The 52,563-nt window shown below is 45.2% G+C and carries 41 protein-coding genes, 1 tRNA gene and 2 pseudogenes; 2 read left to right on the forward strand and 42 right to left on the reverse strand.

Annotated features, from left to right (window positions below):
• From GWD08_RS04430 to udp, 4 genes and pseudogenes are all read right to left on the reverse strand, one after another.
• Positions 1-128 (reverse strand): annotated as a pseudogene (locus GWD08_RS04430) (phosphopentomutase); the annotation flags it as partial.
• A 68-nt stretch (positions 129-196) separates the two neighbouring features.
• Positions 197-868 (reverse strand): deoxyribose-phosphate aldolase, encoded by a 672-nt coding sequence (deoC, locus tag GWD08_RS04435; protein WP_159543017.1) that lies wholly within the window; start codon positions 866-868, stop codon positions 197-199.
• Positions 869-899: 31 nt separating this feature from the next.
• Positions 900-2,102: a NupC/NupG family nucleoside CNT transporter gene (locus GWD08_RS04440; protein ID WP_159543020.1), complete on the reverse strand. Its 1,203-nt coding sequence runs from the start codon at positions 2,100-2,102 to the stop codon at positions 900-902.
• A gap of 20 nt (positions 2,103-2,122) precedes the next feature.
• Complete coding sequence (gene udp, locus GWD08_RS04445; RefSeq protein ID WP_159543023.1) at positions 2,123-2,902, reverse strand: uridine phosphorylase; 780 nt, start codon at positions 2,900-2,902, stop codon at positions 2,123-2,125.
• Between the two features lie 162 nt (positions 2,903-3,064).
• Here udp and GWD08_RS04450 point away from each other — a divergent pair, with 162 nt between their 5' ends.
• The gene (locus GWD08_RS04450; protein WP_159547738.1) at positions 3,065-3,811 is read left to right on the forward strand and encodes a GntR family transcriptional regulator; all 747 of its coding nucleotides are present in this window, start codon (positions 3,065-3,067) and stop codon (positions 3,809-3,811) included.
• A 433-nt stretch (positions 3,812-4,244) separates the two neighbouring features.
• Here the strand turns inward: GWD08_RS04450 and GWD08_RS04455 are convergent, their stop codons facing one another.
• From GWD08_RS04455 to GWD08_RS04565, 23 genes are all read right to left on the reverse strand, one after another.
• A complete protein-coding gene (locus GWD08_RS04455; protein ID WP_159543031.1) occupies positions 4,245-5,126 on the reverse strand; it encodes a class II fructose-bisphosphate aldolase in 882 nt (293 codons plus the stop codon).
• A 163-nt stretch (positions 5,127-5,289) separates the two neighbouring features.
• Positions 5,290-5,375, reverse strand: a tRNA-Leu gene (locus tag GWD08_RS04460).
• A 54-nt stretch (positions 5,376-5,429) separates the two neighbouring features.
• Positions 5,430-6,356, reverse strand: coding sequence for an alpha/beta hydrolase (locus GWD08_RS04465; RefSeq protein ID WP_159543034.1), 927 nt, complete (start codon positions 6,354-6,356; stop codon positions 5,430-5,432).
• Between the two features lie 59 nt (positions 6,357-6,415).
• Entirely contained in the window at positions 6,416-7,123 is a 708-nt protein-coding gene (gene lrgB, locus GWD08_RS04470) for an antiholin-like protein LrgB (RefSeq protein WP_159543037.1), read from the reverse strand.
• A gap of 14 nt (positions 7,124-7,137) precedes the next feature.
• Positions 7,138-7,590 (reverse strand): antiholin-like murein hydrolase modulator LrgA, encoded by a 453-nt coding sequence (gene lrgA, locus GWD08_RS04475; RefSeq protein WP_159543040.1) that lies wholly within the window; start codon positions 7,588-7,590, stop codon positions 7,138-7,140.
• A gap of 132 nt (positions 7,591-7,722) precedes the next feature.
• The gene (locus tag GWD08_RS04480) at positions 7,723-8,451 is read right to left on the reverse strand and encodes a LytR/AlgR family response regulator transcription factor (RefSeq protein WP_159543043.1); all 729 of its coding nucleotides are present in this window, start codon (positions 8,449-8,451) and stop codon (positions 7,723-7,725) included.
• Positions 8,451-10,208 (reverse strand): sensor histidine kinase, encoded by a 1,758-nt coding sequence (locus GWD08_RS04485; RefSeq protein WP_159564444.1) that lies wholly within the window; start codon positions 10,206-10,208, stop codon positions 8,451-8,453. Before GWD08_RS04485 ends, GWD08_RS04480 begins: the two co-directional genes overlap by 1 nt.
• A gap of 70 nt (positions 10,209-10,278) precedes the next feature.
• Positions 10,279-11,883 (reverse strand): CTP synthase, encoded by a 1,605-nt coding sequence (locus tag GWD08_RS04490; RefSeq protein WP_159543049.1) that lies wholly within the window; start codon positions 11,881-11,883, stop codon positions 10,279-10,281.
• 276 nt (positions 11,884-12,159) lie between these two features.
• Complete coding sequence (locus tag GWD08_RS04495) at positions 12,160-12,672, reverse strand: NYN domain-containing protein (RefSeq protein ID WP_159564446.1); 513 nt, start codon at positions 12,670-12,672, stop codon at positions 12,160-12,162.
• An 11-nt stretch (positions 12,673-12,683) separates the two neighbouring features.
• Positions 12,684-13,433 carry a 23S rRNA (guanosine(2251)-2'-O)-methyltransferase RlmB gene (gene rlmB, locus GWD08_RS04500; RefSeq protein ID WP_159543056.1) on the reverse strand — a complete coding sequence of 250 codons (750 nt, stop codon included), beginning with the start codon at positions 13,431-13,433 and terminating at the stop codon, positions 12,684-12,686.
• A 201-nt stretch (positions 13,434-13,634) separates the two neighbouring features.
• Complete coding sequence (locus GWD08_RS04505) at positions 13,635-14,087, reverse strand: hypothetical protein (protein ID WP_159564448.1); 453 nt, start codon at positions 14,085-14,087, stop codon at positions 13,635-13,637.
• Positions 14,088-14,303: 216 nt separating this feature from the next.
• On the reverse strand, positions 14,304-14,708 hold the full coding sequence (locus tag GWD08_RS04510) for a Mini-ribonuclease 3 (protein ID WP_159564450.1): 405 nt from the start codon (positions 14,706-14,708) through the stop codon (positions 14,304-14,306).
• Positions 14,701-16,044, reverse strand: coding sequence for a cysteine--tRNA ligase (gene cysS / locus GWD08_RS04515; RefSeq protein ID WP_159564452.1), 1,344 nt, complete (start codon positions 16,042-16,044; stop codon positions 14,701-14,703). The genes GWD08_RS04510 and cysS overlap by 8 nt, the downstream gene beginning before the upstream one ends.
• 64 nt (positions 16,045-16,108) lie before the next feature.
• A complete protein-coding gene (gene cysE, locus GWD08_RS04520; RefSeq protein ID WP_159543065.1) occupies positions 16,109-16,693 on the reverse strand; it encodes a serine O-acetyltransferase in 585 nt (194 codons plus the stop codon).
• A 10-nt stretch (positions 16,694-16,703) separates the two neighbouring features.
• The gene (locus GWD08_RS04525) at positions 16,704-17,459 is read right to left on the reverse strand and encodes an SseB family protein (protein WP_159564454.1); all 756 of its coding nucleotides are present in this window, start codon (positions 17,457-17,459) and stop codon (positions 16,704-16,706) included.
• Positions 17,452-19,680, reverse strand: coding sequence for a polyribonucleotide nucleotidyltransferase (pnp, locus tag GWD08_RS04530; RefSeq protein ID WP_159564456.1), 2,229 nt, complete (start codon positions 19,678-19,680; stop codon positions 17,452-17,454). Before pnp ends, GWD08_RS04525 begins: the two co-directional genes overlap by 8 nt.
• 248 nt (positions 19,681-19,928) lie before the next feature.
• The gene (locus GWD08_RS04535) at positions 19,929-20,663 is read right to left on the reverse strand and encodes a transaldolase (protein ID WP_159564458.1); all 735 of its coding nucleotides are present in this window, start codon (positions 20,661-20,663) and stop codon (positions 19,929-19,931) included.
• 17 nt (positions 20,664-20,680) lie between these two features.
• Positions 20,681-22,060 carry a PTS ascorbate transporter subunit IIC gene (locus tag GWD08_RS04540; protein ID WP_159560636.1) on the reverse strand — a complete coding sequence of 460 codons (1,380 nt, stop codon included), beginning with the start codon at positions 22,058-22,060 and terminating at the stop codon, positions 20,681-20,683.
• 43 nt (positions 22,061-22,103) lie between these two features.
• Entirely contained in the window at positions 22,104-22,385 is a 282-nt protein-coding gene (locus GWD08_RS04545; protein WP_159543075.1) for a PTS sugar transporter subunit IIB, read from the reverse strand.
• 1 nt (position 22,386) lies between these two features.
• Entirely contained in the window at positions 22,387-24,438 is a 2,052-nt protein-coding gene (locus GWD08_RS04550) for a BglG family transcription antiterminator (protein ID WP_159564460.1), read from the reverse strand.
• A 591-nt stretch (positions 24,439-25,029) separates the two neighbouring features.
• Positions 25,030-26,283, reverse strand: a complete 1,254-nt coding sequence (locus tag GWD08_RS08845) for an LPXTG cell wall anchor domain-containing protein (RefSeq protein ID WP_280114351.1) — start codon at positions 26,281-26,283, stop codon at positions 25,030-25,032.
• Between the two features lie 501 nt (positions 26,284-26,784).
• Entirely contained in the window at positions 26,785-27,054 is a 270-nt protein-coding gene (gene rpsO / locus GWD08_RS04560) for a 30S ribosomal protein S15 (protein WP_159543081.1), read from the reverse strand.
• A gap of 136 nt (positions 27,055-27,190) precedes the next feature.
• Positions 27,191-28,363, reverse strand: coding sequence for an MFS transporter (locus GWD08_RS04565; protein WP_159564462.1), 1,173 nt, complete (start codon positions 28,361-28,363; stop codon positions 27,191-27,193).
• 249 nt (positions 28,364-28,612) lie between these two features.
• Here GWD08_RS04565 and def point away from each other — a divergent pair, with 249 nt between their 5' ends.
• Positions 28,613-29,227 (forward strand): peptide deformylase, encoded by a 615-nt coding sequence (gene def, locus GWD08_RS04570; RefSeq protein ID WP_159543087.1) that lies wholly within the window; start codon positions 28,613-28,615, stop codon positions 29,225-29,227.
• 360 nt (positions 29,228-29,587) lie between these two features.
• On the opposite strand, the gene GWD08_RS04575 is transcribed toward def, so the two are convergent.
• From GWD08_RS04575 to GWD08_RS04650, 15 genes and pseudogenes are all read right to left on the reverse strand, one after another.
• Positions 29,588-30,202, reverse strand: coding sequence for a nitroreductase family protein (locus tag GWD08_RS04575; protein WP_159543090.1), 615 nt, complete (start codon positions 30,200-30,202; stop codon positions 29,588-29,590).
• A 137-nt stretch (positions 30,203-30,339) separates the two neighbouring features.
• A complete protein-coding gene (locus GWD08_RS04580) occupies positions 30,340-30,765 on the reverse strand; it encodes a MarR family winged helix-turn-helix transcriptional regulator (RefSeq protein ID WP_159543093.1) in 426 nt (141 codons plus the stop codon).
• 110 nt (positions 30,766-30,875) lie between these two features.
• Entirely contained in the window at positions 30,876-35,273 is a 4,398-nt protein-coding gene (locus GWD08_RS04585; RefSeq protein ID WP_159564464.1) for a PolC-type DNA polymerase III, read from the reverse strand.
• 389 nt (positions 35,274-35,662) lie between these two features.
• Complete coding sequence (locus GWD08_RS04590) at positions 35,663-36,436, reverse strand: DUF975 family protein (RefSeq protein ID WP_159547729.1); 774 nt, start codon at positions 36,434-36,436, stop codon at positions 35,663-35,665.
• Between the two features lie 466 nt (positions 36,437-36,902).
• Positions 36,903-38,759 carry a proline--tRNA ligase gene (locus GWD08_RS04595; RefSeq protein WP_159547728.1) on the reverse strand — a complete coding sequence of 619 codons (1,857 nt, stop codon included), beginning with the start codon at positions 38,757-38,759 and terminating at the stop codon, positions 36,903-36,905.
• 108 nt (positions 38,760-38,867) lie between these two features.
• Positions 38,868-40,127 carry an RIP metalloprotease RseP gene (rseP, locus tag GWD08_RS04600; protein ID WP_159547727.1) on the reverse strand — a complete coding sequence of 420 codons (1,260 nt, stop codon included), beginning with the start codon at positions 40,125-40,127 and terminating at the stop codon, positions 38,868-38,870.
• 76 nt (positions 40,128-40,203) lie between these two features.
• Positions 40,204-40,998: a phosphatidate cytidylyltransferase gene (locus GWD08_RS04605; protein ID WP_159547726.1), complete on the reverse strand. Its 795-nt coding sequence runs from the start codon at positions 40,996-40,998 to the stop codon at positions 40,204-40,206.
• Between the two features lie 13 nt (positions 40,999-41,011).
• The gene (locus tag GWD08_RS04610) at positions 41,012-41,761 is read right to left on the reverse strand and encodes an isoprenyl transferase (protein ID WP_159547725.1); all 750 of its coding nucleotides are present in this window, start codon (positions 41,759-41,761) and stop codon (positions 41,012-41,014) included.
• 165 nt (positions 41,762-41,926) lie between these two features.
• Positions 41,927-42,322 carry a preprotein translocase subunit YajC gene (gene yajC / locus GWD08_RS04615; RefSeq protein ID WP_159547724.1) on the reverse strand — a complete coding sequence of 132 codons (396 nt, stop codon included), beginning with the start codon at positions 42,320-42,322 and terminating at the stop codon, positions 41,927-41,929.
• A 1,304-nt stretch (positions 42,323-43,626) separates the two neighbouring features.
• A complete protein-coding gene (gene galE / locus GWD08_RS04620) occupies positions 43,627-44,628 on the reverse strand; it encodes a UDP-glucose 4-epimerase GalE (protein ID WP_159547723.1) in 1,002 nt (333 codons plus the stop codon).
• 1,033 nt (positions 44,629-45,661) lie between these two features.
• Complete coding sequence (locus GWD08_RS04625) at positions 45,662-47,269, reverse strand: glycoside hydrolase family 13 protein (protein ID WP_159547722.1); 1,608 nt, start codon at positions 47,267-47,269, stop codon at positions 45,662-45,664.
• Positions 47,270-47,356: 87 nt separating this feature from the next.
• The gene (locus tag GWD08_RS04630; protein WP_159547721.1) at positions 47,357-48,490 is read right to left on the reverse strand and encodes an ABC transporter ATP-binding protein; all 1,134 of its coding nucleotides are present in this window, start codon (positions 48,488-48,490) and stop codon (positions 47,357-47,359) included.
• A gap of 146 nt (positions 48,491-48,636) precedes the next feature.
• Positions 48,637-49,263 carry a helix-turn-helix domain-containing protein gene (locus GWD08_RS04635; protein WP_159564466.1) on the reverse strand — a complete coding sequence of 209 codons (627 nt, stop codon included), beginning with the start codon at positions 49,261-49,263 and terminating at the stop codon, positions 48,637-48,639.
• A gap of 388 nt (positions 49,264-49,651) precedes the next feature.
• Positions 49,652-50,869: pseudogene (locus GWD08_RS04640) on the reverse strand (LPXTG cell wall anchor domain-containing protein); the annotation flags it as partial.
• A gap of 354 nt (positions 50,870-51,223) precedes the next feature.
• Positions 51,224-52,563 (reverse strand): LPXTG cell wall anchor domain-containing protein (locus tag GWD08_RS04650; protein WP_208858409.1); only part of this gene is annotated, 1,340 nt, incomplete at its 5' end.

Below are 52,563 nucleotides of genomic sequence, written 5' to 3' on the forward strand. Positions count from 1 at the left end.
GCAATGTGCCCTAAGGTATCTGCCGCACCATCAGGCACACCGGCATTTTGGAAATGATTAGCATCGGGCGCTGCCCCAATTCCTACAGAATCAAGAACTACCAAATGAATACGTTCAAATTTTGACATCATTTATCCTCCACAAATGAAAAATCGGAGATTTTAAACTTATTAATCCTATTTTTCTCTTTATTTTTCTAGTAAGTACCTTCTTGCACCTTTTGATTTTTGACCAATTTAATGATGCGGCTGGTGCCTAGGCGTGCTGCACCCAGCTTAATAAATTGTTCAGCATCTGCTAGTGAAGAAATCCCCCCTGCCGCTTTAATGCGCACATCTTTACCAATGTGCTTTGCCATGATTTCTACAGCATCAAAGGTCGCCCCACCTGTCGAAAAACCGGTAGAAGTCTTAATAAAATCAGCTCCCGCACGTGTTACGACTCCACAGAGTTTAATCAATTCTTCCTCGGTTAATTGGCATATCTCTACAATGACTTTTAAGATATGATCTTGGCAGGCAGCCTTAATATGACGAATCTCTTCTTCAATGCTGTCAAAATTACCATTTTTGACATCGGTTAAATTAATCACCATGTCAATTTCATCGGCACCATTTGCAATCGCATCTTGGCATTCAAATACTTTAGCAGCTGTCGTGCTATAGCCATTTGGAAAACCAATAACGGTACAAATAGCTGTTTTTCCTGCAACATAAGCCGCAGCTTTCTTCACATAAGAAGGCGGGATACAAGCCGAAGCCGTTTGATAGGCAATAGCATCATCCAAAATCGCTTGAATGTCTTCCCATGTTGCTGTTGTTGCTAATAACGTGTGGTCTACCGTTTTTAAAATATCCTGAATGTCCACTTGTAACATCTCCTTTTTATGTTCACAATCCTTAAAATAGGGTCACAATTCCAACAATAAAGGCACTGAGCATGCTAACTGCAATCCCGCCAATCATTGCCCGGAAAACGAGCCGAGCCAGTGTTCCCCGCTTTTCTGGGCAAAGCACGGCAATCCCTGAGACACAAATACCTAAACTAGAAAGATTGGCAAAGCCGCAAAGTGAAATGGTCGCAACGAGAGCTGTTCTATGGTCCAATGTCTTAATGACTTGACCTAAATGTTGAAAAGAAACAAATTCATTTAAAATGAGTTTATTTCCAAGGAGGTTACCTTCTAATAAAATACTCTTGCTATCAAAGCCCATTAAAAAGCCAAATGGTGCAAAGAGATAGGAGAAAATTTGCTCCAGGCGAATACCAAAGCCACTCAAAATCAGATTAATCAAGGAAACGAGACCGACAAAAGCAATCAAGCTTGCCCCAATTGAGAAGGCCATTTGCGCGCCGGTGCTAGCGCCTTCTGCAATAGCATCAATAACATTGGCATTATTGCCTTTATTATCCATTTTAATGTCATCAATTTTTTGCACAGGCTCTGTTTGGGGAAATAAGATCTTAGCAATCAAGATACTACCGATTGGCACCATGGTCGAAGCTATCAAGAGATACTCCATTGGAATCCCTAAAGCAATATAGCCACCAAGGATGGATACAGACATACTCCCCATACCTGACACCAAGACGACCATGATTTCACTATCGGTCATGCGGCCCAGATATTTACTCACTAAAATCGGACTATCGGTCTGACCAAGAAACATATTGGCAACAGCGACAAAGCTTTCAACTTCTGAAGATTTCATGATTTTGCCAACGGCTTTACCAATCCACTTCACCACAAAGCCTAAAATTCCTAAATAATAGAGTAAGCTAACCAAGGCTGATAAGAAAACAATATTTCCCAAGGTCTGGATAGCAAAGATAAAGCCTGTCTTAGCCGTACTATCAGCCAATGAACCAAAAACAAAACTCAAACCTGCTTGTCCACAGTTGATGACTTTGGTGACACCATCTGAAACAAGGCTAACGATTTTTTCTCCCAAAGGTATCCGCACCAAAATGAGTGCAATAATAAATTGAACCAGAAGTGCCTTACCAATTAATGTAAGCGAAACACCCTTACGGTTAAACGAAATACCATAAACAATCCCTAGGACAAGTAAAATACCAAGGACACTGTAAATAAACTGCATGATTCCCTCCCAGGTTGGCCTTATTGAGCTTTATCGTTAGCAATAAGTGTCCGCAAGGCCTCAACAGCCACCTGGATAGCTGCTTCGGTGTCATGTGCCATTGGGTTATCCATACCTAAGCTATTGCGTTCTTGGTTCCCAACCACTAGAAAATCAGAACCACAGCGTACGCCAAGATGGCTTGCTGCAACAAAAAGCGCAGCTGATTCCATTTCGGAGGCCTTGGTGCCTAAACGCTTCCAAGCTTCCCATTTATTTAACAGTTCATAGCTAACCGGCATGCGTTCTGGTTCATGTTGACCATAAAAAGCATCTTTACATTGGACCACACCGGTATGACTTGTGTAACCAAGTTTTTTAGCAGCTCCCACAAGAGCATTGGTCACTTCTAAATCAGCTACCGCTGGAAATTCGATTGGGGCGTACTCCTTACTGGTTCCTTCCATACGGATGGCACCAGTAGCAATCACAATGTCGCCTCCTTTAACATCCAGATCAATCCCTCCACATGTGCCAACACGTACAAAAGTATCCGCTCCACAAAGTTTTAACTCTTCCATGGCAATGGAGGCTGATGGACCACCAATACCTGTTGAAGTGACACTGACTTTTTCCCCATCTAGGGTACCTGTGTAGGTGACATATTCTCGACTATCAGCTACAAGAACGGCATTATCAAAATGCTCCGCAATTTTAGCACAGCGTTTAGGGTCGCCTGGCATAATTACATAACGTCCAACATCTCCTGGACGGATTTGGAGATGGTATTGTAATCCGACTTCACCTGAATAGTTTTGCATGTTAAAGACCTCCTTTTTGTCTTGTCTACTTTATTGATGCACTTGTATAATAACATACATGTTGGAATTTGTAAACGCTTTTATAAAAAAGAAAGCGGTTAATTTTTTTGCTTGCTTTTTTGAAACCATTCCATTAAACTAACTAATAGACAGGAGAGCCCCATGCCTAATAATGCCTTAAATCATAAACTAAAAAAACTAAAACATGTCCAGGTCTACAATAAGATTTTTAAGATGATCCAAGATGGCACCTATTCTCCCGGAATGCAGTTACCTTCTGAGCCAGAATTAGCTGAGCAATTAAACGTTAGTCGGGCTACTCTTCGTAAATCCTTAGCCCTACTACAAGAGGACCATCTAGTGATTAACAAACGTGGAAAGGGAAATTTTATTCGAGAAATTCCTGACAATTTGTCTAAAATCGGCTATGAAAATAGACAACACCCGATCAAAGCTTGTCTAACAGCAGAGATTAAAGAGGTCGAATTGGAATTTCGCATTGAAGTCCCTGCCGATGCTATCCTTGCTTCACTCAAGCAAGAAACACCTGTTGTCGTTATTTCTGACCGTTGGTATCACACTGAGGATGGGCCACGTGCTTATACCCTTTCCTTTATTCCAATCGAAGTCATCTCAAAATACCATATTTCTCTCAACAAGCCTGATCAACTGCTAGATTTTCTGGAGCAGCAGATTTATCAAAGGGAGGTCGCTGATTTTTCCCAGAGCCTCTTTGATTACACCCGCGCAGGGAATTTTTCGGCAACCAAGTACATTTTATCTGAGGATGAGCAGTTTATCCTCATTCAAGAAAATATCTACCAGCAAGAACAATTACTAGTTTGCAACAAGCATTATCTACCTCTGAACCAATTTGAACTTTTTATCCAATCACAATCCATGCCTTAGGCTAGCTGACTGACGTAGCAAGCGGCTCGGTCTCATTGGGCGAATCTAACAATGACTGAGCTTAAGAATGCTGAAGTAAGTTAGTTTCTGGCAGAAGTTTGTGACTGATAGCAACGATTTTTTAACAATGACTGAGCGGTTTGCTGTGGTCATTTTTTGGTGTTTGAGGAGCAAGCCTGGGCAGGCGGCCAAGCTGACCAGCCCAGCTCCTACTATTGTGATTATTGCCTGGGATTAGGTGCAAAGCAAGTGTCGTATAAAAGCACAGAAGAAACAAACAGGCCGCAGTGGGAGGTTCTGCGTCTTTTTTGCTACAAAGCTAATTGTCTGCTACAAAAAAGAGGGATAAGATAAAGCGGCTGCCTATGTTTAGGCACCATAAAAAGGCTTAACAAAACGTTAAACCTTACTTTTTAATTATTGAGCAGTTTGCTTAAGCTTTGTTTGCTGAACCAAAGACATTGATACGTTCTTCAACAGCTTCTTGGATAGCTTTAACACCTGGTGCCAAGAATTTACGTGGGTCAAATAATTTCTTACCATCGTACTCTGCTTCGTTTGCGTCATAGTTACGAGCAAATTCGCGTGTTGCGTTAGAGAACGCGATTTGGCATTCTGTGTTAACGTTAACTTTAGCCACACCAAGTTTGATAGCTGCTTGGATTTGATCATCAGGAATTCCTGATCCACCGTGTAAAACGATTGGGAAGCCTGGCACAGCAGCAGTTAGTTTTTCTAAGTGTTCAAGGTTAAGACCTTCCCAGTTTGCTGGGTATGGACCGTGGATGTTACCAATACCAGCAGCCAAGAAGTCAACACCTGCTGCTACCATTGCTTTAGCGTCTTCGATTGGTGCAAGTTCACCAGCACCGATGATTCCGTCTTCTTCGCCACCGATGGTACCCACTTCAGCTTCGACAGAAATACCTTTAGCATGTGCTTTTTCAACAACTTGGCGTGCTTTTTCAAGGTTTTCTTCAAGTGGAAGATGAGAACCATCAAACATAACTGAAGTGTAACCAACTTCGATACATTCTAAAGCGTCATCGTAGTGTCCATGGTCAAGGTGAATAGCTACAGGAACTGTAATGCCCATTGATTCCACTAATGATTCAATCAACACTTTACAGACTTTGTAACCACCCATGTATTTCGCAGCACCCATTGATGTTTGGATAAGAATTGGAGCTTTTTTAGCTTCTGCCGCACGTAAGATAGCTTGCGTCCATTCTAAGTTATTTGTGTTAAATCCACCCACAGCGTAGCCGTTTTCACGAGCTGCTTGAACAAATTTTTCTGCTGAAACGATTGCCATTTATTAGGCCTCCTCTTATTTTTCGGGTTATTCCCGTTTACATTGTTCATTCTAGCACAATTAAGGAAAAAATTCTAGCCCTTGGCTATGATAAAGCGTTTTCCAACTGCTTTAGTCGGTAGCTTTGAGAGCAAAAAAAATGAGCCCTTAGGCTCATCACTGATGCGGAGAGTGGGACTTGAACCCACACGATCTAAAGCGATCACAGGATCCTTAGTCCTGCGCGTCTGCCAATTCCGCCATCCCCGCTACTCAGTAGCAACATAAAATATTATAGCAAGTAGCAGGGGGACTTGTCAAGAGTTATTGGTGATATTTCTGTAAAAATCTTGCAATCTGTTCTTCATAGGCAGAAGGATTGGTCTTATAGGATTGAGCATGCTTGGCACCCTTAACCAGATACAGAGCTTTAGGGCCTTTGGTGGCATGGTAATTGTCATAGACCATCGCGGTTGGTACAAACTTATCCTGGTCACCATGAATAAACAGAACAGGGCGTTTATTTTTTTGCAGCTGCTTGATGGCGCTGGCTTCTTGGTAAGAAAAACCGGCTTTTAACTTAGATAGAGCTGAAACTTGATAGAGAATAGGAAAAGCAGGGAGGTTATACATGGCTTTTGCTTGGTATTTCAACTCTGCCCAAACACTGCTATAGCCACAATCTTCAATGATGCTAGAAACCTGATGAGGCACCTCTTCACCACTGGCCATCATGACGGTTGCTGCGCCCATTGATAAACCAAACCAGGTCATATCAGTCTTTGGATTTTCCGCAAGAAGGATCTGGGTCCATTTGATCAGGTTGAGGCGATCTTGCCAGCCATAACCAATAATCTGCCCTTGGCTTTCCCCATGGGCTTGATTATCCGGCATCAGAACATTATAGCCTAGGTTGTGAAACAACATGGCATAAGGCTTCATATTGGCTTTGCTATTGGCGAAGCCATGAACCACTATTGCCGTCTTATCTGATGGTTTTGCGGCAGGCAGGTACCAAGCCACCTGTTTGATGTTGGCGCGCGTCATCGTTTTCTTTTGAACGGTTAAGCGATCAAAAGCTTGTTCTGAGGCATACAAGGGATCAGAGGGCTTGCGTTTGCCATTGTCAATAAAGCTTTTTTCTGCTCTTACTTGGGCGACGTGAAAAAAATAAAAGCTAGCGCCCACACTGACAAGGGTTAAGGCGAGTAAAAGAAGGCCTAAGTACTTTGATAATCGAACTATTTTCATACTAACTAGTTTACCTTATTTTTCGCAAAAAGGAAAGGCTTTACCTCTCCTTTGTTTTTTTATAAGAGTGCACTACTCATAATCGGCACCACTACGGTAACAATAACCCCAACAATAACTAAGGCAATTGACCCCATGGATTCTTCCACTTGGCCAAAATCTTTTGCTGCTGAAACGCCAAGGGCATGTCCGGCAGTTCCTAAGGCTAGGCCACGGGCAATCGGGTCGTCAATCTTAAACCAGCGAATAAAAGGTTTGGCTAGCGCATAGATGATGACACCATTTAAAATACATGCTAAAGAAGTTAATTCTGGTGAGCCACCCAAGGCCTTAGAAGTCGGCATAGCTATTGCTGTAGTGGCAGCTTGAGGCAGCATCGAAGCAGTGATAACCTTGCCTAACTGAAGGAGACTAGCAATCAGATAAATACCATAGACGGCTACAATACTACCTAGTGCAATACCGCCTAAGATATGCACCCAGTATTTTTTTAAAACCTCGCGTTTACGGTAAAGGGGAATTGCAAAGCAGATCGTAGCAGGTTCTAAAAAGAAGCTAATAATTTGCCCGCCTTTGTTGTAAGTAGCAAAGCTTAGGCCAGTGGCCTTTAGAGTCAAAATACCAAGCACCATCGCCACAAATAAGGGTGCAAATAAGAAGAAGCCATTTGTTTTCTTAAATAAAATTTGACCGAGATAAAAGGTTCCAATTGACAGGAGGACACCAAACATCGGTGTGGTTTTTAATAATTCCATAAAGGCTGACATTATCTTTCTCCTTACTATTTAGCATAAACATGTTGATGAGCTGCTTTTTTTGATTTTCCATAATGCTGGTGCTTAGACACATAGCTGAGTGCGGTTTTTCCAACTGCTTTAGGATTAAAGCGCAGCAATAGTTGGGTCATCCAACCTGTAGCAACCAAAAGGAGCAAGGTGGAGAGGAAAATCAAGAGTAAGTTCAGTACAAAATGAGCGTGGAGCAGGCCTAGCGAATTAATGACTGAGACACCTGCTGGTACGAAAAACAAGCCAATATTATCTACTAATAAATCACCAACCCTTTCGACCTGTTCTAATTTTAAAACGTTGGTACAAAGGGCTACAAAGAGCAAGACCAAACCAATAACTGAGGCTGGCATAATAAAAGGAAGCAAGGATTCAATCCATTTTGATAAGAGAACAATACCGCCAATAACAACACTTTGATACATGATGGAATAGGTTTTTTTCATTGTTGCCAACTCCTTTTTAAACGTTTTCTTGATGGTTTTAGTATAGTAAAAAAAGAGCTGGAAAAGCTCTTTTTGGAGTAAAACGCTTACTTTTGAGTACAAAATGCTTTTTTTCTGGCATGAAATGCTTTTTTACAGCCCCAACTGCTGCTTAAAGCTTTTTAAGTAGGAGCGACTAACGGGGACCTTACCACCGTCTGACATGGTTACCTGATAAGTCTGATTAAACCAAGGCTGGATTTCTTTAATATGATCTTGATTGATGATATAAGAGCGATGCACCTTTAAAAAACAAGGCACATCAAGATGGCGCTCTAAGGCCGACAAACTCATTTGTGTTTCATAGGAAGCTTGATTAGTATGAACTGTAGTGACTTTCCCTTGGACTTCACAATAAAGTATCTCAGCAAAAGGCAGCAAATAAATGCGTTCGTCCGTCTCTACTGTCAGCCGCTCATTTGCTAATACTCTTGTAGGCGTTTGCTTAGCAACTTGTTTACCTGCTAGCGCTGCTTGGGCCTTGGTCATGGCTTTTTTAACGCGGTCTTGCTCAAAGGGTTTTAGTAAATAATCCAGCGCATTGAGCTCAAAAGCCTCAAGGGCGTGGTCATCATAAGCTGTTGCAAAAATAATCAGCGGCGGCTGAGACACCTTGTTGATCGTCTTAGCAAGATCCAAACCACTCTCATCTGTCAAGTGAATATCCAAAAAGAGCAGATCAGGTGATTGCGTCAAAATCAGTTGTAAGGCTTCTTCGATGGATTCGCCTTCAAAAATGGCATCAGCTATTTGGGTTTGTTGAATCAGGTAGGCCAATTCCATCCGAGCTAGCGGCTCATCATCAATAATTGCAACTTTCATTAGCTTTCCTCTTTCTGATAATTGAGTGGTAGGGTAATTTGGCATTCTGTGCCTTGCTGATTAGAATACACCACAAAATGAGCCTGCTCGCCAAATAAATTCTCCAAACGCCGATTAAGATTTTCTAAAGCAGAGCCGGTTCCCCGAGCAGAAGGGACCACTTGATGGCCAATTTTTGCAAGCAACTCTTCTGCTATGCCTTGACCATTGTCTTTGACCATTATCTTGATGCTGTCGCATTCATTGCTTAGTTTTACTAGCACATGGTTATCAGTCTTACGCCCAGCAAAAGCATGCTTTAAGGCATTTTCCACCAATATCTGAATGATAAAAGGTGGGATTAAGGCGCTGTTTAGCTCCTTGCTTTCCACCTCAATAGCCACCTGATAGCGGTCGGGAAAACGGGCCTGCTCAATAGTCAAATAAGCCTTGAGATGGTTTAGCTCTTCTTCTACCGTAATCAGGTTTTGTCTTGTGCTAGTCAGGTTGGAGCGAAAATAATTGCCTAATTGCAACAATAAATAGCGGGCTTTTTCACTGTCAAAACGCATCAAAGCAGAGATAGTATTGATGGCATTAAAGAGAAAGTGGGGATTAACTTGTGCCTGTAAGGACTTGATTTCGGCGTCTTTTAGCAAGCCCTGCTCCACTGCCAATTGACCTAGTTCTAGCTGAGTTGAAAAAATATCACCCAGACCTTTGGCGAGCTGCTCTTCGACATAGGTCAATTGCTGCGCATCGGTAAAATAGAGCTTGAAGGTGCCGGCCACCTGGCCTTTGACATACAAGGGCACGACAATGGCGGCTGCCAAAGGACAGTTGGGGTAATGACAGCCAATTTCTGATTTGTGACGAGCAACATGAATCGCCCCTGTTTCAATCACTTCCTTGGAAAGATCGGTAATGATTTCTTTAGCCGGAATATGATGGTCACTTGCGGCCCCCACATGCGCAAGAATGGACTTGCGGTTGGTCACACTGACCGCTGAAACCCGCATAAAACGTTGTATCTCTTTGGCTACTTGATGAGCCGAATCTGGCGTTAAGCCTTGGCGAAAATAGGGCAGGGTTTTATTAGCCAATTCCAAAACATCATGTGTTTGGATAGCTTTAGTGCTTTCTTCTTGCTTTAAAGTACCAAGGATAATCGATAAGAAAATCCCTGTTCCTAATGCATTGACAAACACCATAGGAAAGGCAATAGTCTGAATCAAGGCCAGGGCCTGCCTTTTGTCTGGAAGAAAAACAAAGATACACAGCATTTGGACAATTTCCATCAAGGCCCCACACAGGCTCCCTTGCCAGACGGGCGGATAGCTTTTTTTTCGTAAGCTGATTCTCCCTGCTAAGCCTGAGAGTAGCCCGATTAATAGGGAAGAAATAAAGTAGGTGTAGGGTGCTGTCCCTCCTTGGAGCCATCTGATTGTCCCAGAAATCAAGCCGACAAAAAAACCAACAAAGGGGCCACCAATCAGACCAGACATACCAATCGTCAGGGCTCGGGTATTGGCAATTGAGGTGTGTGACGCCAGGTTAACGACACCACCATTGCTGATTTCAAAGGGAGCTGGTACGAGAACACCGGTGAAATTACTGATAATGGCAAAGAGACTAAAGGTAATGATGAGAACCCAGCGCACCTTTGGGGAGGTGCGATCATACATCATTTTCTTATAAAAAGGGCTAATCATTAAGAGATTAGCCAGTAAGATGATTAAACCTACTCGTTCGAGTAAGGGGAGTAATAATGCAATCATAGCCTAACCTTTCTCCTTCATTATAGCACTAGTGATGAGAAAGCAGCAAGCCAAGCAAGGTGCAAGGTGTTTAGGCTTGATTTTCAACTGCCGCTGTGACAAAGGCGGTGTAGAGCTCTTCTGCGCGATTAGGACGTGATTGTAATTCAGGGTGATATTGAGCCGCCACAAAGAATTTTTTATCAGAGAGCTCAACGACTTCCATCAAGCGGTTATCTGGTGAAACACCTGAAAAAACAAAGCCGGCAGCTTCAAATTGCTCACGGTATTTGGTGTTAAATTCGTAACGGTGGCGGTGACGCCGTTGCACGACCTCTTGGTGGTGATAGGCTGCAGCGGCTTTTGATCCGGCCTTTAATTTACAGGGGTAAAGACCAAGGCGCAGCGTGCCGCCCATATCTTCAATATCAATCTGATCCCGCATAATATCAATAATCGGATAGGGCGTGTTAGGCTCAAGCTCGGCTGAGTTGGCCCCTTTGAGATGGAGGACATTGCGCGCAAATTCGACACAGGTTAATTGCATGCCTAAGCAGATGCCAAGCATCGGCACGTCATTTTCGCGTGCATAACGGATAGCTTCAATCTTGCCTTCTGTTCCGCGCTGGCCAAAGCCGCCGGGCACAATAATCCCATCTGCGTCACCTACCAGCTCGGCAATATTATCAGACGTGACTTCAGCGGCATTGACCCAGTTCAGATCAATCGCGACATCATTCACATAACCTGAATGCTTGAGCGCCTCCACTACCGAGAGGTAAGCATCTGGCAATTCGACATATTTACCAACTAAGGCAATCTTGACTTTTTTCTCAAGGTTCATGACCTTGTTAACCATGGCTGACCATTCTGTCATATCTGCTTTTGGAGCGTTAATCTTTAAATGATCACAAACGATTTGGTCCATGTTTTGGGCTTGCATGTTAAGGGGGATTTGATAGATATGGTCAACATCCAATGATTCAATAACAGCCTCTGGAGCAACGTCACAAAACTGAGCCAGTTTATTTTTAATCCCTTGACCGGCTGGTTGCTCTGTGCGGATGACCAACATATTGGGTTGAATACCAAGGCCACGTAATTCTTTAACCGAATGTTGCGTTGGCTTGGTTTTCATTTCTCCTGCTGCTTTTAAATAAGGGAGTAAGGTTGTATGAATGTACATGACATTGTCAGAACCGACATCAGCCTTCATTTGGCGCAAAGCCTCTAGGAATGGCAAGGACTCAATATCACCTACTGTTCCCCCAACTTCGGTAATAATCACGTCTGAATCAGTGGTTGTGGCTGCTCGCTTAATTTTTTCTTTTAAAGCATCCGTAATATGAGGGATGACTTGGACTGTGGCACCTAGGTATTCACCTTTACGCTCTTTGCGTAAGACCTCGCTATAGATTTTCCCAGTTGTAACATTGGAATATTTGTTTAGGTTAATATCAATAAAACGTTCATAGTGACCTAAATCAAGATCAGTCTCAGCGCCATCATCTGTCACATAGACTTCCCCATGCTGGTAAGGACTCATTGTCCCAGGATCAATATTAATATAGGGATCGAATTTTTGGATAGTTACTTTTAATCCACGATTTTTCAATAAACGACCAAGGCTAGCAGCCACAATTCCTTTACCGATGGATGAAACAACACCACCAGTTACAAAAATATATTTTGTCATCAAATCTCCTCTACTTACCAGCTATCAACCGGTAATTTTCCTAAATTAAAAAATCGTCATTTGCCTTTTGAGAAAGGGGAGACTCCCATGATAAGAACTTATCTCAACAAATGGATGATTTCAACCTCTAAAATAAAAATAGCTCCCTATTACTAGGGAGCCTTTGACCTCTTAAAGAGGTGCCCGAATAATAATATAAACTATCTTGTGTTATTTGTCAAATGATTAATGGAAAAAAGCTAGGGCTAGCGCTCTGATAGCTAGCCTGCTTTACCATCACAGTTTCGTTAACAAATCCTGTAATTTGGATAATTGTCCGTCATCCCAGGGACCGAGCTTGGGCTTTTTCGCATCTATAGAAGCAGACATGGTATCTAAGTCTGACTTGACAGTATTAACACGCCGTTCCAATTCACGCGCTGACACGCGCAGAGCGCCCTGTGAGAAAATAGTCCACTGTTCATTGAGATCACTAGTTGCCACCTCAACCAATGTTAGAGCGGTATTTAGTTCAGCTGCGGTACGCTCGATATAGCTATCAGCTGTTTCGTCTTCTTCTGTAAAGACCACAGAAATCATGTACTGGTCATAGCGCTGCCGCACCCCGGGCACAAATTGGGCATCAAAGACACAGATAATTTCTATGTTTTCGAAATGCGCATAGTTGTTTAGCTTGTTCAGCAAGACTGTTCTGGCCTGATCCAGTTCGTTGGTTTTAAATAAAAGGCGGGTTTCCTGCCAAAAGGCAATCATATTGTAACCATCAACCAGTAAGAGACGTTTTTTCATTGGCGATTCTCCTAAAGCTTATGACGAAAAACCTCATACATGAGAATAGCTGCCGCAACACTGGCATTTAAACTTTGCACATGGCCTTGCATGGGAATGGTAATCATTTCATCAACCTGTTTTTTGAGATTGTGAGAAAGTCCCTTACCTTCGTTGCCAATAATCAGTGCTAGCTTTCCTGCCGTCTGCCATTGATGTGCTGGTGTCCCCTGCATATCTGTCCCAAAAATCCAAAACCCCTGTGCTTTTAAGAGCTCGATGGTCTGACTGAGGTTGGTCACACGGACAATCGGCACGTGCTCTACTGCTCCAGTTGAGGTTTTAGCAACCACTGGCGTAACACCAACAGCGCGATGCTTGGGGATAATCAAGCCACAAACTTGGGTGGCATCAGCTGTCCGCAAAATCGAGCCGAGATTATGCGGATCGGTAATGCCATCAAGGATTAAAATAAGCGGGTTTGGTTCTTTTTCTGCTTTGGCTAATAAATGCTTTAGCTCAGCATAAGCAAAAGCTGACACGCGCAGTACAAAACCTTGGTGCACAGCTCCTTGGGTCATTTCGGACAGGGTTTTTTTAGGCGTCCAAGCAATGGAGACTTTCTTTTGGGCGGCAAGGGCCTTGATTTTATCAACATTTTTACCCCGTAGGTCTGCTTGAATATAGAGCTTATTGCCAGTATTAGCCGCTAGGCTTTCGCTAACAGCGTGCACACCGTAGACAATATCATCATGGGTTTCAGTCACTTCTTTTGTTTTCATATCTTCTATTATACCATGATTCTAAGTAAAAGCTTGACTAGAGTGGGCGAAAAAAGCAAAAGGATGCGATGACACAAGTTAGTCAGGTGCCAACTTGTTTGATCACATCCCAAGCTAGGTTAGGGCTGTAGATTAGGTCATAGGCTAAAGCCACAGATTAGGGCCAGGGCCGTTGGTAGTTAGTTAGGGTAAAAGCAAAGCCTAGGCTTGTCGCGAGTCCTCGTGTCCTGAATAATGGAAAAGCTGGCTTTGTTGGGTTAGATGTCCTAGGGCATCCGTATGCGTCACGTGAATAGCGTACGTACCAGCACTATAACCGTTTAGGTCAAACCAAGCTGACATTTGGTTAATGGCTGGTGCTAACTCAAAGGGAATCCGAGCAAGGACGTGCCCGGCCTGATCTTGCAGGGCTATCTCTAACTTTCCGCCTTTGGTTAATGGCGGTGCTAGTTGAAGCGTCGTATCCACAATGGTTTGGTTGGGGCGCATCTGGGCCTGTACTTGCAGCGCTTTGGTTGTGATGACTGGGCTAGGATTTGTTGAGGCAAAAGGCACACTGGCTTCTTGTGCTTGTGCTAGTGGGGCAGTACTTAATAACAAAATTCCGGCTACCACTGCTGTGCTTAGAGTTGCTAATCTATTTGCTGCTTTCATGCTTTTCCTCCTTAGTAAAAGTTTCTACACCTTCATTGTAAAGTTTTGATTTAAAAAAGCAAGTTTTAAGGTTAATGACTAGCACCATTTTTAGTAAGGGGCAAAGACCAAAGCAGACTAAAAAAGCTTGGGATCTTTACCCAAGCCTTAATTACTTATCTGGAGTGAGGCACGTGCCAGAGCCCTTAGACCTAATCGTTTGACACCACCTTCACATCACTTTTTGTTTTTTTGTTCAACATAATTGATGCACCAAGCAATCAATTCTTCTAGGCGCTGCTTTTGGTCTGTCATATCCAGATAACCCATCACGGCCTCAAAGCCAGTGGACATTCGGTAGGTGATGACATCGGCATTTTTGGCCTTGGTATGGCTCTTGGTATTGCGGCCGCGTTTGTAGTAGGCTATCTCTTCTTCGGTCAGCAGGCCTTGATCCAACATCGCCTGAATCAGCTGGGCTTGAGCCCTGGCTGAAACATATCTGGTTGATCTGTGATGCAGCTGGCTGGGTTTGGTTTGCCCTTGAAAAATCAAGTGACGCCTAATGTAGTAAGAGTAAACAGCGTCGCCTTCAAAAGCTAGGGCAATACCATTAATAAGTCTGACATCCACACTAGTCACGGCTCCACCTCACGCCGTCCTTAGTATCTAGTAATCTAATGCCTTGCGCAGCTAAGTGGTCGCGAATCTGGTCAGCACGTGCAAAGTCTTTTTGCTCTCTGGCTGCTTGGCGCTCAGCGATTAAGGCCTCAACCCTCGCATCAAGCTCTTCTTCTTGAAAAGCAATCCCAAAAACGGCTAGCATTTTTTCCAGTTCCTTTTTGGCATTGGCGGTATAGTGACCCGAATTAATCCACTTAGCAAAGTCATAAATAACAGTAATGCCATTTGGCGCATTGAAATCCTCGTCCATCGCCGCCCTAAACTCAAAAATGAATTCTTCAATCTCTCCTTGAGGGGCATGTCCTGTGAAGGGCTGTTGCACCGTATTTTTAAGGTATTTGAGATTAATCTGCGCATCATGAAGAGCTTTGTCTGTAAAATTAATAGGCTTGCGGTAATGTTGGGTCGCCAAAAAGAAGCGCAATACCTGGCCATCCACTGTTTTGAGCAAATCATGCACCGTAATGAAGTTGCCAAGTGACTTGGACATTTTTTCATTGTCCACATTGACAAAGCCATTATGCATCCAGTAATTGGCAAAAGGTTGACCAGTCTTTGCTTCAGATTGGGCAATTTCATTGGTATGATGAGGAAACTCTAAATCCGCCCCACCGCCATGAATGTCGATCGTAGCACCCAGAATTTCTGTAGCCATGACCGAGCATTCAATATGCCAACCCGGCCGACCAAAGCCCCAGGGACTATCCCACGAAACCTCACCAGGCTTAGCGGCCTTCCACAGAGCAAAATCCAGCGGATCTTCTTTCAAGGCCGTCTCGCTATCTATGCGGCCACTAGCACCCACCTCTAAATCTTCTAGGGTTTTATTGGCTAAGCGACCATAGTTGGGCGATTTGCGAACACGAAAATACACATCACCTTGAGCCTCATAGGCAAAGCCTTTTGCCACTAGCTCCTCGATGAAAGCAATAATTTCCGCCATATAATCCATAACCCGAGGGTGCTTGGTAGCTGGTTTTATTCCTAATTGCTTGGTATCTTCGATAAAAGCAGCAATAAATCGATCAGACAGTTTCTTAGGAGAAATGCCTGCTTTGGCTGCTGCCTTGATAATCTTGTCATCAACGTCTGTAAAGTTTGACACATAGTTTACATTGAATCCCGTGTATTCAAAGTAACGGCGAATCGTATCAAAAGCCACAGCCGATCGCGCATTGCCAATATGGATGTAGTTGTAAACCGTAGGGCCACAGATATACATCGTGACAAGATTTTCATTGATGGGAACAAAGTCCTTTAATGTGCGTGTCAGTGTATCATAAATTTTAATCATTTATTTGTCCTGTCTCGTCCAAAGAATCATTACTGATTTGTTCAAATAGCATTTTCACCTATTTTTATTTTTTTAATGCAGAATAGGCCGCCTCGCGGTGCTGCTGCAAGTCCTGAATCACCTGCTCATCTTTTTTCCCATGCACGCGAACAATTTTAGCTGGAACACCAACTACTGTTACGTCCTCTGGTACATCGCTTAAAACGACAGCTGCTGCTCCAACCTTGGCCTTAGCACCAATTTCAATTGGTCCAATGATTTGCGCATGGGCTGAAATCAAGGCACCTTGGCGAACTGTTGGATGGCGCTTACCAACATCCTTTCCTGTACCACCAAGGGTGACACCGTGGTAGAGCATGGCGCCTTTTTCAACAATTGCAGTTTCGCCAACCACTAGGCCCGCCCCGTGATCAATGAAGACTCCAGGGGCAATTTGTGCACCCGGGTGAATTTCAATATTGGTCCAAAAACGCCAAAATTGGCTATGCATGCGTGCTAGTAACTTAAAATGATGTTGCCAAAGAAAATGTGATAAGCGGTGGGCGGCCAGGGCCTTAATCCCTGGATAAGTTAAAATCACTTCAAGTGATGAACGCGCCGCTGGATCTTGTTCCTTGACAATTGCGATACTATCTTTCCACCAACCCATGATGCCTCCTTTATTCGGTGATTGTCGTCCAATCAATGAGGGTTTGTTGCTCATCAAAAGGATTGATGACAACACCATAGGTGTCGTCAACCTCGTTGTCACCATTGCGCGGCTGATAAATGTCTTGAATTGTCCAAGCTAAAATAACACCCTGGCCACGGCGAAAAGCTCCGCCAAAGTCGTCCTGGTTATACCACTTAGCCAGACTGGTTAAATTGGTAAAAGCTGGAACATAGCTTTTGCCCTCTGGTGTTGACATGGTCGGAAACAGGCGATCAAAATGCTGGTCGTCGCGTGGCAAGACAAAAACTGGAACAAAATAAACCTTGTCCATAGCTTGTGCTGCCTGATTAGCATCGCTCATGACTTGATTCAAAAGAGTGGTGTAAGTGTTGATAAATGTAATCAATTCATTATTTTGGAAAATGGTTGAATTTCCAAAATCACCTTTTTTCTTCAGATTAAAAACAAGTCCTGTCGCACCCACTGAGATGGCCTCTTCTACTAAGGCAACCACCGAACGTTCCATCCAATAGTGGTCTTGCGCACTCTTTTGTTCCTCCTTAAAAAAGGCCAGGTCGGTGTCATCGGTAAAGACCGGGACCACTCTTTGCCCTTCTACATCAATCGCGTAGGGTTCTTTAGCAGCTAAGACCGGGCACTGGTGCAGGGCATCTACTAGGCCCACACCATCAAGAAAATTGTCAGGGGCATGGATAAAGGCCCGCAGGCGAAGATCGAGTTCTTTAATAGCAGTTTTAGTCATGATTTTCTAGTTGTGTTTTATCTTTAGGAGTATGAGGCTCAGGTTTATGAGCATAACGGTCATGGCGATGACTCTTAGAGTGTTTCGTAGAGCCAGTCGCTGTTTCAGTGGCTTCAGGCTTTGGTGGACGTGGCAAGAGAGCTTTCATTGAAGCATCAATCCGGCCCTTATCATCCACTTTGATGACTTTAACATCCACAACTTCCCCAAGCTCTAAAACATCTGCAACATTGGCTGTTCTTGTCCAGGCAACTTCTGAAATGTGCACAAGTGCATCGGTCTTGTCAAAGAGATTGACAAAAGCACCAAATTTTTCAATGCGCACAACCTTGGCATGGTAAACTTCACCAACCTTCGCTTCGCGCACCAAGCCTGCAATTAACTCTTTTGCTCGGTTAATGGCTGCTTGATCACTTGAGAAGATTTGGACATTGCCTTCTTCATCAATATCGATTTTCACGCCGGTTTCAGCAATAATCTTGTCAATGGTCTCACCGCCCTTGCCGATAACCACTTTAATCTTGTCCACGTCAATCTTAATGGTATCAATCTTAGGAGCTGTAGGAGCCAATTCTGGCCGCGGAGCTGCGATGGTGGCTTCAATCACATCGAGGATTTCAAAACGGGCTTTCTTAGCCTGAGCCAGGGCTTCTTCCAGGATTTGTGGGGTAATGCCCGCAATCTTAATGTCCATCTGGAGAGCAGTGATACCTGTGCGGGTTCCTGCTACCTTAAAGTCCATATCACCAAAGTGGTCTTCTAGCCCTTGAATATCAGTTAGGACAGTGTAATTGGTCCCATCAGAAATCAAGCCCATGGCAATCCCAGCAACGGGAGCTTTGATTGGGACACCACCGGCCATCAAGGCCAAGGTTCCGGCACAGATCGAAGCCTGTGATGATGAGCCGTTGGACTCGAGGACCTCAGCCACCAAACGGATGGCATACGGGAAATCTTCTAGGCTTGGTAGGACCTGGGCTAAAGCACGTTCACCAAGAGCACCATGGCCAATCTCACGGCGGCCAGCTGCACCATAACGTCCGGTCTCTCCGACAGAATATTGGGGGAAATTGTAGTGGTGCAAGAAGCGTTTCTTATATTCTGGTTCTAAACCATCAATAATCTGTGTTTCACCCATTGGAGCCAAGGTTAAGACTGATAAGGCTTGCGTCTGACCGCGGGTAAAGAGGCCTGAGCCGTGAACTTTTGGTAAAAAGTCAATTTGGGCGTCCAGAGGCCGAATCTCATCGACCTTACGGCCATCAGGCCGAATCTTCTCCTCGGTGATTAAGCGCCGGACCTCAGCGTGTTCCATTTGCTCCAGGATCTCAGCCACATCCCGCATAATGGTAGGCAAGTCCTCGTCCTCGGCAAATCTGGCTTCATATTCGGCCTTAACCTCTTCTTTGACGGCTTCTGTTGCAGCTTCACGTGCTTTTTTCTCTTCGACTTGGACAGCCTTTTGGAGGTCAGCATTGTATGTAGCGATTATTTCTGCCTGTAAGTCCGCATCAACCTGCAGGAGTTCCACTTCAGCTTTAGCTTTACCGACAGCGGCAACGATCTCTTCTTGAAAGGCAATCAGGTCTTGGATGGCTTTGTGGCCACGAAGAAGGCCTTCTAACATAATCTCTTCTGATAGTTCTTGTGCACCTGACTCGACCATATTGATGGCCGCTTTGCTCCCAGCGACTGTTAATTCTAATAGCGAAGCTTCTTTTTGCGCCTTGTCTGGGTTGATGATAAATGCCCCATCACTGTAGCCAACCTGTACACCAGCAATTGGGCCGTTAAAGGGAATATCCGAGATGGATAGGGCTAATGAAGAGCCAAACATCGCTGCCATTGGGGCGCTAGCATTTTCATCATAAGAAAGAACGGTATTGATCACTTGGACTTCGTTACGAAAACCCTCGGCAAACATGGGGCGGATGGGGCGGTCAATCAAGCGAGCGGTCAGCGTCGCATCAGTTGATGGCCGGCCTTCGCGCTTCATAAAGCCTCCTGGGAATTTACCGGCTGCGTACATTTTTTCTTCATAGTTGACTTGGAGGGGGAAGAAATCACCGCTGGCCATTTTCTTAGACATGACAGCAGCTGTAAGCACGGTAGAGTCACCATAGCGGACAATGACAGCGCCATTGGCTTGCTTTGCGACTTGGCCGACCTCTACAACAAGAGGTTTCCCAGCAAAAGTGGTTGTAAACGTTTGTTTGGACATGTATGATTCCTTAAGTTTCTCGCCTTTTTTGAAAAAGGCAAACTCTTCCTTTCAGCATTTTTCGAGATTCTACGTTGTTTTGCTACAAAAAGCAATCGGTCACACTTACTGATCAACTCCTCTTTGTATCAAACGACGTATCTTCACAATTTTACCATAAATTCCTAAAAAATTCATGGTTGTCTTTTATTCTCACTGACATTTCTGTACTAAAAAAGCTCCTTCAAAGAGGAGTTTTTTAATGAGGCTTACGACGGCAGATTCTCATCTTCTAAAATCTTAAAGCCCAGACTCTTGCTATCTGCTAAGAAGGCTTGAACTGTTTCCAAGGAATAGTGCTCCAAGTCCTTGCCTCTTAATGATAATTTAGCTATTAAATCACTGGTACAGGTGATAACATCAACGCCGAGCTGATTGGCTTGGTAAATATTGAAAGTTTCACGCGGGCTAGCCCAAAGCAACGCGATCGCTGCTTTTTGATGACAGATCTGCACAGCTTCAGCCATTAGGGGCATTGGATCAACACCCGTATCAGCAATGCGGCCAGCAAAAACCGAGACAAAAGCAGGCACACCAGCGGTTAAATGTTCAACTACTTCACGCACCTGATCCAAGGTAAAAATGGCTGTGACGTTTAACTTAATCCCCTGCTCAGAAAGTTCTTTAATCAGACTGGCCGTTGATTGGCCTTTAGAATTCACCACAGGGATTTTGACATAGACATTGTCACCAAGTTCTGCAATCCGTTTGGCTTCTTGGCGCATGCCGATAATATCATCTGCAAAAACTTCAAAAGAAACTGGGTAGTCCTTAATATGGCTAAGCACCTCCTGGGCAAAACCAAGGTAGGAACTAATACCGGCCTTTTTCATCAAACTAGGATTGGTCGTAAAACCAGTTACCAAACCCGTGTCCAGGTCCTTTAACATGGTGTCTAGAACGGCACCATCTGAGAATACTTTTATTGTTAATGGATTATTCATACTTGCCTCCTATAGCTTTAGTTGTTATCACTGACATTATTAATGGCTTCGCTTGAATGAGATAAAACGTTAGGCACCACTAAAACAAGGGCCACCAAACCAACCACGAGATAGATTCCCAATTGGCCTAGTGAAGCACCTAATCGACCAAGTAAGATTCCTAAGACACCAAAATCAATGTCACCAAAAGTGGTATTTGTAAAACCTAATCGGCCAAGAACCGGTAAGAGAAGAGCAGGCAAGAAAGCCAAAAGCAAACCATTTGCAAAAGCTCCTAGCACGGCTCCGCGTCGGCCTCCCGTGGCATTGCCATAAATCCCTGCTGTCGCTCCACAAAAGAAATGAGGAACCATACCTGGGATAATCAACACGCCACCAGCAGCACCTAAGATTAACATACCCAGCAAACCACCGACAAAACTAGCAGCAAACCCTAAAATAACAGCTGTTGGTGCATAGGGGAAAAAGACTGCACAATCAACTGCCGCAATAGCATTAGGGATTAACTTGCTGGCAATACCCTGAAAGGCAGGAATCAAGTCGGCTAAAATCATCCGAACTCCCGCATAGACAATGGCGACACCCACAGCAAAGGTTAAACCACTCTTAATAGCAAAAATAAATGGATTTTGACCTGCTGATAGACCAGTGGCTACCGATGCATCGCGTAGCACTGAGACTAAGGTTGCGACTAGGTAGAAAATAACCATAATCAAGCCAGTGGAGATTGTTGTGTTGCGGAGGAAACTCCATTTTTCAGAAATCTGCAAATCCTCAGTGTCCTTACTGCCTTTGCCGACCTTGCTTCCTACCCAAGCAGCAAGATAGTAGCCCAAGCTGCCAAAGTGACCAAGTGCAATCGCATCGCCATCCGTAACTTTGAGGGTGTATTTTTGTCCGATGGCTGGGGAAATGGCCGACCAGGCACCCAAAATGAAGCCACCCACCAAAATCAGCTGACTTCCCTTAAAACCAACAGCACCAAGGACAGCTGACAAGAGGCAGGCCATGAAAAAACTATGGTGCCCTGTTAAGAAGATATATTTAAAGCGCGTGAAGCGGGCAAAGGCTAGGTTAAGGAGCAGGCCAACAATTAAGATTGACATAGTTTCCACTCCGAGGACTTTTTGGGCAACGGAAGTGACGGCTTCATTGTTTGGCACCACTCCTGTAATGCCAAAACCATGCTCAATCAATTTGGCCAGAGGATCGAGATTAGCTACAATGACACCCGCCCCTGCTGATAACATAAGATAGCCAAGAATAGGGCCCAACGTGCCAGTCAAGACTTTGTGCCAAGGTGTTTTCAAAGCAATCAGGCCAGCAAAAGCAATCAAGCCCATTAAAAAGGCCGGTTCCTTTAAAATATCTCTAAAAAATGCTAATAATGCTTCCATACGAAAGTCCTTTCTATCCAGTGATCGAGGATACTTGCAGTCATTAAGCCATACCACTCATTTCTTTTAAGACAGGAACGAGGTCTTCTTCGATTTTTTTGCGATTGGTATAACTTTTAACGATACACACCTTGGTGCCTTGCGGGAAAATATCTTCAAATTCCTTAACAGTCACATAGAGGTCTGCTCCTTTCCCAACAGCAGCATTTGAATCACACGATTCCGCATCTACTGCTATCCCTAAAGAAGCAGCAATAGCTTCAACTTTCATACGTAGCAAGAGGCTGCTACCGATACCATTACCACAAACAGTTACAATTTTCATTTTATGCATCTCCTTCTTCAATAATCTGGCGAATGATGGCAAGGATTTCTGGCTTTGTTGGTGCGGCAATCAAAGCAGCAATCTGCTCATCATCTTCTAAAATCATTGCTAATTCTTGTAAAGCTTTTAAATGTGCGGTCGAATCAACCGCAGCTAAGACAAAGATGAGCTGGACGTCTTTGTCATTATCACCCTCATGGGCAAGATCAAAGCTTACAGGATGTTTGAGTTGTAATAAGGACATCCCCAAGTGGTGCACCCCCTGTTCAGGGGCAGCATGCGGCACTGCCACCTTAGGTGCAAGGACAATATAGGCACCCAGTTCATTTACAGAGGCAATCATGCCCTCAATATAGCGCTTTTCAATAAATCCATGCTCAAGTAAGGGACGAGCCGCTAGACTAATCGCCTCTTGCCAATTGGAAACGGCTGTTTCTTGTTGAATAAAATCTTCTGTCAATAGTTCCAATAGACCAAGTCCTCCAATTTCTTTTTCAAAATGATTGCCAATCAAATAGTCTGACAGATCATAAGCAAGCTCTTCTTGATTATTAATCGTTGCGTGTTTATCAATAATAGCCAACAACTCATCCAGTGCCAGCTGATTGGCCAAGGGAATGTTAAAGTCCCGGCAAACCATTTTCTTTAACATCAATCGCTCAACAGCTCCCATAATCGGCTGCGTCACATAGACTGGCTTTTGACAGGGAAAATGAACCGTGGAAAAGACCAAGTCATAAGTGCTGGCATCCAGCAAAGCAATCTTATCTAACTGATGGATCTCAATAAACTGCAATTGGGGAAACAACTGCTTTAACTCCGCATGCAACATCAAAGACGAACTAATCCCATTAGGACAGACACAAAGAGCCACCAAATGTGTCTTTTCACTGGCCTTTGGCTTTTCCAACCGCCCACCAAAATGAATGGTAAAATAAGCCACCTCATCTTCACTAATAGCTTTGCCTAGTTGCTTTTCTAGGGGTGATAAGCTGCGCTTAACCAGATAAAAAAGAGAGGCATACTGACTTTTGATCTGGTCCTTGAGCGGATTGTGGAGTTCCACATCATAATAGATACGATAATAGGCTGGCAGTAAATGGCTGTATAAATTCTTGCGCAGTGATGGCGTATCATTTAAGACAAGACCTGTATTAACAGAGACGGATTGGATGATCTCCTCCATAATCTGATAGATAGCGGCATGATAACCCCACTCTAAATCTCCTTGGATACAGCCAATGAGACGCGTCAGGATAAATTCAGCTTCCTGCTCAAGGCTGGGGTAGCCTTTTAGTAAGTCAGCTAATAGCAGCGCGATTTGACTAAAGGCAGCTTCTTTTTGCATCACACCTTGACGAGGAAGGGGTTGCCAAAAGGGGTTGAGGCTTAACAAGGCTAAAACATAGGCCAAGCCTCTCATCTTTTCAGCGATATAGACAAGGCCATAGCGGTTACCCAGTCGAAGCAAGCTAGCATGCAGCTCCTCAACTGGGCAGGGGAGGTCTAAGGTTATCAGCACATAGGTGATTAACCACTTCCCTGTGGAATAGGTCAGCAAGTGTGCAATCGTGGCTTCCAAGAGTCGCCGCAAAGCAAGCCCATCTCCGACAAAGTAATAACCTTCTTGTCTGGTATAGACTAGCTGGACACCATAGTCTTGCGTCCACTTGCGCACAAGCTTAAGATCCGTCAGGATGGAATTGCGACTAACCTGCACAAAGCTCTCCAGATGCGTGATAGCCACAAAGTCTTTAGCCAGCAGCAAGTACAAAGTAAGCATTGCTGGTCTTTCGGCTTGAAAGAGATAGTCGGTCATCTCAGGCATCAGACGCTCAAACAAGCTTGTTTCTGTGATGTGGGGAACACCAACCTTTGACTGATTACAGGTTATTTGAGGAAAGCCGTAGCGGGCTAAACTCTCATTGATACGAGCAATATCCGTCAGTAGCTGGCGACGGCTCACTTGTAAGATGGATCCAAATTCTTCCAAGGTATGCTCAGGGTACTGGGAAAAGATCTGAAATTTTTTGATGAGCTCATGGGATAACATGGTATCTCCTCCTATCTATTAGTATAAAGTGAAGCGTTTTCATTTTCAATCCTAATTGGGTCCAAACTCGCGGAGCTAGCTCAGACAGACAATTGGACTCTTGCTGGTCTCAGCAGCTTCACGCCTTATTTTAAAGCAGCTAGCAAGATAATCGAGAAGACTCCCAAAAATCACTTAACAGCAAGAAAGACCAGGAAAGGCTGACAACTAAAAAATAGCTGATAGCACCCGCTCAGGGAAGCTACGCTAAACTTTTTGCTAAAGAAATCCCTTATGGCGCTTGCCAAATGATAGAAAAAACACCTCATTGCTGAGGCGTTTTTGACATTGCTATTTGAAAAGCGAGGAGCCCACCCTCAAAAACCAATGCGCTTGGGGTCGCTGTTATTAGCCCAAGCTTGCTTAGACAACAAAAAACAAGGGGAGAGTGAGTCGGCTCTTCCCTTGTCCTTGGCAGTTGGTCCTCTCCTCTTGCTCAAAGGCTAGATGAAAGGACTCTAATCACTCAGTAAGAGTGGGTGGCACCTGTGCTTGACTCTGGCAGAACGGGCACAGACACCTTTTTTAGTAGTGGTTTGTAAAATAGGATTGTTAGTTATTTTCCTTACGTTTGTGTGTGAGAACACCCGCCATAGCCATGACACTTAGGGCCGCCGCTGTGAAGAATGGCTGGCGCTGCTCACCAGTCGCTGGTAAGTGCTGGTGTCTAGCTGGCGCTGGGGCTAGCTGAGGCTGAACTGGCACTGACTGAGGCTGACGACTAGGAGCAGTTGGCGCTGCTGACTGACCTTGTGGAGCTGGTCGGTCTTGAGGCGTTTGCTCAGGTGTTTGAGGTTGTTTAGGCTGACTAGGAACCTGTGGCCGGTGCTGCTCTGGGGCATGGGGTGGTTCCACCTCTGGCTTATGCGGCTCTTGAGGCTGCTCAGGTGTATGGGGTGATGGTTCTTCTGGCTTGTCTGGGCTTTGTGGTGTGCCTTGCGGACCTTGGGGCCCTTGCTCACCACGCGGACCTTGGTCACCCTTAGGACCAGCTTCGCCGCGTTCACCTTGGAGGCCTTGGTCACCTTTTTCACCGCGTTCGCCTTGGATTCCTTGTAAACCTTGTTCACCGCGCTCGCCTTGGATTCCTTGATCGCCTTTTTCACCGCGCTCACCTTGGAGGCCTTGTAAGCCTTGCTCACCCTTGTCACCTTTAGGGCCGACCTCGCCGCGTTCACCTTTAGCGCCATCTTGACCAGCAGGACCCTGCGGACCAGGAACACCTTGAAGACCACGTTCTCCAGTTTGTCCCTTCTCACCAGTTTCGCCTTTATCGCCACGCGGACCTTGGGGACCAGCAGGGCCTCGTGCACCTACGGGACCAATTGGACCAGCGGGGCCGGCAGGGCCAGTTTCACCACGGTCTCCATTCTTACCGGCTGGACCTTGAGGGCCGACTTGTCCCTGCTCACCGGTTTCGCCTTTATCACCACGCGGACCTTGCGGGCCAGCAGGACCAGTTTCACCACGATCTCCTTTAGGGCCTCGAAGAGCTTCCCCGTTAATGCCATCAAACAGTAATTCTCTCCATTTATTTTCACGTTTTTGTACCTCTGTCAGATATGTGTATAATTGGAGTAAGTACGCACGAATTGATGGAGTTGTGTAGTCATTACCTCCTAAAAATCTGGTATTTGGCTTAACATATTGATCTACTTGGGGAATTGGATGTTTTTCTAAATTTGCAGTTGCATTTCTAAGTCCTGCTATTACCGTGTCTCTTGATTTGACTCCTTCTTCAGCCTTTACGCTTACCCCCCCCCGAGGGTTAGTAATAGGGCCGCCGAAGTCAAGCCATAGCGGCAAACTAGCCGATTAAGGCGCTTGGGTGTGGTCGTTTTCAATTGTCTTTCTCTCCTTTTTCCTTGTGATTAAAAATATCGTAAGGTAACTAATATTTTCTACTCAGAGTATTATAGGAGAATGGGAAAGGCTTTTAAAGCTCAAATCCTGTCTTTTTTAAAGATATATGAGCTTATTACAAAAATCAATAGATAATGTGCTTTTTCAAGTTCCGGTTGTTGTCAATTGCCTATTTTCACTTCTCGTTTTTCTTCTTTCGCGTCATTTATTTTTATAAACTTTATTTTTTGAATCTGCCATTTTTAGGCCTCTACCCTTCTTTTACTTTTTGGTACTCCTAGTAGCCAAAGGGTCTGGCCAGCAAAAAACACCTCATTGCTGAGGCATTTTCTCGTTTTCAACTATAACCGATAGACAGCTAGCAAGTCAGGCATTAAGCAAGGGTCTGCTCGGTCTAAAGACTGGTAAGACTAGGCTAAGCTATTGGTTTTCTTTCTGAAACTATTAACGACGAAGTCCAAGTGATTGGATTAAATCGCGGTAACGGTTAACGTCTGTGCGACGTAGGTAAGCCAACAAGTTACGACGGTGACCGATTTTTTTCATCAAGCCACGGTAAGTAGCATGGTCTTTTTTATGTTTTTGGATGTGGTCGTTCAAGTGGTTGATTTCCCAAGTAAGCACGGCTACTTGAACTTCTACAGAACCGGTATCGCCTTCGTGGCGTGCGTATTGCGCGATGATTTCATTTTTTTTCTCTTTTGAGATTGCCATAATAAAGTCTCCTTTTTTTGCTTAATCCGAGTCTTAGGATTGGCCTGCCTAAAACCAAGAAAAAGTTGGTATGTCTTAACGACTATCTCATTGTATCAAAAGCTGTTAAGGAGGTCAAGTAAGGACCTTTGGCTGCTTAATCGCTTAGGTAGTTCACCAGGGCAGGTCGCATAAAAAAGATAAGGATACCAAGAATGAGGCTCAAGATGGCAAAAATGAGATAGGGAGTGGTCGCTTGGTGGGACTTGGCAACGAGCAATTGTAAAACAAGAGCGGCGCCACCACCACCGAGATTGCAGCCCAGTAAAACCAAGGTCGTGGCCTGGTTGAGCTGATTGCCCGGCATCCGCTCAGCCAAGCGATGAAAGACAGCAGTCACTGCGATGCTATTGACATAGCCGGTTAAGAGGGCACCCATTGTTATCCAAACCAAATTATCCCCCTGCCAGAGGAGCAACATGCTAAGGCCTAAAAGAATGGCAAAAGCCTCGACTAAATGCTGCTTAAAGCACTGCAAGGCTAAGCTAAAGCTCATACCCGCAAGAATACCTGTCAGCATCATCAGGCTAAGAATCAAGCTGGCTTGGCTGGCTGTGCCAATCTGTAATTCGGTCATCACAACTGGAATTCGAAGAGTGGTAGCTGTATTCACGACAATCACAAAGCCAGCGTAGCTAGCCAGTAAAAGAATGTACACCATCTGCTTTTTACTAAGAGGCGATTTGCTCAAAACAGGATTAGAACCAGGCTCTTGCGGCTCGGGCCGAGAGACAAAGAGCAGATACAAGAGCAAGATAAAGAGCGAAAAGGCGTAAATCATAAAGGCCTTGGACCAGCCAAAAACCAGCAAGTAACCAGCCAGCAGGGTAAAGGCTGCTGAGCCTAAGACCTCTGCAGAAGCTCGGTAACCCAGCATTTTAATGCGCTGGGTCCCCAAAAAGCGTTCGCTAATCATACTAATGGCTCGCGCATTAATCAAGCCAATACCTAAGCCCAAGATGAGGCGAGATAAAAAGACCAGCTGATAGGCTTGGCTAAAGACAGGCAGCGTCCCTCCCAGAGCAATCAAGAGCAACCCTGAAATAATCGTCTGACGCTCATTGAGCCAGCGGCTAAGAACAGGCGTTAGTAATAAGGTCGCTAAGATTGCAAAAGAAGATAAGGAAAATAAAAGTGTAACCGCGCCCTCCTGGTAACCATACCTCTGATAATAGCGAATCATTTGGGGGATGGCTGGCGAGACAGAAAACGGGGAAATCATCATAAGCGAGAGACTTAATAGACTAAACTTTTCAAGGAAGGATTTCATAACCAATGCTTTCGTTTTTTATAGTTACTTCCAGTATACCCAATTCTAGCGCATAAGCCTAGCCATCAATGTGCAAATCTCCTAATATTTTTATTTGAGTTCTGCATCTATCAAGCAATCACAAGGAGCCTATCACTCTGCCAACAGCTACAGCATCAGCTATTGAAATCGTTACTTTTACCTCTGCCTTCTTTTAAATTTTTATAAAATATGGTATAGTTAACGCAAAGAATAGATAAAGGAGAAAGAATGTCTGTACAAGATAAACTCATAAAACCCAGTCATAACATCACCATGAAGGATATTATCCGCGAAGGCAACCCTACTCTGCGTGCTAAAGCACAAGACGTTGCCCTTCCCCTTTCTGATGAGGATATTCTTCTTGGGGAAAAAATGATGCAATTTTTAAAGCATTCTCAAGATCCCGTAATGGCAGAAAAACTTGGCTTACGTGGTGGCGTTGGCTTAGCTGCCCCACAAGTAGCTATCTCAAAGCGCATCATTGCCGTTTTAGTGCCTAATCCCAAAGATAGCGAAGGCAAGCCCCCTAAAGAGGCCTATAGCCTGCAAGAAATCATGTACAATCCTAAAATCGTGGCTCACTCCATTCAAGAGGCTGCGCTCGCTGAAGGTGAAGGCTGCTTATCTGTGGACCGCGTGGTTGATGGCTATGTCGTACGCCACGCTCGTATCACTGTGGAATACTATGATAAGCATGGTGAAAAACATCGCGTCAAACTCAAAAGCTACAACGCCATTGTTGTCCAACACGAGATTGACCACATTGATGGCATCTTGTTTTATGATCGCATCAATGAACTTAAACCTTTTGAGGTCAAAGACGACATGCTGCTGCTTGATTAGAGTCAGCACGAGCTGCTTAGCAAGGTCTAAGCAGTTTTTTTGTTTGGGTGAAAATGGCTGCGCAGCCCCAGCTAGCAAAACCCAAGGCCAGGCCAGTCGCAGCGAGCACTTAAGCTAGCAGCTAGCTAGGAGCTTACAGGCATTTGCTGTCCTAAGCACTAATCGCTACCTGCCCATTTTTTCTGTTACAGCTCAGCTATTTCCCAAAAAAAAGCGCAAGAAAAAACCGACCGACACACTAAAGCCAAGTGATATACCCTGTTCAATGGACTAATCCAGTGAGTGGGGTAGCTATCAAGACGGCTCAATATGTCGATCGGTTAGTTTATTTAGAGGCCTATTTTTTAGCTGGTACAGGCATTAGCCAATCACTTTGAAACGCTCATCATCGTTCATGAAGTCTTTGTCACCTGCTGGAGCTTCAATCGAACCAAAGTTCAATTGACCACGTAATTTCCAGTTAGCTGGCACATTGTACTTAGCAGCAACAGATGCATCAATAACTGGGTTATAATGTTGGAGGTTACCACCAAGACCATATTCTGCTGCAAGTGCTGTCCAGGTATTGACAGCAGCTATACCGGTTGATTGTTCTGACCATACAGGGAAGTTTTCAGCGTACAATGGGAATTGTTCTTGAAGGCCCTTAACCACATCTTGGTCTTCAAAGAAGAGAACTGTTCCTTTTGAAACACCAAAACTTGCTAATTTTTCTTTAGTAGCGGCCATGGCTTCTTCTGGAGCACCTTGCTCTTTCATGGTAGCTACAAGATCGGTCGCAACCAATTCATTCCAAAATGTTGAAACTTCTTCATCTAAAAGGATAACAGCGCGTGATGTTTGACTGTTAAACGCTGATGGAGACTGACGAATCGCTTCTTTGATGGTTGAAACAAGTTCTTCATTGGGGGTTTGAACATTGCGTCCCATGGCGTAGATTGTCCGACGTGCTTTTAATGATTCTAAAAATGACATAGTTTCTTCTCCTTTTGCTTCACTGGGCAAGCAAGCAGTAATCCCCACTTGCAAGCTGGACCTTTTGGTGTTTCAGTGATTTTTATTACTATATAGTGATTATATTACTACTAGTTAGTAAAGTCAAAGAAAAGGTCTCAGCTTTTTTTAAATTTTTTGAGAAGCGTAATCAATTGTTCTTGTTCTGCTGGCGTTAGCACTGAAAAGACTTCCTCCACCTGGGCGATATGGGCTGGCAGTGCTTGCTCAATAACAGCCTGGCCCTTTGCTGTCAAGGTGACAAGAAAGGAACGCTTATCATTGGGACAGGCATCTCGTTTGACCCAGCCTTTTTTGACCATGTTATTAATAACAACAGTCATATTGCCAGAAGTTGCCAACATACTGTCAATCAATTCCCCAATCTTTAGAGGGCCTTTTGCATATAAGACATCCAAAACCGCAAATTGCGTCGGTGTCAAAGCATAAGGTTTATAGGATTCCGAAACGCGGGCATCCACCGTTCGAAAGGCTTTTCGCATGACCACCATCGCTTTTACGGCGGAATTTTTAAATGTTACCATTTGGTCTCCTTAGGTTTTCTTTTCATAATATCACTACTTAGTAATAAAATCAATTTGTTGAACTGCGGTTGGTAGGTCATTTTTTCAATCTTTGCAAAAAGATAGTAGCTTTAAAAGAAATCATCAAACAAGCTTAATTGATTGTCTTCTGGCATATTGCCTAAAATGCCCATGTCTGCCATTTTTTCAACCAAGGTTGAAGAGAGACCGCCGCGCTTACGCAGCTCCATCTTGGAGAGGAATTCGCCTTCTTCGCGTGCTTTAACTAACTGCTTGGCAACGTTATCGCCCAATCCTTCCATGGCCACAAAAGGCGGGATAAGCGTGTCGCCTTTGATTTGAAAATCAGTGGCACTACTATGGTAGAGGTCTAATTTGCCAAAGGTATAACCGCGCTCTAGCATTTCATTGACAATTTCTAAGGTTGTGTAGAGATCATTTTCCACATTGCTGGCTTCATTATTTTTTTTCTTTTGAGCAATGTCTTCCATGCGTGCTTTGACAGCGCCAAGGCCAGCGCTCATGGTTTTTAATTCAAAGGCTTTAGCCCGAATTGAGAAATAAGCACAGTAATACATCAAAGGATGGTGGACCTTAAAGTAGGCCACCCGCAGAGCCATTAATACATAAGCTGCCGCGTGAGCTTTGGGGAACATGTACTTGATTTTACCACAGGATTCAATGTACCAATTAGGGACATTGTTTTCTTTCATAGCAGCAATATAGCCCTTGCGTTCTTCTTCGGAAATCTTGAGCCACATGCCTTTACGCACGCGCTCCATAATGGTAAAAGCCATCTTGGGCTCTAAGCCAGCATGCATGAGGTACACCATGATGTCATCCCGACAGCCGATAACCGTTTTTAGGGTGGCGGTTCCTTCTTTGATTAAGTCTTGGGCATTGCCCAGCCACACGTCTGTCCCGTGTGAAAGGCCAGACAGCTGCAATAACTCGGCAAAGGTTGTGGGATGAGTCTCATTGACCATTCCTCGAACAAAGTTCGTGCCAAACTCAGGGATGCCAAGCATGCCCGTAGGCGTGCCAATCTGCTCAGGTGTCACCCCAAGCACTTCAGTACCAGAAAAAAGGGCCATGACATCAGGATCATCAGCTGGGATTTCCTTGGGATCAATGCCTGATAGATCTTGCAGCATGCGAATCATCGTTGGATCATCATGACCCAGAATATCAAGCTTTAAGACGTTCTCATCAATATCATGGAAGTTAAAGTGGGTCGTCTGCCACGAAGCCGTAATGTCTTCGGCTGGGTATTGGACTGGGGTAAAGTCATAAACGTCCATGTAGTTAGGAATAACAACAATACCGCCTGGGTGTTGACCGGTAGTGCGTTTAACCCCAGCCGCTCCGGTGGCTAGTCGATCAACCTCCGCATCAGGGTAAAATTTGCCATAGTCGCGTTCATACCCCTTGACAAAGCCATAGGCGGTCTTTTCAGCGACCGTACCAACTGTCCCTGCCCGAAAGGCATAGGCTTCACCAAAAATATCACGCACATCCAAGTGGGCGCTAGGCTGATCATCACCTGAAAAGTTCAAGTCAATATCGGGTACCTTATCACCATCAAAACCAAGGAAGGTTTCAAAGGGAATGTCCTGGCCATCTTTTTTATAGGGCGTGCCGCACTGCGGACAAACCTTGTCCTTGAGGTCAAAACCTGAACCAACTGAACCATCGGTAATGAATTCGGAGTGTTGGCACTTAGGACACACATAATGCGGTGGCATGGGATTAACCTCGGTAATCCCAATCATGGTCGCAACAAAGCTAGATCCGACCGAACCCCGCGAGCCAACTAAGTAGCCGCGTTCGTTGGAACGATTCACCAAAAGCTGCGAGGCGAGGTAAATCACAGCAAAGCCATTGCCCAAGATAGAGGTCAGCTCCTTTTCGATACGCAAATCAATAATATCAGGCAAGGGATTGCCGTAGATTTCAAAGGCTTTTTTATAGGTTAATTCAGCAACCGTTTCCTCAGCCTTGTCCAGGTAAGGTGTGTACAGATCGTTCTTGACCACCTCGACTTCCTCGATACGGTCTGCCATGTCCTGAGTATTTTGCACGACAACTTGGTAGGCTAGCTCTTTACCCAGAAAGGCAAAGTCGTCCAGCATTTCATTGGTGGTGCGAAAGTGGGCCTTAGGCAACGGAGCTGGCTTAGCTCCCTCTCCACGACCAATGGTCCGGTTAATCAGCGCTCCTTGGCCTAAGCTACGAACGATAATCTCCCGGTAGATTTCTTCTTCAGGCTCAATATAGTGAACATTGCCCGTTGCTAGGACCGGTTTATCGGCTCTTTTTCCAACTTCGATTAAATCCTTGATGACCTGCTCAATCCCAGCCTGATCCTTGATCAACTCCCGCGCCACAAGTGGCTGATAAATAGCTGGCGGCATGATTTCGATAAAATCATAGTAAGCTGCTAACGCAACAGCGGCATCAACCCCCTTGGTCATAACAGCATCAAAGACCTCGCCTTCTGAGCAGGCCGACCCCAGCAAGAGCCCTTCACGGTGTTGATCTAAAACCGTCCGAGGAATACGGGGGACCCCTTCGTAGTAGGTAACATTGGACAAGCTGACCAGCTTAAACATATTCTTTAGGCCGGTTTGATTTTGCACGTAGATCGTTGCATGTTTAATCCGCGCTTTTTTATAAGAATCTTCCGCCACAAGCTTAGTATTTAAATCGACCAAGTCAGTCACATGGTGCTTTTCTCTGGCTTCTTCTAAAAAGATAAAGAGCAAGCGACCCGTGGCTTCCGCGTCATAATTGGCCATGTGGTGATGCTCAAGCGAGACCTGAAAACGTTTGGTTAGTGGCCCCAAACCATGGCGCTTGTACTCTGGATAGAGATTGCGGGCAAACTCCAGCGTGTCAATCACCGGCTGAGTGATTAAAGAAAGCCCATGGCGCTCATAGTTAGCATTCATAAAGCCAACGTCAAAAGAAGCATTGTGGGCCACAAGCACCGTACCCTGACAAAAGGCCTGAAACGCTGCAAGCACCTCTGGTAAGGACTTAGCCCCAATCAAATGATTATCCGTAATCCCGGTCAACTCTGTCGTAAAGGCCGACAAAGGGTGACCTGGATTGATAAATTCGTCAAACTGCTCAATAATGTTTCCCTTGTACATCTTGGAGGCTGCAATCTGAATCAAATCATTATGGATGGCAGATAGACCGGTGGTTTCAACGTCAAAAACAACGTAGGTGGCCTCGTGCAAATCAAGCGATACAGGGTTGTAGGAGATGGGGACCTTATCTTCTACTAAGTTGGCCTCTAAACCAAAAATTGCTTTAATCCCAGCTCGCTTGGCCCGGTGATAGCCATGGGGAAAGCTTTGCACATTGGCATGGTCAGTAATCGCCACCGCCTTGTGGCCCCATTTGGCCGCAGTGTCAATCAAGTGTTCCACAGTGGGCAGAGCATCCATGGTGGACATATTGGTATGAGCATGAAATTCAACACGCTTTTGCTCGTCTGGCATCAAGTCCTTACGTTCGTGATGGACGATTTCTTTTACTTGCTGCACATTCATCGTTAAACTGCGCGTGAAAGGGTTATTTTCGATGTTTCCTTGAACGCGCAGCCAGGCCCCCTTGGTAATCATGTCATACTTGCGCAATTCATCATCGTCTTTGGCCCATTTTTGCATGGCAAAGCTAGAGGTGTAGTCAGTCATCTTGAAATTGATAATGTGCCGACCTGTCCGCGTGGTCTTGCGCTCAACATCAAACACCATTCCCTCAAAAACAATGCGGTTTTCTTCGGTGACAATCTCACTCATCGCAGTGATGGGTGCCTTGTCAAAACCAACCTGACGCTTCGCCTGACGTTCCTTATAGTCAAAACCCGGCTGTGGACTGGTTTCCTCAGCTGGCGGCTGGAGCGCCTCAAGCGACTGTTGGGCTTGGCGATTTTCCTGAAAAGCCTTTTCTAATAGCTGTTTACGACTAGTCGTAAAATCTTTTTTGAGAGCCTGGCTCTTATCACTGTCTAAGACCAGCTTAATCGGCCACAGCGGGTAGCCAAATAGGCTGAGCTGTTTAGCTAGATTAGGCAAGTGATTCTTCAAAAAATGCTCCTGATCCACAAAATCAGGCACCCGAATGACCAATTCCTCCTCCTTTGCGGCAACGTCTAGAGACGAAAAAAGGGATTTGAAGCTGGCACTATCACAAGGAGCATACCGAAAAGCCTCCTGATAATAGGCTTGCAAAAGGGCCGGATCGTCAGAGAACGTCTCTACCGACACCTGCAAGCTGGCCTTGATGTCCGCCTTGGCAAAGCTATCTTCCAGGCGCTGCCGTAATTCCCGGTAGACGTCTAGGGGTAATAGCTGAGCAAAAACCAAGTGAAATTCCCAGCGGCGCGATAAGGAATGGACCTTAACCTCCTTAATATCAGCTGACGAAAAAACACTTGACTGTCTCATCTCAAGTGGCATTTCGATTTGTTCCATTAATTTCACGAATAAATCTGACATAGTTTTCTCCTGATTTTCTAGACTCTATTTTACCACAATCATGAGCAGTTTTCGACTCTAGACCAAGTGCCTGACAATCACCGCAGATACGTAGAAAGCCACCAGCCTACTCAGCCTAGCTGGCTTCGCCAATAAAGCCTAAACAAAACTTGAACCAAGCCTAAACAAACCTTGAACTAAATTTTAACAAAACCTGGGCAAAGCCTGGCCCTAATTGGGCATCATTGGTTCTACTTGGGCCTGCACACAAAAAAACCGCGAGGCAGCAAGGCTTAAAACCTCACTGCTTCGCAGCTCACTCGGTTGAGCTAAAACGGGCCACTTCAAGGAAAAACCAGCTGAGCAAACAAACGTGCCATTGGTTTTTTAGTTGGCCAGTAAGCGGCAGCCTAGAAGTCCACTTCGTTTTGCTCTGCCAGGTCTTGTGGGATCACATCACGATCACCAGATGACGTTGTCAGGGCCACACCGTCTTGCTCAAGCAAGAGTTGGTTGTAATAAGCCGCATTGGTCGCACCAATATAAGGGGTCAACCAAATAAAGCCAATCCCAAAGGTCAAGCAAGCCAAGATAGCCCAGCCAATAAAGCTTAACTGCAGGACAAAGAATTCCCACTTATGGCCATCCATCAGCTCGCGACTCTTAGTAATCGCACTGGTGATGCTGGTTTTTTCTTGCTTTTCAAAGGCATCCATTTGGATGAAATTAGCCTGTGAGTAGCTATACCCCTTAATAATTCCTGGAATAATTAATAAAAGCGTCCATAGAAAGGTAAAAATACTAATGAGGATATTTAGGAGCAGATAGCGCGTAAAGTGTCTAACCGTAAAAGTGTATTTAAAGGTCGCAAGGACAGACTTGCGCCGGTTGCGAATCAAATCAAGAAAACCCTTTTGGCTACTGATGGTTAGACCAAAATAACCAAGCATCAGTAAAACCGCAACCGCTGCTATCCCAGACAGGGCAGAAGCAGAGAGATTCTCAATATAGTTCACCTGCTCAACATCTAAAGAATCTGGAAAGATGCTATCAGCTATCCCATTGCCTAAAAATTGGCCAAGACCGCCTACGGCCGTTGGAATAATCGAAATCGCAATCGCCCAGCCCCAGTTGCCTTTCAAGGCTGCTTTGGCTTCTTGTTTTAGTTCTGCTCTTGTTTTCATAAATCATCTCCTAACAAGCTTTTTTCTTTGAGTATACCACAACCTGCCTGAAAAGTCCGACGTTTCTGCGGCCATTGCTGGATCATCTATCTGAAGAATTGACCTTGTCCAGCTCGCTAACAAAACACGAGACAAGGTAGATCCTTAAAAGATAGAAAAGAGATCGTAACCTACCACCCACCTGCGGTACAAATCAAGAGCACCCTTAGTAAGCTCGAAAGCCTACTAGGAACCAGGAAGCTTTAAATGCAAAGGCAGCAAAAAACTGAGACTGCTTGTCCCAGCTTTTAGGGCTTTTTTTCTGTGGTGGCGTGAGACATTGTCCACCGAGACCACTAATGAATCAGCTTGCCTAGCTTTTAGACCTCGCTTTTGCTCTTCCCACTTCAATTGACATTTTTTGTGACATGAGCAGAACTAAAACAGTAACGCCGCAGCGGCAAAAAGCTAAGCTAGGTCTGGTTTTTTAGGGATGCTGGGTCAAAATCTCTAATGTTTCAATCAGGTTTTCCTGATGAACTTCAATGCTATCACCACTTGCTTTGATTTTAACTTCGACGATGCCTTCGCTGGCTTTTTTCCCAATCGTCACACGAATTGGCAAGCCAATAAGGTCACTATCAGAGAATTTAGAGCCGACACGCTCATTACGATCATCGGTCAAGACTTCATAGCCTTGGCTTACGAGGTCGCTTTCAATCTTAGCTGTTAAAGTCTGGGCCACCTCGTCTTTGGTGTTGACCGTAATCAAATGCACATCAAACGGAGCTAATTCCTCTGGGAAGTTAATGCCCCAAGCAAAACGATAGACGCCCTTAGGCGTTTTATTAACGAAGATGCGAGCATGTTGCTCAATCACCGCTGATAAAATACGGCTAACGCCAATACCATAGCAGCCCATGATCATATGTTGTGATTTGCCATTTTCATCCAAGACAGTAGCCCCCATGCTATCTGAGTAGCGGGTACCTAGCTTAAAGATATGGCCCACCTCGATTCCCCGAGCAAACTGCAAGCTACCTTGACCATCAGGTGCAAGCTCGCCTTCTTTGACTTCTCGAATATCCACATATTCGGCTGTAAAATCACGCTCTGGATTAACACCGGTTAAATGGTAACCATCTTTGTTGGCGCCAGCAACGGCATTGGCTAGGTTTTGAATATTTCGATCGGCAATAATGGGAATGGCCGAATCAAGGTTTACAGGACCAAGCGAACCAAAGTGGGCGCCAAAGACTTGGTAAGCTTGTTCTTGGCTAGCTGGTGCTAAGAAATCAGCGGCCAAATGGTTCTTTAGTTTGACCTCATTGACCTGGTCATTACCCACTAGCAGAGCAACAACAGGCTTTTCATCGGCAATGTACAAGAGGGTCTTAATGGTCTCTTCTTGGGCAATCTTGAGAAAGTCAGCCACTTCATCAATGGTCTTACAATCTGGAGTAGCCACTTCTGCTAAGTCTGCATATGCAGAGACCTTATTGGTCTTTTGAAAGGCGCTGGTAGCCATTTCCAGATTAGCAGCATAGTGAGAGGCACTAGAATAAGCAATAGTGTCTTCGCCAGAAACCATCCATTTATTAAGCTCTGCCTTGATCTCTGCTAAAACATCTGCTGGAATCTCTGCAATCGAAGCAATTGATTTATCAAGCACCAGCCAACGGTTGAGGTCTGTGCGTTTTGGGGTGACAGCCATGAATTCTTGGGAATCCTTGCCTCCCATAGCTCCGCCATCGCCAATAATCCCCTTGAAGTCTAGACCAGCTCTGGTAAAAATATTTTGATAAGCCTGACGGTAGTCTTCATAAGTGACATCTAAATCCTCATAGCTTTGGTGGAAGCTATAGCCGTCTTGCATGATGAATTCACGTGTCCGTAGAAGGCCGTTACGAGGGCGCTTTTCATCACGATACTTGGTTTGGATTTGATAGAGGTTAAGCGGCAATTGCTTGTAAGATTTGACAGCATCACGAACCAAGGTCGTAAAGGTTTCTTCATGTGTGGGACCTAGGATAAAATCTGATTGTTCACGATTTTTAAGCTTGTAGAGGTCTTCGCCATACGTTTCATAGCGGCCTGACTCACGCCAGAGGTCCGCATTCAGTAGCGCTGGTGCTAACATTTCCACTGCGCCGATCTTATCGAACTCTTCACGTATGATGCCTTTAATCTTTTCAATGGTTCGATTAGCTAAAGGCAGATAGGCATAAATACCAGCAGAAACTTGACGCACATAACCTGCGCGCACCAGCAAAGCATGGCTGATTACCTGGGCATCGCTAGGCATCTCGCGCAGGGTGGGAATTAACAGTTTTGATTGTTTCATGTGTTTTTCACGATTCCTTGCCTCCTAGGCGTTATTCCCTAAGACATGACACTATGCAGCTAGATCAGCTAGCAAAGAAGGAACCGCCTTCCTTTCGTTCGTGTTCTTTTAAAAGAAAGCTCGCATAATATCATTCCATGTTACTGCAACCATCAAGACCAACATGATGGCTACTCCAGCGAGCGTAATATAGGTTTCGGTTTCTTGTTTCAAAGGTTTTCGTCGGATGGCTTCGATAATATTCATCAAAATTTTACCGCCATCTAGAGCCGGGATGGGAATGAGGTTGAAAATCCCTAGGTTAATAGAGAGCAGAGCCATCAAGGATAGGACTGATTCGATGCCGTTTTTCGCTGCTTGATTGGACATCTGATATATGGCCACAGGGCCACCTAGCTTGTTCAAGCTAAAGCCGGTGACGAGATTTTTCAAGGCTCGTATAATCACCAAGGCCCCATCCACCGACATCTGCACCCCACCCCAAAGCTTATCTTTAAGGCTTGTCCGTAAGGGGACCAAAACACCTAGAGCATAGTGGCCAGAAACCTTCTGCGGCTTAACCAAGACTTCTTTTTGCTTGCCAGCATGGTCAATCCGGACGGGGAGGCTTTCATTTGCTGATAGGCCTTTAGTGGCCTTATCGACAGCGCTGGTCAAATCATGCCAATTGGAGATCTGGTACTTACCAACGCTCAAAATACGGTCATTGCTTTGAATACCAGCTTGAGCAGCCGCTCCCTTATCAACCACCCGTACTTGATTGGTCTTATAGTCTAAGGCGCCGCCTTGCACAAAAGCCAAGATGGTAAAAACAATAACCCCTAAGATAAAGTTATTCATGGGCCCAGCAAAATTAGTCATCATCCGGCCAGGCAAGCTGGCATTTTGGTACTGGACATCTTTAGGGGCGATGCGAACTTCTGTGCCGTCTTCTTCGACAATTGTTGCAAAATGAGCTACCGCATAAGTCTGTTCTTGGTCTAAGACCAAGCCTTTAATCATCAGCTGATCTTCTAAATCATAAGCAGTGACATTCATCGGCAAGCTCGTAGGGTCCAGTTTGGTTTTAGAGAGGTTGATCCGTTTGACCAAACCTTGGGCATTTAGCGTGAGGGTGACAGGGGTACCGATCTTGATTTCGGTTTTATCTTCCCCCCAGCCAGCCATTCGCACATAGCCTCCCAGGGGCAAGCTACGAATGGTGTAGAGGGTGCCTTCTTTGTCTCGGTGAGAAAAGAGTTTTGGCCCCATCCCTATTGCAAATTCGCGCACCAAAATGCCCGATTTTTTGGCAAAATAGAGGTGGCCAAATTCATGAACCACAACAAGGATGCCAAAGATGATAATAAAGGTTAATAAGCCTAGCATCTTTTTCCTTTCCTTCTTTTTCTTTTTTTATGTTAATGTTCTAACGGTAAGCATTGCTTGCTTTAACACGTAAGGCTTAAAATAAGCCAATGAGATGCATAAGGGGAAAAACAAAAATAATGGAATCAAATCGATCGAGAATACCTCCGTGACCAGGGATGAGTTTTCCAGAATCTTTGACTGCAAAATGGCGTTTGATGGCACTCTCCACTAGGTCGCCAAATTGGGCGAAGAGAGAAAATAGCATCACAAACAAAAGCATGGTTAGGAGAGCATGGGGGGCATAAACGCTATGGTCAATCAACATAAAGACCAAAGCAACCACCACTGCGCTAGCGATTCCTCCAAGACTGCCTTCAATGGTTTTATTGGGCGAGACTTGGGGTAATAACTTGCGTTTCCCGATTTTGCGTCCTACGAAATAGGCGCCCATGTCGGTTGCCCAGACGATAAAGAGGGCAAATAAAACCTTATCCACACCGACCAAACGCGCGTTAACTAGGTTTTGAAAGCCAATCCCGACATACAAGCTAGCTGCAATGGGAAAGGCAGCATCTTCAAAGGAATAGCGTTCGCTATTAAAGACCGTGCCTGCTAAGATGAGAAAAACAATGAAACCATAGCAAGCAAAGTTTGCATCAATCGGCAAAAAGCTCAAGTAATTGGTCATAGGAACCGTCAAGACAAATGCCGCAAGCATCGCTAAAATCCCTTCAAAGGAAAAAACCTCGAGGCGCTTCATGCGCAACATTTCAGAGACACCCAGCATGGCTAGTAGACCAGCAAAGAGTTGAAAGGGGAGGTTACCAATAACCAACAAGGGGATAAAAATAGCTGCCGCAATAGCTCCCCAGATAATACGTACTTTCATGTTCTATCTCCTTTTAGATTGCACCAAATCGGCGGTGCCTACGGTTGTATTCTTCCACTGCCTTGATAAATTCAGCCCGGCGAAAATCCGGCCACAAAACAGGTGTGAAATACAGTTCACTGTAAGCTGATTGCCAAGGCAAAAAGTTGCTCAGGCGCAACTCGCCGCTTGTCCGAATGATGAAATCGGGATCGCGGTAGAGATAGGGGAGATGATCTGTCATGAGGTAGTTGGCGATGAGATCTTCTGTGACATCATCAGGATTCAACTTAGCATCAAGCACATCCTGGGCAATGAGGCGGACAGCATTGGTGATTTCTGCCCGGCCGCCATAATTCAAGGCAAAGTTGAGAATCAATCCGGTGTTGCGGCGGGTCTGCTCAACAGCCGCATTTAGAGCCTCTAGAGTTTCCTTTGGCAAGCGGCGGGTCTCGCCAATCATCTGAATGCGAACCTTGTTTTTATCTAATTCAGGAACAAATTTGTCAAAAAATTCCACAGGAAGGTTCATAATAAAGTTGACCTCATCTTGCGGACGTGACCAATTTTCTGTTGAGAAAGCATAGACTGTCAAGACCTTGACACCCATTTGCGAAGCGGTAATGGTAACCTCTTGTAAAGCATCCATGCCCACTTTATGACCAAAAACACGTGGTTTCAAGCGTTTCTTGGCCCAGCGGCCATTGCCATCCATGATAATACCAATATGTTTTGGTACTTTGTCTATTGTAACTTTTTTTGTTTTTCCAATTATCCCAAACATGTTTTATCCTTAATTTGCATACTTATCCTTTATTTTACCACATTTCCCCATTTTTGGTTCTTCTTTTATCAATTCCTCTCGGAAAAAAAGAGGGTAAAAGCCTGGATTGTCAGGTTTTTACCCTCTTTGCTCAGCCGATCTGAGTGAGTGGCCACAAACGTGCGCCTATTTTTCACTAATTGCTGTTTCTTCTGGCTGGATGGCCTCTACAGCTGTTTCTTCAGCTACAGGCAGGTTATCATCTGCTACTGGTGTCGTTTGTTGGTCTGCTGGTTCCACTGCTGGGGTGGTTTCACCAACTCCTGTTTTGGTTACAATGCGCTTGATTGCTGCCAATTCAAAAGTCAAGAAAACACCATCAACATCCAAGACCACTTTCTTAGCCTCGGTGTCAACCTCATCAACCAAAGCATAAAGACCACCAATAGTCACCACTTCGTCGCCTTTTTGCACGGAATTCAGCTGGTTTTGGCGCTCAGCTGCTGCTTTTTTTTGCTGCCGTTGCATGATAAAAATCAACCCTAGCATGACAACAAACATCAGTATCGTTGTATATCCCATAATTTCTCCTTATTGCTAAATAATCATCTGGTCTAACTATATCAAAATAATAACAACATAGCAAGGGAAGGTCACGCAACTAGACTCCTCTCTCTTTGACAAGAGAGTACAGCTCACAATCCAGCAAAGCCTTAGGTGACGGCAAAAACGTCACCCTAGACTAGCTTTGAGTGGGCGAGAAATCTCAGAAACATCATATATGCTTGGGGACAAGATATCGGCAAATAAAGCCTTGCATGGGCGGTCAAGTAAGCACCTATCTAAACTCCTATCGCTGACAGCTGTCAACCTGGTTGCTATTTTTTCTGATATTTTCAGTAATAAGGGGTCGCTTTTTCAGAAAAAACACATGCTTCTTTTTTGAAAATCTGTCATTTTTCAGAAAATCCAAGCAAACAGCTGTGCTGTCTGGGCTGTATTTTTAGAAACAACCGAGTTTAGCGGCTGCAGATTGCAGCTCGCTTTTGGAACATAGACCCACACAAGCAAAAACGAGCCTTATTTTGCCTGACATGCATCATTTTTTCTCTGTCATTTTGCAGAAAAATCACGACCTGAGTCGGCGCTTATCTGTCACATTTTCTGAAACAAAATAGGTCCATTTGCACTTTTAGCCTATATGGTATCAGAAAGGCCCTGTAAGGGCTGCAACATTTTTTGCCTCTCTAGGCTTCTTCTGTGGCGTCAGCCGGTCTTAGACGCCCTATTAGGCCTGAATATGACACAAGACACAATAAGGTAGACAAAAGCGGGAAGGCGCAACGGCCAAAAAATGAAACAGACACGAAGTTTTTGCACTACTAGAAATAGGCTTGAGTCAAGCTAACGCAACGACAGGATACCACTACCGCTAGGCAGGCTCTCCACAAATCCTGCAAAACGTTAACAGCACCTGAGGGTCATTGGACACTGATACGAGCAACTCTGGGCAAATTTCTGCAAAGCGCTTGCATCACCAAGGCAATGCGCTACTAACCTAGGCAAATTCACCGAAACTTCCTACAAAGCGCTTGCATAAATCGTTGCACTCATCCCAACTCGCGCCAGATCAGCAGCTAGCTACTAACTTTTTTCATGTTACTGCTCTGGCGAAAAATCAGGCAAGTAAAATGAAACGGCGTTCCAAAGAAATTGTAAAAAATAGTTTACAGCAAAGTTGTCTACCACAATCATCTTGGCTTTCAGCAGTATCTGAAAGCTCTTCTACAACAACTTTGCAGCAAGTCTGATTTTTAAATCTAAACGCCTAGCTTACAATCAAGTGATCACTTGCCAGTGCTTACCTAAAGCAATGCGCGTTTACACTAAAGCTGATCTTCATAGCCATTTGGGTGGCGGGAATGCCAAGCCCAGGCCGTTTCGATAATTTGCTCAATCGTGTCAAACTCTGGCTGCCAGCCTAAAACTTCTCGCGCAGCATCTGAGTTAGCCACTAAAACATCTGGATCTCCCGGTCGCCTCGAACCCAACTCAAAGGGTATCGGTCGCCCAGTGACTTGGCGGGCGGCTTCAACAATCTCCAAATTCGAAAAGCCTGTTGAAGACCCTAGATTAAAAGCGCGTGATGGATTACCCTGCCGTAAATAATCAATCGCCAAACTATGGGCCTGAGCCAGGTCAAAAGGATGGACATAGTCCCGAACGTTCGTGCCATCCAAGGTGTCATAATCATTGCCAAAAATGGTAATCTTAGGCCGCATGCCCTGTGCTACCTGAAGGACAAGAGGGACTAAATGGGACTCTGGCTGATGGTCCTCGCCAATACTCCCATCTGGTTTATCACCAGCCACATTAAAATACCGTAGGGCTACAAATTTGATTCCATAAGCTTTATCACACCATTTCATGATCTTTTCCATCATCAATTTGCTCTCCCCATAAGGATTAATAGGGGCTTGCGGTGTGCTTTCTTTTATTGGCAGCTCTTCAGGAATCCCATAAATAGCCGCAGAGGACGAAAAAATGAGCTTACGAACTGCAAAATCCTCCATCACCTCTAATAGCTTGACTAAGCCTACCGTATTATTTTCAAAATATTTCAATGGCCTGACCATCGATTCAGCCACCTGCGAAAAGGCGGCAAAATGAATCACAGCGTCGATTTCATCATTTTCTTGAAAAACGTGCTTCATGAACGCTTGATCAGCCACATCGCCTTGGTAAAAACGGGCCTCAGGGTGAACAGCTGCGCGATGACCTGTCGCCAAATTGTCTACCACTACTACTCTTTCGTGATCCGACTCAATTAAGCGATCAACCATGTGCGAGCCAATATACCCTGCCCCGCCTAAAACTAGAACTGCCATTTTTTCTCCTATTTTTTTCTCTTTCCACTACTTTCACAAAGCGTATATCGCTTACGCCATGTGGTATCATCTGCTAGATGCCCACATCTTTTCAAACACCCCCTAAAGATCACCAAGGTTTTGGTGATAAACTCTTACTTTTTTTCATGTGGTTCATCACCCTACTGACAAGTCAGGTAAATCCACATCTCTGGTTAGCTGTTATTACATTATACTGACCTCAGAGATATTTTTCAACTTTCATAAATTCCGTTTTCGGGCTTTCTGGGAAAATCGCTGAGCCCATAACTTCAACAAAACCGATGCCTATGCCGATTTAGACACCCTTTGAGCAAATCAACCGACCAGGAAAAAAATTTTTAAAAAAGAAATTAACCGGAGGAGTAAAGCAAGAAAAATAACAAACATAAAAAGCCTAACCCGTCTGTCTAGCACAGCTAGCAAAAACGGAAATAGGCTGTAAAGACAGGACTAGCAAGCACTTAGGCCACACCCAGCTCTCGCACCAGATTAGCTGACAGGCGCATTGTAACCAAGTAGGTCAGTGGGGAGTTTGGAGCCGGCTCAAAGCAAAATTAGCACAGATGTGCACAGATGTGCATTTTAAGCTCCATTGAGGTCCCAATCCTAAAAAGGGGTACAAAAAAAGATTACCCTTTTTAAGATAAGCAGCCCTAATTGCAAGGCTAACAGAGCTATTAAGCGGTCTTAAGCAAAATAGTAGCTCAGGTTAGGACAGCTTTAAACCTTACATTAATAAATAATTAATACAACACAACTCTTACCTTAATGCATTACAATAATTAAGCCTGTTTTAGATTGCTCTTTAAATAAGTTTGCTTAATCTAAAAGACCAGGTATTTGTTAACCGATCTTAACCAAAAAGCAGTCCTCGTCTGAACTGCTTTAAAGTTAACGATAAAAACGGATGATTCCCCAGAAGCAAAACAGCTTTTAAGGGTGTTGAAAAATCACATCAGAGAGTGCCATTTCTTATAAATAAGCTGGCTTAATTACTCATGAAGAGGCAATCTTAAGCTAACTTAACACAAAAGGCATCCCACGCAGCGAGCTGCTGCTGCGCAAGCACCTGGTTTTCATCTGTATTAGAAATGATGGTGGCTGCTACCTGTTCCACACAAGGAAAAGCTTGTTCCTGAACAGAGAGATTAGCCACCACGAGGTAGCGGTCTGTCTGATCCTTGCGGATATAGGCAAAGACCTGGTCTGTGGTCTCAAGCAAGGTGAAATCAGCATCCACTAACCACGATTGCTCCTTGCGTAGGGCGACCAATTTCTGATAAGTATAGAAAATACTGTCAGGATCTGCTAGTGCTGCTTGGACATTGATGGTGTCATGGTTGGGATTGACCGGCAGCCAGGCTTGGCCAGTGGTAAAGCCGGCTTGGGCTTTTGCTGTCCATTGCATTGGTGTCCGGGCATTGTCACGCCCAACCTTACGGATGCTATCTAAAATATCCTGTGCATCGGCTCCATTAGCGAGGGCTTCTTTAGCATAGTTGAGTGATTCAATATCATTCACCTGATCAAGGCTCTCAAAGGGATAGTTGGTCATCCCGATCTCTTCACCTTGATAAATATAGGGCGTTCCACGCATGAGATGTAATAAAATCGCTAGCGCTTTGGCTGACTTTTCCCGGTATTGACCGTCATTGCCCCAGATGGACAAGACCCGCGGCAGGTCATGGTTATTCCAAAAGAGCGAGTTCCAGCCTTGGCCCAGAGTCAGCTCTGTCTGCCATTTGGTAAAGATGGCCTTTAGGGCTGGCACATCTAAGTGATCACGGTAGACCCACTTAGGAGCGTCGGGCTGGTGTTGCAAGCCGATATGCTCAAACTGAAAGACCATGGACAGTTCCTCATTATCTGGTTTGGAATATTGTCTGGCAATAGCTGGGGTGGCTCCCCAAGTTTCACCGACTGTGAGCAGATCATGCTGGCCAAAGGTTGCTTGATGCATCTCTTTGAGGTAGGTGTGGAGTTTAGGACCATTGCCGGTGATTTCTTGATCAGGGAGTTTACCGATCAAGTCAATCACGTCCATCCGAAAACCACCAATCCCCTTATCAATCCAGAAGTTCATCATGTCATAAATCTTGCTGCGCAGCTCAGCATTTTCCCAGTTGAGATCGGGTTGGCGTTTGCTAAAGAGGTGGAGGTAGTATTGGCCTGAGGCTTCATCATACTGCCAGGCCGAACCAGAAAAGGTTGACTGCAAGTGATTAGGCTGATCACGCCAGATATAGTAATCCCGTTTAGGACTAGCTGGGTTTTCTCTTGCTTCGATGAACCAAGCATGCTCATCTGAGGTATGATTAACCACGAGGTCCATGATAATTCTGATGCCGCGGGCCTTGGCCTCAGCTAAGAGACGGTCCATGTCCGCCATGTCACCAAAGATAGACGCGATGGCTTGATAATCCGAAATATCATAGCCATTATCATCCATAGGGCTTTGATAAACAGGGGAGAGCCAGATGGCTGTGATGCCGAGCTTTTCGAGATAGTCCAACTTACTGATAATGCCCTTGAGGTCGCCTATACCATCACCATTGCTATCCATGAAGGAACGAGGGTAGATTTGGTAGATTGTAGCTTGATGCCACCAGTGTTTTTTCATAAGTCTCTTTTCTTTCTAATCCTTAGCAACAAAAGCCCCAAAAGATTGTTTTGAGGGCTATTGTTGTATGCTTTGTGGTCTGTGGGGTTAGCGGATTGCTTGTTCCGTATCCAGATCAAAGAAGTGTCCCTTAGCCACGTTAAAGGTCAAGGTAACGGTTTCGCCAGGATGGTGGAAGTCCCGCGCTTCAACACGAGAGGCAAACTCGGTGCTACCAACTTTAACATAGAGCATGGTTTCAGCACCCAGCAATTCTGAAACAAGGACTTCCGCTGTGACGGTCGCACTTGGGTAAGTATCCTGCACGATTGGGTTGCCTGAAATATCTTCAGGTCGAATGCCAAAGATCAGCTTTTTGCCTTTGTAGCCAGCTGCCTCAAGGACTTTTTCTTGGCCGGCTGGAATAGCAAGCTTCAAGCCATCGTCACTGACAATGTAGCCATCTTTGACTTGAACTTCAAAGAAGTTCATGGCCGGGCTACCGATGAACCCAGCGACAAATTTATTAGCCGGAAGGTTGTACAATTCTTGCGGTGAGCCGACTTGCTCAATCTTACCGATAGTTCCGTTGCCTTGTGGGTTCTTGGTGGCTGACATGATGACAATCCGATCAGCTAGAGTCATTGCCTCGGTCTGATCGTGGGTAACGTAGATTGTTGTTGAGCCAATACGCTGGTGGATTTTGGCAATCTCAGCCCGCATCGAAACACGTAACTTAGCATCCAAGTTGGACAAGGGTTCGTCCATCAAGAAAACCTTGGCATCACGGACAATCGCCCGGCCCATGGCCACACGTTGACGTTGCCCACCAGATAGATCAGCTGGTTTACGGTCCAAAAACTCTGTTAAACCCAGAATGGCTGCGGCTTCTTTGACCCGCTGATCAATATCGGCTTTTTTATATTTGCGGAGCTTAAGGCCAAAAGCCATGTTGTCGTAGACACTCATGTGGGGGTAGAGGGCGTAGTTTTGGAAAACCATGGCAATGTCACGGTCCTTGGGTGATTTATCATTGACGACTTGACCGTCGATTTTTAATTCGCCTTCAGAAATATCTTCTAGACCTGCAATCATACGCAGGGTGGTGGATTTACCACAGCCAGATGGACCAACAAAAACGATAAACTCTTTGTCTTTAATCTCTAGATCAAAATCTTCGACAGCATAATGACTGGTATTAGGGTATTTTTTATAAATGTGATTGAGGCTTAATGCAACCATGTGTCAACTCTCCTATACTAAGCTCACTGATCGGCACTAGCTCTAGGCTGGCTTGTCAGCATAGCTATTTTGAATCTAGTGTAACAAAGATAGCGGTTTCATAAAAGAGACAGGCCGCCCAAACTTTTTGGGCAGCCTGCACAAGCTTAGGAAAGGGTGGGGAGGAGATGGGCAAAGGCCAGGTCATCAAGCAGCTTTAGATTGAGGCCAGATTGCTGGTAGAATTTCTCCAGCCTGTATTGCAAGGAGTTGCGATGGATGTAGAGCGCCTGCGCCGTCTGCACTAGGTTGCCCTGCTGGCGCCACAAGGTCTCAATCATGGCCGCCCCAAAGGAATCTTCTTGAATGAGGTGGGCAAAATGACTCCGGATATGAGGAAAAGCAAGCCCATGAGTGAGCGACCACAGCATGAGCTGGGCAAATGACAGCACCTGATGGGGCGGCTGCCCCTTGAGATAGGCCGAAAAGAGCTGACTTTCTTCAGCAAAGTAAGCCGGTAACTGGTCAGCCTTTTCCTTGGGCCAACGATTACCCAGTAAAAAGGTAAAAGACATGTCAAAGTCACTCTCTAGTGTCGGTAGGATGTCCCGGAGCAAGGACAAGGGATCATCACTAGCCAGTCCATCCCATAAAAAGCAGGTCCGGTGTGGGCTGAGATGGAGCACCGCCGCAACCTGACCCAGCAAATGGGCCAAGGCATCCGACTGACTGGGAGTCAAGGGCGCTTGGTGCTCGAGGTGGAGCCACTGGTAGGTCGCTAAGTCCAGGGGCACAGCGCCCTTGCCCTCCATGAGGTAGCGGTACCAAGCCGACGGCTCTGGCGTCAGTTCGGACTGGTCCGTACGGAGCCAGGTCAGGAGGTAATGCTCGCGGGCACTCAGATGCGCCAGCGGAAAGTTGAGGTAATGGTCACCTTGAGGCAGACTAAGCCAGTCAGCATCAGACTTGGGAAAGGCACTGATGACCACCTCAGGGAAAAGTTCTTGAGCCTGCATGAACGTGTCGTCTTCCTATCTTTTTAAATCTTAGTAGCATTATAGCATAAAGCCGATCCCGGCAGCAGCTCCTGCTGCTCTGGCTTTTTTGCAAGTAGAAAAAGAGAGAATCGCTTTGGATTCTCTCTCATTATCGCTCATCACTATCGGGGAGTAGGAATGGCGCTTAGTTTTCTTCTTTACGTTTGCGAGCAAGAACGCCTGCTGAAGCAAGGACAGTCAAGGCTGCAGCTGTGAAGAATGGATTTGTCGCATCACCAGTTGATGGTAACTCAGCAGTTGCTTTAGCAGCTGGTTTTGCTGGTGTTGCAGCAGGAGCTGCTGGACGGTTAACATGTCCGGCTGAACCGTTGTTAGCGTTACCGCTAGCTTTACCATTAGTGTTACCGTTAGTATTTGGTGCAGCTTGTTTCTTAGCAGCTAATTCTTGTTTTAAGCGTTCGATTTCAGCTTTAAGGTCTTTGTTTTCAAGACCAGCTTTATCAAGCATTGCTTTAAGCTCTTCAAGTTTAGCTTCTGCTTCTGCTTTGGCTTGCTTAGTTGTTTCTAAGTCTTTTTCAAGAACGGCAATCTTAGCTTCTGCGTCTGCTTTGGCTTTTTCAAGCTCAGCTACCTTAGCATTTGCTGCTGCCACTTGTTTTTCAAGCTCAGCTTTGTCTTTAGTCAAGCTGTCGATTTCAGCTTGTTTTTGGGCTAGGTCGTACTTAGCAGACTCTACCAAGCGTTCTAGACTAGCTACATTTTCGTTGAGTTTAGCAACATCAGCGTTAAGCGCTTCAATCTTAGCATTTGCTTCGGCATTGTCAGCTTTTAATTGCGCAATTTCTGCTAATTTTTGTTGCATTTCAAGCTTAGCAGATTCGATTAAGCGATCGTAGCTTGCAAGGTTGCTAGTTAACTCTTCGTTTTTACCAACAAGTTCTGAAATTTGTGCATTCTTGTGGTTCAAAGCGTCAAGGTTAGCTTGTGCTTCTTTTTGGCTGTCTGTAAGAGCTGCTTTAGTAGTATCTAAAGAGTCTTCAAGGAGCTTCTTCTCTTTAGTAAGCTCTTTATTAGCTTCTTCATTTACTTTAAGAGCATCTGCTGTGACTGAAATTTCTTTTTCCAATCCATTAGCATGTTTTTCTAACTCACTATAATGATCCGCAAGTTCACCATGATATTTTCTTAAGCGTTCAACTTGTGCACTAAGTTGATCATTTTTTCGAACTACGCTTGCCCAAGTATAAGCTGACCAGTCAGGATGCCGACGTGTATAACTTCTTAGCACAGATGCATACGCATCATAATATCTATCGCTATGAACAGTTGCCTTCGCTGTTGTAGCAGTTGCTCCTAGGACTGTGGTTGCTGCAAGTAATGATGCTGTTCCAACACTAAGTTTTTTGAGGGTGCTGGGGGCAGCCTTTTGATTTCTAGCCATTTTCTCTTTTCTCTCCTTATTTCTTCCTTTTGTCTAGTGATTAAAGAAGGCACAACAAAAGGATGGTCTTCCTTCTAACAATACTATTCTAAAGGAAGGATTAGTTATAGTGAAGTTCACTTTTTTTATTAATCATTATTTTATGATTAGATATTTTCGTGGTTGTGCCTAGTAGAAAAGGAAAGCTCATTGCTAGAGCTTTCCCTTTGCTGGCAGTTCTAGCTGCACTAAGAAGTGGCTAGTTGGTGTCCTTGTTAGCTTTCAACCCAATTTTGTTTATGTGTAGTGGATGTGGTTTTTTTAATAGGATTAGTTTTAGGAGTTTGTTTTTTCTTTTTTGGATTGATAAACGAGGACACCAGCACTAGCCATGGCAGCTAGCGCAGCTGCGGTGAAGAACGGGTTAGCCTTCTCACCGGTTGCTGGTAAGTGTTGAGCTCTTGGAGCAACAACGGTAGCTGGTGCAACCTGAGCTCTAGGTTGCGCTGCCTTAGGTTGGTTATTAGTGTCAGCTGGAGCTGGTTGTTGCTCTTGTGGTTCTTGCTTAGGTTGGCTTGGCTGTTCTGGTTGGTTAGGAGTAGGAGTTTGAGGCTGCTCAGGTTGCTGAGGAACGTGTGGACGTTCTGGCGCAGGCTGAGGTTTAGGAGTCACCTCTGGTACTTGAGGTTGATCAGGTGTATGTGGTGGATCAACTTCTGGCTTGTCAGGGATTTGTGGTGCTCCCTGTGGGCCTTGCTCACCGCGATCACCTTTTTCACCTTGGAGGCCTTGTTCGCCACGGTCACCTTTTTCACCTTGAAGGCCTTGTTCGCCGCGCTCGCCTTTTTCGCCTTGAAGGCCTTGTTCGCCACGGTCGCCTTTTTCACCTTGAAGGCCTTGTTCACCACGGTCGCCTTTTTCGCCTTGGAGACCTTGCTCACCGCGGTCGCCTTTTTCACCTTGGAGACCTTGCTCACCACGGTCGCCTTTTTCGCCTTGAAGGCCTTGCTCACCACGGTCGCCTTTTTCGCCTTGAAGGCCTTGCTCACCACGGTCACCTTTTTCGCCTTGGAGACCTTGCTCACCGCGGTCGCCTTTTTCACCCTTAGGGCCGGTTTCTCCTTGAGGCCCACGCTCACCTTGAACACCAGGTGCGCCATCTTTACCGGCTGGGCCTTGTGGACCGACTGCACCGGCAGGACCCATTTCACCACGCTCACCAGTTGCTCCCTTTTCACCAGGATCACCTTTTTCACCTTTAGGACCGGTATTCCCTTGTTCTCCTTGGGGACCACGTGGCCCAGCCGGGCCAGGGCGGCCTTGGGGTCCAGCCTCACCTTTTTCGCCGCGTTCACCACGCTCGCCTCTAGCACCAGGAAGACCACGTTCACCATTTTTACCAGCAGGACCTTGGGGTCCGGTTGGGCCTGCGGGTCCGCGTTCTCCTGGCCAACCTATTGGTCCTGTTGGACCAGCTTCGCCTTTTGGTCCACGTTCGCCGGTTTCACCCTTATCGCCGCGCGGGCCTTGTGGGCCAGCTGGACCGCGAGCACCGGCAGGACCCATTTCACCACGCTCACCAGTTGCTCCCTTTTCACCAGGATCACCTTTTTCACCTTTAGGACCGGTATTCCCTTGTTCTCCTTGGGGACCACGTGGCCCAGCCGGGCCAGGGC

This window comes from Streptococcus halichoeri (assembly GCF_009870755.1).
Lineage (GTDB): Bacteria > Bacillota > Bacilli > Lactobacillales > Streptococcaceae > Streptococcus > Streptococcus halichoeri.

What these genes read in the sequence shown, in the direction of transcription:
- GWD08_RS04440 (WP_159543020.1), bottom strand. Translation starts at nt 2,102, where the DNA reads ATGCAGTTTATTTACAGTGTCCTTGGTATTTTACTTGTCCTAGGGATT.
- GWD08_RS04495 (WP_159564446.1), bottom strand. Translation starts at nt 12,672, where the DNA reads ATGAAAAAACGTCTCTTACTGGTTGATGGTTACAATATGATTGCCTTT.
- GWD08_RS04525 (WP_159564454.1), bottom strand. Translation starts at nt 17,459, where the DNA reads ATGACTAAAACTGCTATTAAAGAACTCGATCTTCGCCTGCGGGCCTTT.
- GWD08_RS04540 (WP_159560636.1), bottom strand. Translation starts at nt 22,060, where the DNA reads ATGGAAGCATTATTAGCATTTTTTAGAGATATTTTAAAGGAACCGGCC.
- GWD08_RS04480 (WP_159543043.1), bottom strand. Translation starts at nt 8,451, where the DNA reads ATGAAAGTTGCAATTATTGATGATGAGCCGCTAGCTCGGATGGAATTG.
- lrgB (WP_159543037.1), bottom strand. Translation starts at nt 7,123, where the DNA reads ATGTCAGCCTTTATGGAATTATTAAAAACCACACCGATGTTTGGTGTC.
- GWD08_RS04610 (WP_159547725.1), bottom strand. Translation starts at nt 41,761, where the DNA reads ATGTTTGGGATAATTGGAAAAACAAAAAAAGTTACAATAGACAAAGTA.
- yajC (WP_159547724.1), bottom strand. Translation starts at nt 42,322, where the DNA reads ATGGGATATACAACGATACTGATGTTTGTTGTCATGCTAGGGTTGATT.
- cysE (WP_159543065.1), bottom strand. Translation starts at nt 16,693, where the DNA reads ATGGGTTGGTGGAAAGATAGTATCGCAATTGTCAAGGAACAAGATCCA.
- GWD08_RS04595 (WP_159547728.1), bottom strand. Translation starts at nt 38,759, where the DNA reads ATGAAACAATCAAAACTGTTAATTCCCACCCTGCGCGAGATGCCTAGC.
- GWD08_RS04625 (WP_159547722.1), bottom strand. Translation starts at nt 47,269, where the DNA reads ATGAAAAAACACTGGTGGCATCAAGCTACAATCTACCAAATCTACCCT.
- rlmB (WP_159543056.1), bottom strand. Translation starts at nt 13,433, where the DNA reads ATGAAAACAAAAGAAGTGACTGAAACCCATGATGATATTGTCTACGGT.
- def (WP_159543087.1), top strand. Translation starts at nt 28,613, where the DNA reads ATGTCTGTACAAGATAAACTCATAAAACCCAGTCATAACATCACCATG.
- GWD08_RS04455 (WP_159543031.1), bottom strand. Translation starts at nt 5,126, where the DNA reads ATGGCAATCGTTTCAGCAGAAAAATTTGTTCAAGCAGCTCGTGAAAAC.
- GWD08_RS04565 (WP_159564462.1), bottom strand. Translation starts at nt 28,363, where the DNA reads ATGAAATCCTTCCTTGAAAAGTTTAGTCTATTAAGTCTCTCGCTTATG.
- galE (WP_159547723.1), bottom strand. Translation starts at nt 44,628, where the DNA reads ATGGCAGTTCTAGTTTTAGGCGGGGCAGGGTATATTGGCTCGCACATG.
- GWD08_RS04580 (WP_159543093.1), bottom strand. Translation starts at nt 30,765, where the DNA reads ATGGTAACATTTAAAAATTCCGCCGTAAAAGCGATGGTGGTCATGCGA.
- GWD08_RS04605 (WP_159547726.1), bottom strand. Translation starts at nt 40,998, where the DNA reads ATGAAAGTACGTATTATCTGGGGAGCTATTGCGGCAGCTATTTTTATC.
- rseP (WP_159547727.1), bottom strand. Translation starts at nt 40,127, where the DNA reads ATGCTAGGCTTATTAACCTTTATTATCATCTTTGGCATCCTTGTTGTG.
- GWD08_RS04465 (WP_159543034.1), bottom strand. Translation starts at nt 6,356, where the DNA reads ATGAAAATAGTTCGATTATCAAAGTACTTAGGCCTTCTTTTACTCGCC.
- GWD08_RS04575 (WP_159543090.1), bottom strand. Translation starts at nt 30,202, where the DNA reads ATGTCATTTTTAGAATCATTAAAAGCACGTCGGACAATCTACGCCATG.
- GWD08_RS04630 (WP_159547721.1), bottom strand. Translation starts at nt 48,490, where the DNA reads ATGGTTGCATTAAGCCTCAATCACATTTATAAAAAATACCCTAATACC.
- GWD08_RS04505 (WP_159564448.1), bottom strand. Translation starts at nt 14,087, where the DNA reads ATGAAAGCAGCAAATAGATTAGCAACTCTAAGCACAGCAGTGGTAGCC.
- cysS (WP_159564452.1), bottom strand. Translation starts at nt 16,044, where the DNA reads ATGATTAAAATTTATGATACACTGACACGCACATTAAAGGACTTTGTT.
- GWD08_RS04550 (WP_159564460.1), bottom strand. Translation starts at nt 24,438, where the DNA reads ATGTTATCCCATGAGCTCATCAAAAAATTTCAGATCTTTTCCCAGTAC.
- GWD08_RS04585 (WP_159564464.1), bottom strand. Translation starts at nt 35,273, where the DNA reads ATGTCAGATTTATTCGTGAAATTAATGGAACAAATCGAAATGCCACTT.
- GWD08_RS04450 (WP_159547738.1), top strand. Translation starts at nt 3,065, where the DNA reads ATGCCTAATAATGCCTTAAATCATAAACTAAAAAAACTAAAACATGTC.
- rpsO (WP_159543081.1), bottom strand. Translation starts at nt 27,054, where the DNA reads ATGGCAATCTCAAAAGAGAAAAAAAATGAAATCATCGCGCAATACGCA.
- GWD08_RS04535 (WP_159564458.1), bottom strand. Translation starts at nt 20,663, where the DNA reads ATGAATAATCCATTAACAATAAAAGTATTCTCAGATGGTGCCGTTCTA.
- GWD08_RS04485 (WP_159564444.1), bottom strand. Translation starts at nt 10,208, where the DNA reads ATGATTGCATTATTACTCCCCTTACTCGAACGAGTAGGTTTAATCATC.
- pnp (WP_159564456.1), bottom strand. Translation starts at nt 19,680, where the DNA reads ATGTCCAAACAAACGTTTACAACCACTTTTGCTGGGAAACCTCTTGTT.
- udp (WP_159543023.1), bottom strand. Translation starts at nt 2,902, where the DNA reads ATGCAAAACTATTCAGGTGAAGTCGGATTACAATACCATCTCCAAATC.
- GWD08_RS04545 (WP_159543075.1), bottom strand. Translation starts at nt 22,385, where the DNA reads ATGAAAATTGTAACTGTTTGTGGTAATGGTATCGGTAGCAGCCTCTTG.
- GWD08_RS04590 (WP_159547729.1), bottom strand. Translation starts at nt 36,436, where the DNA reads ATGAAAACAAGAGCAGAACTAAAACAAGAAGCCAAAGCAGCCTTGAAA.
- lrgA (WP_159543040.1), bottom strand. Translation starts at nt 7,590, where the DNA reads ATGAAAAAAACCTATTCCATCATGTATCAAAGTGTTGTTATTGGCGGT.
- GWD08_RS04490 (WP_159543049.1), bottom strand. Translation starts at nt 11,883, where the DNA reads ATGACAAAATATATTTTTGTAACTGGTGGTGTTGTTTCATCCATCGGT.